Origin of the sequence: Streptomyces sp. NPDC057136 (assembly GCF_042670885.1) — a bacterium.
Lineage (GTDB): Bacteria > Actinomycetota > Actinomycetes > Streptomycetales > Streptomycetaceae > Streptomyces.
In genome coordinates, this window is record NZ_JBHUUV010000045.1 from 1 (window position 1) to 50,502 (window position 50,502).

Here is a 50,502-nt window from a genome sequence, read left to right on the forward strand (position 1 = left end):
GTCCCTCTCCGCGAGAGGGACCGGGCCTTCGGTATGCCGCCGCCGGGTTCCGGCGACTCCCTGAACGGGAAGCGGCCCCCGGTCGGCAACTGCCGTACCGGGGGCCGCTGATGAGCTCTCCGCGCTCCGGTGACCGGGCGTCGGCCCGTCACCCGAGCCTTACTGGCCGGCGAACTTCTTGCTGACCGAGTCGAAGACACCCTTGGCCTCGGCGCCGAGACGCGGACCGGCCAGCCAGCCGGCCGTCACCGGACCGATGGAGGTGTTGGAGACCAGTGCGGGCTTGCCGTCCTGGCCCGCCGCGACCCAGCCGCCGCCGGAGGAGCCGCCCGTCATCGTGCACCCGATGCGGTACATCGTCGGGTCCGCCTCGAAGACCGAGAGGCGACCCGGCTTGTCCTTGCACTGGAGCGCCTTCTGGCCATCGAACGGCGGGGCGGCCGGGTAGCCGGTGGCCGTCATCTCGGCGATCTCGGGCACGGCCGGGGCGTTGAACTCGACCGGAAGCGCGGAACCGACCGTCTCCTCCAGGGACTTGCCCGTCGCACCCTTCTCCGGCGTCACGTGCAGGACCGCGAAGTCGTACGGCGCACCCTGGCCGCCGACCGAGGCGCCCTGGGAGATCCACTGCTCGGAGGTCTGGGCCCACTGGCCCCACCACACGCCGTACGGAGCGATCTGCTCCTTGGACGCGTTCTCGAGCTCGGTCACCGGCAGGCCGCTGTTGTTGTACGCAGGGACGAAGGCGATGTTGCGGTACCAGCCGCCCTTCTTGCCCGCGTGCACGCAGTGTCCTGCGGTCCACACCATGTTGGACTTGCCGGGGTGCGCGGGGTCCTTCACGACAGTCGCGGAGCAGACCATCGAACCATCGGGCCCGTCGAAGAGGAGCTTGCCGGACTCCGGCGCGTTGTCGTGATACGGCGTCGCCACGGGGGCGGCCGACACCGGAGCCGGCGTCGGGTCCGTCACGCCGTCGTCGCCCGAGATGTCGTTGTCGACGGGCTTCTCCGGGGACTTGTCGGCATCCCGCATCCGGTCCGGGTCCCAGAGGTCCTCGATGATCGGGTTGACGTAGTCCTTCGCCTCACGCAGCCATTTGTCCTTGTCCCAGTTCTTCCATTCGCCGTTCTTCCACTGGTCGAGGTCGATCCCGTGCTCCTTGAGCCGGTCCTTCAGATCGTCCGGAATCACGATCTTGTCGTCGGAGGACTGGCTGGCGGAGCTGCTCGGCTGGTCGCTCGCGTCGTCCTCACTCGGGCCGCAGGCCGTGGCGGTGAGCGCCAGGACGGTCGCGAGAGATGCTGCGGCGAGCACGGGGGAGAGCTTGCGACGTGCGCTCCTCCCACGGCGTGCGGCGTCGGTCGGGCGAATGGGTCGCATGTGGTGGTCCCCCTGGGACTTCGTCATTCGTTACTTCCGTAAGGCATTTGCGGCGAGTGTGAGCGCGCTGCGCACACCCGGGACACCGACAGGACTGCCCCGGCCCCGAGTGCGCGCCCCACTATGCCGGTGCCGATGGGGACGGTGCTCGGCAGGGCCACGGTTCCGCCTCCGCAAGGATCTTCCGATTTACCCGTGATCCTCCGCGATCGGCGTCGTTGGTACGTACGGGGGACACCCGGGCAGCGTTCACCGTCACAGCCCTTCCCCGGGGGCAACGTACTGACGTGCAACGCAACTGTTACAGCAGGAGGATCAACAGCCGTGGCCGTGACCGAACCAGCTCCGGTGGCATCGTCCCCTGCCCACGAGGGAATTCTGCGACGCCAGGCACAGCGTGAATCGGCGGCCCGTACTTACGCGCGGTCCCTGCCGATCGTGCCCGTACGCGCCCGGGGGCTGACCATCGAAGGAGCGGACGGGCGGCGCTATCTCGACTGTCTGTCCGGGGCGGGCACCCTGGCGCTCGGCCACAACCACCCGGTGGTGCTCGAGGCGATCAGGAAAGTCATCGACTCGGGCGCACCTCTGCATGTGCTCGACCTCGCCACCCCGGTGAAGGACGCCTTCACGACCGAGCTGTTCGCGACCCTGCCACGGCAGTTCGCGGACAACGCCCGGATCCAGTTCTGCGGGCCCGCCGGAACGGACGCCGTCGAGGCCGCGTTCAAGCTGGTCCGCGCCGCGACCGGCCGCACCGGACTCCTGGCCTTCACCGGCGCCTACCACGGGATGACGGCCGGAGCGCTGGCTGCATCGGGCGGCGCCCCGGACGTACAGGTGACGCGGCTGCCCTTTCCGCAGGAGTACCGCTGCCCGTTCGGCGTGGGTGGGGAGCGCGGCGCCGACATCGCCGCCCACTGGACGGAGCACCTCCTCGACGACCCGAAGTCAGGGGTGCCCGCTCCCGCCGGGATGATCGTGGAACCGGTCCAGGGCGAGGGCGGAGTGAATCCCGCGCCCGACGGCTGGCTGCGGCGTATGCGTGAGATCACCGCGGCGCGCGCCATTCCGTTGATCGCCGACGAAGTGCAGACCGGCGTCGGTAGGACCGGTGCCTTCTGGGCGGTCGAACACAGCGGCATCGTGCCCGATGTGATGGTGCTCTCCAAAGCCATCGGTGGCTCCCTTCCTCTCGCGGTGATCGTCTACCGGTCCGAACTGGACCTCTGGCAGCCCGGCGCGCACGCCGGCACCTTCCGTGGCAACCAACTGGCCATGGCCGCCGGTGCGGCCACTCTCAAGTACGTGCGCGAGAACCGGCTCGCCGAACGCGCCGCAACGCTGGGGGCCCGGATGCTCGCCAGCCTCCAGGCGCTGAGCGCGGACCATCCGAGCATCGGGGACGTCCGGGGCCGCGGCCTGATGATCGGGATGGAGCTGGTCGACCCCGAGGCCGCCGTCCCCACCGGCCGGTCCGAGCGCCCCACCGCCCCACCACCCGACCCGATCCTCGCCGCCGCCGTCCAGCAGGAATGCCTGAGCCGCGGCCTCATCGTCGAACTCGGCGGACGCCACTCCGCCGTCGTACGTCTGCTCCCTCCCCTGACTCTCACCGACGAACAGGCAACAGCGGTCGTCGACCGCCTCGCCGACGCACTGGCAGTCGCAGAACGCTCGCCGCACCGTCGGGCCACTGCCGGGCCGCACCGCTGATCCCGGACACCTCGTAAGGAAGACCGCCGTGAACCCCACCCCCGCGCCCGAGGCCGACGGCCCTCTCACCAGCCCTTACCCCGGGCAGGACGGACCGGACTGTCCTGAGGCAGTCGAGGCGACGACCGTGCCTCGTCAGAAGACCGCGCCCCGCGGAGACCGGCGTACCCCCACGAGCGCACCCACCGGCGCGGCACAGCCGGATCTCCTCGACCACCCGGACCCGCTCAGGGCGGCGGACGCGGCGGGCACCGAGAACCTCCTGCGCTGCTGGGCCCGGGAGAACGACCTCCGCCGCCCGGACCGCAGCACCCTGGGCATCCCGCTCCCCGCCAGCGGCACCGCCCTGCTCGTCCCGGTCCTCTACTGGTCCGCCACCGGCTGGCACCGCTTCGGCGCGCCCATGCTGGAAACCGCGCCCGAATCCGCCCCGCCCGTCGATGCCGTCACCCTCGCAGCCCTTCTGGGCCGTGAGGCCGACCGGAACGTCGGCTCCGACCTGGTGGCCAGGGTGGCCGATTCGGTACGCCATACGGCTGCGTTCATCGAGGAACGGCGACGCACACCCGCCGAGCCGGCCGACGCCGACCTGTTTCTCACCGCCGAGCAGTCGCTCCTCCTCGGTCACCCCCTGCACCCCACTCCCAAAAGCCGCGAAGGTCTCTCCGAGGCCGAATCCCGTCTCTACTCACCCGAGTTGCACGGCTCCTTCCCCCTCCACTGGATGGCTGTCGACCGGTCCGTGCTGGCCACCGAATCGGCCTGGACGCAGGGGGGCCGCCCGGTGTCCGCCGAGGATCTCGTCGCACCGCACGCCGACGGCCTGCGCCTCCCCGACCACACCACCGCCCTCCCGCTCCATCCCTGGCAGGCCGGCGAGCTGATGCACCGCCCGGAAGTCGGCGCACTGTTCGACGCGGGTCTCCTCCATGACCTCGGCGCACACGGTAGGCACTGGCACCCCACGTCCTCCGTCCGCACCGTGCACCAGCCCGGCGCCGAACTCATGCTGAAACTGTCCCTGGGTGTACGCATCACCAACTCCCGCCGTGAGAACCTCCGCAAGGAACTCCACCGGGGGGCAGAGGTCCACCGCCTGCTGCGCAGCGGCCTCGCCGAGCAGTGGCACACGGTGCATCCCGGATTCGATATCGTCCGGGACCCCGCCTGGCTGGCCGTCGACACCCTGGACGGCGAGCCCGTCGCCGGACTCGACGTCATGCTCCGGCACAATCCCTTCGGTCCCGGGGACGACGCCGTGTGCATCGCTGGGCTCACGGCCCCGCGCCCCTGGCCGGACCGCACGGGCATGCACTCGCGCCTGGCCGAATGCGTCTCCCGGCTGGCCTCACGTACCGGCCGGACCAGGGGAGCCGTCTCCGCCGAGTGGTTCCTGCGTTACCTCGACCGAGTCGTACGGCCCGTCCTGTGGCTCGATGCCACGGCGGGAGTCGCCCTCGAAGCCCATCAGCAGAACACGCTGGTGCTGCTCGACCCCGATGGCTGGCCCATCGGCGGCCGTTACCGGGACAACCAGGGCTACTACTTCCGTGAATCCCACCGCGCCGCACTCGAGCACAGGCTTCCCGGGATCGGCGCACTCAGCGACACCTTCGTCCCGGACCCCGTCACTGACGAACGTTTCGCCTACTACCTCGGTATCAACAACGTCCTCGGCCTCATCGGAGCGTTCGGCGCCCAGCGTCTCGCGGAAGAGCAGGTGCTCCTCGCCGCATTCCGCCGCTTCCTCGACGGAGTCTCAGGACTCGGCTCCCCTCTGCCCGCCTACCTGCTGGAGACGCCGCAACTGCGCTGCAAGGCCAACCTGCTGACCCGGCTGCACGGCCTCGACGAGCTCGTGGGCCCGGTCGACACCCAGTCCGTCTACGTCACCATCGCCAACCCCCTTCGCCCCTGAAAGATCCTGAACACCATGGCCACCTGAACTCATGAGAGGAGAGCGTCACGTGCCTCCGGCCGATGCGCACACGGACACCGGAACCGACGCCGCCCCCAAGCTCGCCACGGGCGCCGACGACACCCTGGACCTGCGGCTCTCCGAGGAACTCCTCGCTCTGTTCGGTGACGACACAGCAGCGCCCGCCACCCGGCCGACCGCCTCCGATCTGCTCGGCGACCCCGCGGCCTGGCGCCCCGTCACCACCTCTGCCGGTGTCTTCCAGCTCGTCCCGGTACGACTGGAGCGTGACCTCGCGCTGATCAGCCGCTGGATGAACGACCCCGCGGTCGCCGCGTTCTGGGAGCTCGCCGGAGCCGAAACCGTCACCGCCGAGCACCTCCGACCGCAGCTGGAAGGAGACGGACGGAGTGTGCCCTGTCTCGGCGCCCTCGGGGGCATGCCCATGAGCTACTGGGAGATCTACCGGGCGGATCTGGACCCGCTGGCGCGCCACTACCCGGCCAGGCCCCATGACACCGGTATCCACCTGCTGATCGGTGGCGTGACCAACCGTGGCCGAGGCGTGGGCACCGCACTGCTGCGTGCCGTCTCCGACCTCGTACTCGACAATCTTCCCCTGTGCGCACGCGTAGTGGCCGAACCAGACATGCGTAACACCCCCTCCGTCTCAGCCTTCCTGAGCGCCGGCTTCCGCTTCTCGGCGGAGGTCGAACTGCCCGACAAACGAGCCGCTTTGATGGTTCGCGACCGAGTCCATCGTGCCCAGCTGTGAACAGCTCGCTGACTTACATACACCGCTCGAACCCCATCGGTTCCACCCGGAGGAGTCCCTGTGCCGAAATATCCTGCGAGCAATGATTCGGCGGAGCCCCACGCGCCGCACAGCACTCCGGAACTGAACCGGGCGGGCTGGGACCGTGCCGCGGCCAGGCTGCTCGCGAAAATGCTCGGCGAGTTCGCCTACGAGGAGGTCATCGAGCCGACCGCGCTGGGCGAGGCGGGCGACACCTACTCCCTCCCGCTCGACGACGGCGCGACCCTGCGCTTCCGGGCCCGGCGCGGCGTCTACGGCAGTTGGCGCGTCGACGCCGCCTCGATCGCCGAAATCAAAGCCGCACACCGCGCCGAAGGCGACACCGGAACCCCGGCCGAGCCCTCCGACGATCCTCGCGCCGTGCCGAGGCCCTTCCGCGACCCGCTGCAGTTCCTCGCCCGCGCCCACCGCCTCCTGGGAATCGACGGCGCCACGCTGGGCCACCTCATCCGCGAGCTCACCGCCACGCTCACCGCCGATGCCCGACTCGATCACACCGCCGTCAGCACGGCTCGTCTGGCGGAGCTCGACTACGCCGAGCTCGAAGGCCATCAGACCGGCCACCCCTGGCTCGTCGCCAACAAGGGACGTCTCGGATTCTCCGCCGAGGACGGGGCCCGCTTCGCGCCCGAAGCCCGCCAGGCGGTCCGGCTGCCCTGGATCGCCGTCAGGTCCCGCATCGCCGGCTACCGCGGCGTCCCCCGTCTCGCCACCCCCGAGCACCTCTACGCCCAGGAACTGGACCAGTCCGTCCGGGCGTCCTTCGACGCCACTCTGCGCGCCCGAGGTCTCGACCCCCAGGAGTACCTGTTCCTTCCGGTACACCCCTGGCAGTGGGACGAGTGGATCGTGCCGCACTTCGCCCCAGCGATCGCGGACGGCAACATCGTGCCGCTGCACACCGACGACGATCTCCGGCTGCCGCAGCAGTCCATCCGTACGTTCACCAACGTGGCACGGAAGGACCGGCACACGGTCAAACTGCCGCTGTCCATCCTCAACACCCTCGTCTGGCGCGGTCTCCCCACCGAGCGCACGCTCGCGGCCCCGGCCGTCACCGCCTGGGTCCAGGGACGGTGCGAGTCCGACCCGTTCCTCCGGGACACCTGCGGCGTGATCCTCCTCGGCGAGGTCGCCTCCGTCGCCGTCGAGCACCCGCTCTACGACCGTCTCCCGGAGACGCCCTACCAGTTCAAGGAGATACTCGGCGCAATCTGGCGGGAACCCCTGCATCCCCGGCTCGCACCCGGTGAGCAGGCCCGCACGCTGGCCTCCCTGCTGCACACCGACCCGCAGGGCCGTGCGTTCGTGGCGGAGCTGGTCACCCGGTCAGGACTCACCCCCACCGCGTGGCTGACGCGCCTCTTCGCGGCCCTGCTCCCTCCGCTTCTGCACTTCCTCTACCGCTACGGCACGGTTTTCTCCCCGCACGGCGAGAACGCCATCGTCGTCTTCGACGACCAGGACGTCCCGGTACGCCTCGCGATCAAGGATTTCGTCGACGATGTGAACATCAGCGCCCAGCCCCTGCCCGAACACGACAGCATGCCGGAGGACGTGCGCCGCATCCTGCTGAGGGAGAACCCCTCCTTTCTCACCCAGTTCATCCACTCCGGTTTGTTCGTCGGTGTCTTCCGCTATCTCTCTCCTCTGTGCGAGGAACAGCTGGGAGTGCCGGAGGGTGAATTCTGGTTACTTGTCCGGGCGGAAATCCTCCGGCATCACGCCAGGTTCCCCGAGCTCAAGGACCGGTTCGAGATGTTCGACATGCTGACCCCCCGTATCGAGCGCCTCTGCCTCAACCGAAACCGTCTGCATCTGGACGGCTACCGGGACCGGCCGCAGCGCCCGCACGCCGCTGTCCACGGCACCGTCCCCAACCCTCTCCACCTCATCGCCCGAGTCCGGGAGTGACCGCCGTTGTCAGTGGCGCGCCGTAGGCTGGTCGGGCTATGACGAAGCCATCCCTCACCGAACTCCTCCACGCCGCCGTCACCGCCGTCGGCGGTACGGAACGGCCTGGCCAGGTCAGCATGGCCGAGGCCGTTGCCGAGGCTGTCGACGACCATTCCCATCTGCTGGTCCAGGCCGGTACCGGCACGGGCAAGTCCCTCGGCTATCTGGTGCCCGCGCTGGCGCACGGGGAGCGCGTCGTGGTGGCCACGGCGACCCTCGCGCTCCAGCGGCAGCTCGTGGAGCGAGACCTTCCGCGTACGGTCGACGCACTGCATCCGATACTGCGCCGCCGGCCCCAGTACGCGATGCTCAAGGGCCGGTCGAACTACCTCTGTCTGCACCGGCTCCACGAGGGAGTACCGCAGGAAGAGGAGGACGGGCTCTTCGACCAGTTCGAGGCGGCAGCGCCCTCCAGCAAGCTGGGGCAGGACCTGCTGCGTATGCGGGACTGGGCGGACGAAACGGAGACCGGGGACCGGGACGACCTGACCCCCGGCGTTTCGGACCGGGCGTGGGCACAGATCTCCGTCTCCTCCCGTGAGTGCCTCGGGGCTTCGAAGTGTGCGTACGGTGCCGAATGCTTCGCCGAAATGGCCCGTGAGCGGGCCAAGCTCGCCGACGTGGTCGTCACCAACCACGCCCTGCTCGCCATCGACGCCATCGAAGGCGCCCCGGTGCTCCCGTCGCACGAGGTGCTGATTGTCGACGAGGCCCATGAGCTCGTTTCCCGGGTGACGGGTGTGGCCACGGGGGAGCTCACTCCGGGCCAGGTGAACCGTGCGGTGCGCCGCGCGGCCAAGCTGGTCAACGAGAAGGCGGCCGACGCGCTGCTGACCGCGTCCGAGGGCTTCGAGAGGGTCATGGAGCTGGCGCTTCCGGGGCGCCTGGAAGAGGTGCCCGAGGACCTGGGCTACGCGCTGATGGCGCTGCGGGACGCCGCGCGTACGGTGATCTCCGCGCTGGGTTCCACGCGGGACAAGTCCGTCCAGGACGAGGACGCGGTCCGTAAGCAGGCCATGGCGTCGGTCGAGACCATTCACGGTGTGGCCGAGCGCATCACCCAGGGCTCCGAATACGACGTCGTCTGGTACGAGCGGCACGACCGTTTCGGTGCCTCTGTGCGGGTCGCCCCGCTCTCCGTCTCTGGTCTCCTCCGCGAGAAGCTCTTCGCGGACCGTTCCGTTGTCCTGACCTCGGCGACGCTGAAACTCGGCGGGGATTTCAACGGGGTCGGAGCATCTCTCGGGCTTGCCCCGGAAGGCACTGCGGGTGATGACATCCCGCAGTGGAAGGGCCTCGACGTCGGCTCCCCCTTCGATTATCCGAAGCAGGGCATCCTCTATGTCGCCCGCCATCTGGCCACGCCGGGGCGGGAGAGCTCTCGCACCGACATGCTGGACGAGCTCGCCGAGCTGATCGAGGCGGCAGGCGGCCGGACCCTGGGGCTGTTCTCCTCCATGCGGGCGGCCCAGGCGGCGGCCGAGGAGCTGCGGGGCCGGCTCGGCAAGCCGATCCTCCTGCAGGGCGAGGAGACGCTCGGTGAGTTGATCAAGAACTTCGCCGCCGACCCGGAGACCTGCCTCTTCGGCACGCTCTCGCTCTGGCAGGGCGTCGACGTTCCCGGAGCGAGCTGCCAGCTCGTGATCATGGACCGGATTCCGTTCCCGCGTCCCGACGACCCGCTGATGAGCGCTCGCCAGAAGGCGGTCGAAGAGGCAGGTGGCAACGGGTTCATGGCCGTCGCGGCCACGCATGCCGCATTGCTGATGGCTCAGGGCGCCGGCCGGCTCGTACGGGCCACGGGCGACAAGGGGGTGGTCGCCGTGCTCGACCCCCGGCTCGCCAACGCGCGGTACGGAAGCTACCTGCGCGCTTCCCTGCCCGATTTCTGGTACACCACGGATCGCAGTCAGGTGCGGCGCTCACTCACGGCCATCGATGCGGCGGCCAAGGCCGACGGGCGGTAGGCGGGGACCGGGAGAAGCGTCTCCCGGTCCGGCAGACATGGCAGGGCCCCGGGATCGGCGCAGTGCATCCCGGGGCACCGGTCGGAATCGGCGGGTTTCAGACCCGCCGCAGCACCGCCACCACCTTGCCGAGGATGGTGGCCTCGTCGCCGGGGATCGGCTGGTAGGCGGAGTTGTGCGGGAGAAGCCACACGTGGCCGTCCTCGCGCTTGAACCGCTTGACCGTGGCCTCGCCGTCCAGCATGGCCGCCACGATGTCCCCGTTCTCCGCGACCGGCTGGCGCCGGACCGTGACCCAGTCGCCGTCACAGATCGCGGCTTCGATCATCGAGTCGCCGACGACCTTGAGGACGAACAGCTCTCCGTCGCCCACGAGCTGGCGGGGAAGCGGGAAAACGTCCTCGACCGATTCCTCGGCGAGAATCGGGCCACCGGCCGCGATCCGGCCGACCAGCGGAACGTACGAAGCGGCGGGCTTGCCCGTCGTGTCGGTCGGCTGGGTGCTGGGCTGGTCCGAGCCCCGGACCTCATACGCACGAGGGCGGTGGGGGTCGCGACGCAGGAAACCCTTGCGTTCCAGAGCCATCAGCTGATGAGCGACGGACGACGTGCTGGACAGCCCCACCGCCTGGCCGATCTCCCGCATCGAGGGCGGGTACCCTCGGCGCTGAACCGAATCACGAATGACCTCGATCACCCGCCGCTGCCGGTCCGTGAGCCCGGAGCTGTCCGCCCGGATTCCTGGTGGGCGGCCGGGCAGTGAGCGCGCGGGACGCGCGGGCTCCTGCCCCTCCGTGTTCATGACTGAGTCATTCATTGCATGCACCGGCTCAAGTCGGCTCTGGGAGCGGTGGTCCTGGGCAGTGATGGCGGCACTGTCTGCGGTGGTGGTCACGTCGGCCCCTCTCGAATGTTCTCCCTAGTTGGACAACGGTAGTAGCTTTCGAAAGGTTGCGCCAAACACACGTTCGAGTGAAAAACAAATAAAGGACCGCCGAGGGCTTATGGCGGGGTGTATGGGCCCCCTTCGGGGCGACCGGCAATTCGGACCATTACGGTAGCGTCCGCGGTTCCCCGGCATGCGTGCGGGGGCCCTTTCCAGGGGGCGCGGCGCCAGTCTGCCACCCGGTGCCCCGCCATCGGGTGAGCCGCGCGTTTCACGTACCCTCATGCCTGGCTGTGTGCCGCCGCGGCGGTCCGGAAGCGCGACACGCGTTAGGGCCGAAAGTGCGGCGAAACCCTAGATCTAGTGGTTGGATTGTCTCAGTCGCCCAGAAGTTGTGGTCCCTGGTCCATCACGGAGCGGCGATCGCCTATGCTTGAGCCTGCTTCGAAGGGTCCGTGACGGACCTGGAGGGGCTATTCAGTCGTGCTGTGAAGGAGGGTTGGGAGCCATGCACTGCCCCTTCTGCAGGCACCCCGACAGCAGGGTCGTCGACAGTCGCACCACCGACGACGGCACGTCGATCCGACGGCGCCGCCAGTGCCCCGACTGCTCCCGCCGTTTCACGACGGTGGAGACCTGTTCGCTGATGGTGGTCAAGCGCAGCGGTGTGACGGAACCCTTCAGCCGTACCAAGGTCATTTCCGGTGTCCGTAAGGCCTGCCAAGGGCGGCCCGTCACCGAGGACGCACTCGCCAAGCTCGGCCAGCGGGTCGAAGAGGCGGTGCGCGCCACCGGCAGCGCCGAGCTGACCACCCACGACGTGGGTCTGGCCATACTCGGCCCCCTGCAGGAACTCGACCTCGTCGCGTACCTGCGGTTCGCGTCCGTGTACCGGGCGTTCAATTCACTCGAAGACTTCGAGGCCGCCATCGTGGAACTACGCGAACAGCGGCCTCCCGCGAAAGAACGCGGGAGCGGCGAGACCCTTGAGGTCCCCGTGCCCGCCATCGCCGCCGACTGATCGGCACCCGTCGGCCGGCGGAGGTCTGCCGGTCGGCGGCAGGGCGGCACCAAGACCTGTTCCCGGCGCTGCGAGCGGCGTCCGGAGCATCAGACACACACTGTGCCCTGGGAAGAACTGGGTACTTCAGGGCGTTTTTGCCCACATATGGGAGGCGGCATGACAGAGACGGCGAGCGGCCCGGCACGAGGTTCCCGCACCAAGGGCACCAAGTCGACTGCGAATCGGCAGGGTCTGCGTATCGAGCGTATTCACACCACCCCCGGCGTGCATCCGTACGACGAGGTGAAGTGGGAGCGCCGTGACGTCGTCATGACCAATTGGCGCGACGGCTCGATCAACTTCGAGCAGCGTGGCGTCGAGTTCCCCGACTTCTGGTCAGTGAACGCGGTCAACATCGTCACCAGCAAGTACTTCCGGGGGGCCGTCGGCACCCCGCAGCGCGAGACCGGTCTGCGACAGCTCATCGACCGGATCGTGAAGACGTACCGAAAGGCCGGTGAGGACTACAACTACTTCACCTCTCCCGCTGACGCCGAGATCTTCGAGCACGAGCTGGCGTATGCCCTCCTGCACCAGATCTTCAGCTTCAACTCGCCGGTCTGGTTCAACGTCGGAACGCCTCAGCCGCAGCAGGTCTCCGCCTGCTTCATCCTGGCCGTCGACGACTCCATGGAGTCGATCCTCGACTGGTACAAGGAAGAGGGCATGATCTTCAAGGGCGGCTCCGGTGCCGGCCTGAACCTCTCCCGTATCCGCTCCTCCAAGGAGCTGCTCTCCTCCGGCGGCAACGCCTCCGGCCCGGTCTCCTTCATGCGCGGCGCCGACGCGTCCGCCGGAACGATCAAGTCCGGTGGGGCCACCCGCCGAGCGGCCAAGATGGTCATTCTCGACGTCGACCACCCCGACATCGAGAACTTCATCGAGACCAAGGTCAAGGAGGAGGAGAAGATCCGCGCCCTGCGCGACGCGGGCTTCGACATGGACCTGGGCGGCGACGACATCACGTCCGTCCAGTACCAGAACGCCAACAACTCGGTCCGCGTGAACGACGAGTTCATGAAGGCCGTGGAGTCCGGCGGGAAGTTCGGTCTGCGCGCCCGGATGACCGGTGACGTCATCGAAGAGGTCGAGGCCAAGTCCCTCTTCCGCAAGATGGCCGAAGCGGCCTGGGCCTGTGCCGACCCCGGCATTCAGTACGACGACACCATCAACCACTGGCACACCTGCCCGGAGTCCGGCCGGATCAACGGCTCGAACCCCTGCAGTGAGTACATGCACCTGGACAACACCTCGTGCAACCTGGCCTCGCTGAACCTGATGAAGTTCCTCAAGGACGACGGCGAGGGCCACCAGTCCTTCGAGTCCGAGCGCTTCTCCAAGGTCGTCGAGCTGGTCATCACCGCGATGGACATCTCGATCTGCTTCGCGGACTTCCCGACGCAGAAGATCGGCGAGAACACCCGCGCCTACCGTCAGCTGGGCATCGGTTACGCCAACCTCGGCGCCCTGCTGATGGCGACCGGCCACGCCTACGACAGTGACGGCGGCCGCGCGCTCGCCGGCGCCATCACGTCGCTGATGACCGGCACCTCGTACAAGCGCTCCGCCGAGCTCGCCGCGGTAGTCGGCGCGTACGACGGCTACGCCCGTAACGCGGAGCCGCACCAGCGCGTCATGAAGCAGCACTCCGACGCCAACGCCGTCGCCGTGCACGTGGACGACCTGGACTCGCCGATCTGGGCCGCCGCCACGGAGGCGTGGCAGGACGTGATCCGGCTCGGCGCGAAGAACGGTTTCCGTAACGCGCAGGCGTCGGTCATCGCCCCCACCGGCACCATCGGTCTCGCGATGTCCTGCGACACCACCGGCCTCGAGCCCGACCTCGCCCTGGTCAAGTTCAAAAAGCTGGTCGGCGGCGGCTCGATGCAGATCGTCAACGGCACGGTCCCGCAGGCGCTCCGTCGCCTCGGCTACCAGCCGGAGCAGATCGAGGCGGTCGTCGCCCACATTGCCGAGAACGGCAACGTGATCGACGCCCCGGGCCTGAAGCAGGAGCACTACGAGGTCTTCGACTGCGCGATGGGCGAGCGTTCCATCTCCGCGATGGGCCACGTCCGGATGATGGCGGCCATCCAGCCGTGGATCTCCGGCGCGCTCTCCAAGACGGTGAACCTGCCGGAGACGGCCACCGTCGAGGACGTCGAAGAGGTCTACTTCGAGGCGTGGAAGATGGGCGTCAAGGCGCTTGCGATCTACCGCGACAACTGCAAGGTCGGCCAGCCCCTCTCCACGAAGAAGTGGGAGGAGAAGAAGACCGAGGTGACCGCGAAGGCCGAGGACACCATCCGCACCGCGGTGGAGAAGGTCGTCGAGTACCGCCCGGTCCGCAAGCGTCTGCCCAAGGGCCGTCCCGGCATCACCACCTCCTTCACGGTCGGTGGCGCCGAGGGTTACATGACCGCCAACTCCTACCCGGACGACGGTCTCGGTGAGGTCTTCCTGAAGATGTCCAAGCAGGGTTCGACCCTCGCGGGCATGATGGACGCCTTCTCGATCGCGGTCTCCGTCGGTCTCCAGTACGGCGTGCCGCTGGAGACGTACGTCTCGAAGTTCACCAACATGCGCTTCGAGCCGGCCGGTATGACGGACGACCCGGACGTGCGGATGGCGCAGTCGATCGTCGACTACATCTTCCGCCGCCTGGCGCTGGACTTCCTGCCGTTCGAGACGCGTTCCGCGCTCGGTATCCACTCGGCCGAGGAGCGTCAGCGTCACCTCGACACCGGTTCGTACGAGCCGTCGTTCGAGGACGAGGACCTGGACACCGAGAGCCTCGCCCAGTCCGCTCCGCTTCAGGTGGAGCCCCTGAAGGCGGTCGTGGCCCCGCAGGAGGCGGCTGAGAAGCCGGCTCCGAAGACGGCGCACACCTCGGCCGAGCTGGTCGAGATGCAGCTCGGTATCAGTGCGGACGCGCCGCTCTGCTTCTCCTGCGGTACGAAGATGCAGCGCGCCGGTTCCTGCTACATCTGCGAGGGCTGCGGCTCGACCAGCGGCTGCAGCTGATACCGGGCGGAATTGCGTCGGATGCAACATCCGACGTAGCTGAACTCGAAGCGTGATTTCTGTGAGGGAGGGGCGTCAGCCCTGGGCTGACGCCCCTCCCTCTCTGCGGTCGGTACACCACGACTGCTTTAGGAGAGCGCGTGTCGCGCCGACGGCGCGAGGAGAGATCGTTCCGGGGGTGCAAGCCCCTGGAATGACGAACGCCCAGCCCTGTAGGGGGCCGGGCGTTCGTTGCAATCAGGAACGTTGTGTCCTGTGCGGTGTAGGAACCTGCATGACATCACGTTCCTGGTCTGCGATGCAAAAGCAACCAGGAAGGGAGTGATGAACATGACGAACAAGCGTCAGACCAGCAAGAAGGTCGCCGCGAAGGCCAGCAAGCAGCTGAACAGCCCGAAGTCGACACCGGCGCAGAAGTCTGTGGCGGCCAGCGCCTTGTCGCAGACGAAGTCCGGCAAGACCAAGAAGAAGTGATACCTGGCCGCCCCGGGCCTACACCCGGGGCGGCCAGCCCCGTTTCTGCTGGTCAGGCCCGCCGCCGTAACCGATTCAACGATGTTGCGTTGAATGCAACGTGAGTCGAGGGGTGGATTTGCCGGGTGCCGCGCACTTGGTGCTGGCCGACGGCGTCGTGCATCTGGAACCGGAGCCGGCGGTTTTCGAGGCGATGCTGGACGGCTGGGCCCGACAACAGAGGACCCGTTTCCTGGACGAGGACGGGACGATCAAGCCGCGTCTGTCGGTGGTGCGGCGGTTCGCGGAGTTCACAAATCAGTACCCCTGGCAGTGGGAGCCCGCGGAAGTCGAGGCGTTCATCGACCACCTAAGGTCGCGGCGGAAGAAGTTCGCCGTGTCCACCGGGCGGAACTATCAGAACGCTCTCCGGATGTTCTGCGAGTACGTCACCGACGCTCGCTACGGCTGGCCCGTGCGCTGCCTGGAACGCTTCGGCCAGGCGCCCGTGCAGATCCTGCACGAGTGGAACACGGTCACCCACAGCAGCGAATACGAGGGCGACGCCGGTCGGCGCCCGCTGACCTATGACGAGGTCCAGGTCCTGTTCGACGCCGCGGACGCACGGGTTGACGAGATCCGGGCCCGGCGCCGCAAAGGCTCGCTTGCCGCTCTTCGGGACGCGATCCTCCTCAAGACCGTCTACGCCTACGGGCTCCGCCGCCAGGAAGCCTGCGGCCTGGACCTGGCGGACCTGCGGCGGAATCCGAAGATGCCGCAGTACGGCCGGTTCGGCGGCTTGTTCGTACGCTACGGAAAGTCCTCCAAGGGCGGCCCGCCCAAGCGTCGCACCGTCCTTACCGTCCCCGAACTGGACTGGAGCGTCGACCTCCTCGACCAGTACCTAGAAGAAGTCCGCCCGGCCTTCTCCCCGGGGAAGCACCCCGCCCTCTGGATCACCAAACGCCGCGGCCGGATGTCCGCCCGACGCTTGGACGAAGCCTTCGAGGCCGTTCGCAAAGCCGCGGACCTGCCCGAAGGTATCGACTTGCACGGGCTCCGCCACAGCTACGTTACGCATCTCGTCGAGTTCGGCTACCCCGAGCGGTTCGTTCAGGACCAGGTCGGCCACGCCTACGCCAGCACAACCGCGATCTACACCGGTGTCTCGGACGAGTACCGCAACCGGCTGCTCCAACGGGTGCTGAAGCAACGCCACGGCGATCTCTGGGAGGGCGATAAGACGTGATCAAGAAGATGGGCTACCACTGGCACCTGCGGCAGATCATGGCAACACGGCAGATGTTCCAGACCACCGACTTGGTGGGACCGCTTGCTGAACGAGGCATCACTCTCTCCCGCGAACAGGTCTTCCGCCTGGTCACCCAGCCTCCGCAGCGGCTGTCGATGGACACCCTCGCAGCGCTTTGCGACATTCTCGACTGCCAGCCCGGCGACCTCATCGAGGTCCAGGTCGTGAACGAGGAGATCCGCAAAACTGCGGATGATGCGCCGGTCCGACCGCTGCCGGCTGCCCGCCGGACCACTATCCGCCGCCCCGAGGGACTATGACTGGCACCCGAGACCGTGAGCGAGCTGAATTGCGGCAGGCCGCCTTGGATCGCGTGATCACTGCCCTGACCGCTTCGCTGGCCGAACTCCACCAGGCGGAAGCCCTCCAGGCTGTCACCGAAGCAGGGGCCGCCCGGGGCATCTCGCTCCGTGACCTCGACCAGCACCTAGCAAACCACCCAGATGCCTTGATCTCCGGGGAGGCCCATTGCCCGCCCGTGATCGTGCGCCTCGCCAAAATTCTCCACGCGGCCGGACACACCGCCGTGATCCGCCCGTCCTGCACCGACTGCGGCCGATCCGACGTGGACCTCCCACGACGCGGCCCACGGGGACGCCTCTGCGTCAACTGCGCTACCCGCAGTAGCAAGGGCACCTGCGACAGGTGCGGCCGCATCGGCACTCGGCTCGCCGCCCGCAGGGCCGAGGGGGTCATCTGCTACTCCTGCTACCGCGTCGACCCGAATGTCGTCGAGGAATGTGCTGGCTGCGGGCAGTTCCGCATGCCTGTCACCCGGCTTCCGGACAACTCGTCGCTATGCACGAGCTGTTGGATTGCCCCTCAGCGCACCTGCACGAGGTGCGGATCCGTTGGCCCGGCCGGGTCGAACGGCCCCAACGGGCCGCTCTGCGTTCCCTGTCACCACCGACAGCAGAGGCCCGTCCGAGAGTGCGGCCGCTGCGGTCAAGTGCAACGCATCGCCCGCCGGGCCAGCGGATCACGGCCGGACATCTGCGAGGACTGCTACAACGGCCCTACCAAGACCTGCTCTGTCTGCGGAAACGTCCGTCCCTGCCAGCGTGGGACTGGCGGCTCATGGGCCTGCCGAAGCTGCCGCCCGGGGCTAACTCAGGAGTGCTGCCGCTGCGGACAGTCCTGCCCCGTTCACACCTACTGGCCGATCGGACCGGTCTGCTTGACCTGTTACACGGCCGTACTGGACGCGCCCGCGACCTGCTCGGGTTGCAGCCGCCACCAGCCGCTGATCGGCATTTCTGAGGACGGCACCGGGATCTGCGGCGCTTGCTCGGGCACTGCCTTCGACTACACCTGCCGCACCTGCGGCCTCGGCGGCCGCGCTTACGCCGATTCCCAGTGCGCCCGTTGCGTGCTTGCCGAACGTGTCCAGCAAGTGTTGTCCGGCCCCGACGGGCACGTCCCGGCACAGCTACAGCCGCTGCGGGACGCGCTGGCCCATGTGGACCGTCCCCGCAGCATCCTTGGCTGGCTCAAGCGCAGCCCGAACGCCGTCTTGTTCGCCAGCCTGGCTGCCACTGGTGAACTGATCACTCACCAACAGCTCGACCAGCTCCCGCCCAGCCGCCACCTTCATTACGTCCGGCACACCCTCGTGCACCTCGGTGTCCTCTCCCAGCGCGATGAGGAACTCGACCGCATCCCTGCCTGGCTGGACGCGATCCTCGCCGACCGCCCCGCGAGACACGTCCAGCTGGTCTGTCCCTACGTGCACTGGTACTTGCTGCGAAGGGCCCGGCTTCGTGCTGCCCAGCGACGCCGCCCGGCCGAGCCGGGCTCGTTCCTCCGCACCCGCGTCTTGGTGGCTCTGGAGTTCCTCAACTGGCTGGACGAACACCGCATCGCACTGGTCGAGCTCACGCAAGGCGACCTCGACCGCTGGTTGGACGCGGGCAACACCCGCCTTTACACGATCCGCTACTTCCTGTCCTGGACCACCGGCCGCGGCCTCACCGAGAAGCTCAAGGTGCCCTCTATTCCACGGCAACAGCCCAGCCAACTGATGGACGAAGATGGACGTTGGCAGCTGCTGAAACGGTGCCTGACAGACTCGGTCATGGCTCTAGACACTCGGGCCGCCGGCGCTCTGATCCTCCTCTTTGGCCTGCACGCGTCCCACGTCCGGCACCTGACCGCGACCCAGGTCACCTGTCGTAACGGCAACAGCTACCTCACTATCGACCGGCACCCGATCCTGCTGCCGCCCTCCCTCGCCAAGCTTCTCCACCAACTGGCCGAGGCACCGCACACCCGTGCCGCCCTCACACGCATCGATCGCGGTGAACCCTGGCTCTTCCCTGGACTGGTCCCCGGCCGCCCCACATCGCAGACGGGACTCAGCACGAAGCTCCTGGCTTATGGCATCAACACCCGGCCCGCCCGCAATGCCGCCCTCGTTGCCCTCGCCGGAGACCTGCCTGCACCGGTCCTCGCGAGCATCCTCGGTCTCCACCTTGAAACCGCTGTCCGCTGGGCCGGGTTCGCCAAGGCATCCTGGGCCGACTACCTCGCTGCTCGTGCTGCGGACCTCCGCCAGCAGACGAATACGACGCCTCAGGAATAAGTGGTCTCCGCCAGTATTCAGGCGCCCGATCCGGGCGTAGAACACCTGCTCAGGGCGGTGGAGCCGATCATTCGGCGCCACCGCCCTGAGCGGTTGTACGGACCGGGCGTGGCATCCGCGTGGTGCCTCGGCCGCTCAGGAAGCCGCTCAGGAAGCCGCTCAGGATTCCGAGGCGCGGTTGCCCATGGCCGCGGCGAACTCATCGGGATCACCATCGAAGCCACGCACCTCCGAGTGGAATGCCCAGGCCCCCGAGCTGTCCCGGGTGAACTCCGCGACCACCGCCGCAGTAGCCGCCGACACTTCCGAGAAGTCGCTCTCCGAGAGGTTCGTGTACCCCTCGCGGATCTGCACGCCGGTGCGCTGTATCTCGCCGAAGGTCTTCCTGCCGTTCCGCTGCTGGATGGCGACCCCGACGATCACCCGGGCGTACGTCTCGGCCAGCCGGTCCAGTTCGATCGTCATGACCTCGTCGAACCCAAGTCCCTGTCCGGTCCTGCTGTCCCGGTTCAGCGTGATCGTGCCGTCCGGTGAGCGGCTGTCGAAGTGCACCAGATGGGCGGGGCGGCCGTAGGGATCGTCCGAGGTGTACGGCGCGGCGATGATGTCCAGGTCATGCGCCGGCTCGCCCGCCGCGCTGGGGTCCCATTTGAGCCTCACTTCAACCTTGTCGATGTCCTTATTGGGAGTGCTCATCGGACTTCCCTCCTCGCGCCGGGCCTGCGGACCTCTCTCACCGCCCGATCATGGCCGTAACTGTCCGTGAATCCAACCGCCTTGGCCGCCGGCGACGCAATCGAGCCATGGCCGTGACGGGGTCGCTCAGTGCGGGATGCGGCGCGGGGGCCGCTGGGCGACTTCCTCGCGGAAGAGCTCGATCTCGGTGCTGACCTGGCGGATGAGGTGAGTGTTCTCAATACGATCGAGGTAGAGGCAGTGCCGGGCCAGGCCCTCCAGTTCGAAGGCGAAGCAGAGCGACATCAAAGGGTTGACGAACAGTTCGCTCCCACGGGTGCGTGAAGTGAACTGAATGTCTCCGAAGGCCCCTTGGACGGCTGCGGCTATCGAGCCGTTGACGATGCTGGGGTGTTCGGATGTGTGGGCCTGGGCGTGGGCCACGGCGTCGACGAAGAGCGCCCCCTCGCGGGTCGTACGGGGGACGGAGAACGCGCCCAGGTAGGCACCCGCGCGTTCCAGAGCGGCAATGTTCTCCAGTACGAGGCCATGGCTGACCCCGTGGTACGCGTCGACCCCGAAACCGATGGAGACAACCAGGCGTTCGGGCACGTCGATCCGGGCCAGCGCGGCGACACTGGTGAGGTCCTCCTCCGGAGTTCCGAGCCCCGACTCGTCGCCGCGCATCAGGATGTCGGTGCCGCCGTCCACGAGCACCACGGCATCGATGTCGTAGGTGTCGATCAGCGACTGGTAGGCGGCCCGGAGCGGCTGCACTCCGACGCGGGAGAATGCGTGCACCGTGCTGCGATAGCCGTGCAGTTCGAGCCATTGGGCAAGGGTGCGTTCGGGGAAGTACGCCTGGTGGAGTGCGGTTCGCGGGCCGACAGTGGCGACGTCAGGTGCGAGCCAGGAGTCGAGCGGAAGCCCTTCGATCGCGCTGAACGTGAGATTGGCGAGCTGGACGTCCTTTCCCTGATGCATCAGGGAAAGTGCCACCGGAAGCCCCGCGTAGATATCGAATCCGCCGCCCGCGCCGGCGACGAGAATGCGCTCGGCGTTTTCGAGCCGGGCGAACAAGGGATTGGCGTGCAGCGCAGTCATGTTGATCATTCTGCGACCGGAGGGGATTGCTTCGGGTGGAGTCCCTCGTAGCGTGACCCGTGCCACGTCGGGCCCCGTACGATGGCGCGGTGCTGGTCAAGTGGATTCGCTGCACCGTGGTGGACCGTCATGGGTTCGAGCGGAGGCAGCGAAAGTGGGCGGGGCTGCTGGGTGAGCCGGGGTTCAGGGGGCAGAGCGGAGGATGGAGCCGGGGGCGGCCGGATGTGGCTCATGTCTTCGCGTTCTGGGAGAACCGCGTCTTCTACGACTCCTTCATGGCGCGCGGGCACGACCGGCTGGCCACGGCGCAGTCCGGCATGTACCGGGACATGCAGGTGAAGCTCTTCGAGTACCGCTTCGACGTGAAGACCGGCTTCGAACCGCACTTCACCGACGCGGATGTCGTCAGGGTGGCGCACAGCCGGGTGCATGAGGACCGCGGGGAGCATTTCGCGCTCATGCAGCGGCAGGTGTGGAATCCGGCGATGGCCGGATCGCCGGGAATGCTGCGCGGGATGTTCGGGGAAGCACCGGGGCACGAGTTTCTGGTGCTGTCGATGTGGCAGTCGAGCGCTGAGCGCGGCAAGTACCGGCCGCAGGGCGTGGAACGGCTCTCGGATCGGGCGCAGACCGAGACGGATGTGGCGGAGCTGGCCGGGGACGTGGTGGAGCTCCAGCCGCTGTGGACGGTGTGACCGGCTGAAGCCGGGTTCGGGTCAGGCTCCCGCTTGGGTGGCGGGGGCGGATGCGGGCGGGGGCGGTGACGTGGTGGGTGACCTTGTGGTGAACACGCCTGCGAGAGCGGCCGCCAGGGCGCCGTCCGCCGACTGATCGGCGAGGGCTTCATCGACCGGTTCGCGGGTGACGAACAGGCGGAGGAACAGCGGAGCTGTGGCCGCCCGGACGAGAGCACCGGCGTCGGTGGCCTGCGGAATCTCGCTGCGCTCGACGGCCCGCCGGACGACGGACTCGCAGCGTCGGAACCGCTCGGAGTAGAAGGCGTGCAGAGCGTCGGCCGCCTTGGCGGACTGGAACGCTGCCGCGATGAAGGCACGTGGCGCGGCTGCCGCGGCCGGATCGGCGAACGAGGCTGCCGTTTCCCGGGCGAGCGCGCGCAGATCGTCGCGTAGACAGCCGGTGTCGGGGGGCGTCCAGCCGTCCTCGCCCGCCAGGTCCAGCGCATCGACGACGAGCCCTTCGAGGCCGCCCCAGCGGCGGTAGAGGGTCGTCTTGTGCACGCCGGAACGTTCCGACACGTACTCGACCGACAGGCCCGGATAGCCGTGCTCGGCCAGACCGGTGAGGACGGCGTCGCGAACGGCCGCCCGGGTGCGGGCTGTGCGCCCGCCCGGGCGGCGGGAGCCGGGGGCGGGGTCCGAGTCGGCCGTCGAAGCGGCCCGTTCATTCATCAATTGCTACTCCTGTTGCGTTAACGCCGCCAAGTGTGCCACAGTCTTCTTAATGCGAATCTGATTGCATTTGCAGCCGGGGAGAGGTTCGCATGCCTGGCCGACTGTTGCTGATGTCCGACTCCCGGCGGCCGCCCCTGGGCGGCCCGACGCTGGAGGTGCCCTTGCCCACCCAGATCGCTGTGCACGACATGACTGTGTCCCGTGGGGACCGCATCCTGCTCGACGAGGTCTCCTTCACCGTGCGCCCAGGTGAACGGATCGGCATCGTCGGGGAGAACGGGGCGGGGAAGAGCACGCTGCTGCATGTCCTCGCCGGTCTCGAAACGCCGGATGCAGGCGAGGTGATCACCGTTGCCGAGAGGGGAGCGGAGCTGCTGGCCCAGACGCCTAGGCTCCCGCCCGACAGCACCGTGGAGGACGCGATAGACGCAGCTCTTTCCGAGCTGCGCGACCTGGAGCGCCGGCTGCGTGAGGCCGAGGCGGACCTGGGCGCGGCCGATGAGGCGGCCCTCGCTCAGTACGGGGATCTGCGGACCACCTACGAACTGCGCGGTGGGTACGAGGCGGATGCGCGGATCGAGAAGGCCATGCACGGACTCGGTCTCGCGTGGATAGGCCGTGAACGGACCCTCGGAAGCCTCTCGGGCGGCGAGCTGGCCCGACTGGGTGTCGCGTGCCTGATCGCGGCGGCTCCGGAGGTGATGCTGCTGGACGAGCCCACCAATCATCTCGACGAATCGGCTCTGGAGTGGCTGGAAGGAGCCCTGATCTCCCATCCCGGCACCGTTGTGGCGGTCTCGCACGACAGGGTCTTCCTGGAACGGGTGACCTCGGCCGTGCTCGAGGTCGATGCCGACCGCAGGACGATCGTGCGGTACGGCGGTGGGTACGCGGGATTCGTGGCGGAGCGGAAAGCGGCACGGAGCCGATGGGAGCAGGCGTATGCCCAGTGGACGGAGGAGGCCGCACGGCTACGGGATTACGTCGCGACCACCGCTCACGGCGTCGCGCCCGGGCGAGCCATCAAGGACAACAACAAGATGGCGTACGACCGGGCGGGGAGCCGGGTCCAGGCGTCCGTGTCGGGGCGCGTCCGCAACGCCCAGGAACGCCTGCGCCGTCTTCAGGACGAGGCCGTGGAGAGACCTCCGGACCCCCTGCGCTTTACTGCCCGGCCTGCGGCGGGTGCGGTGCAGGGCGACCTCGTCTCCCTGGCGGGTATCAGGGTCGGGGACCGGCTCGCCGTTGACGAGCTGACCGTGAGAGCGGGCGAGAAACTGCTGATCCACGGGGAGAACGGGGCGGGCAAGTCGACCCTGCTGCGCGTGATGGTGGGCGACGTCGAACCGGATGCCGGTTCGGTGGTCCGACGGGGCAGGATCGGCTGTCTCGCCCAGGAGATCCCGGCGCACCGCCCGGCGCAGCAGGTTCTGGCGGTCTTCGGCCGTGGTCTTCCGGTCGCGGAGGAGGAGCAGGCGGAACTGCTTCTGTCGTACGGACTGTTCCGCCCACAGGACCTCCATGTGCCGGTCGGTTCGCTCTCCGCCGGACAGCGTCGGCGACTGGCGCTGGCCCGGCTGCTGGCCCGGCCGGCTGACCTGCTGCTTCTCGACGAGCCCGCCAACCACCTGGCCCTCGGTCTGGTCCAGGAGCTGGAGGAGGCCCTGTCCCACTGGCCGGGTGCGCTCGTCGTGGTCTCCCACGACCGGCTTCTTCGCCGCCGTTTCGTTGGTCACATACGTCGGATGGAGTCCGGACAACTGCTCGATTGAGGCGCACGGGGCCTAGGGTCGTGACATGGCACGACCGCAGCGCATTGTTCTTGTCCGGCATGGGGAGTCCGAAGGCAATGCCGACGACACGGTGTACGAGCGGGAGCCCGACCACGCGCTGAGGCTCACGGCCAACGGATTGCGGCAGGCCAGGGAGACGGGCGTCCGGCTGCGCGAGCTGTTCGCGGAGGAGCGGGTCAGCGTCTACGTCTCGCCCTACCGCCGGACGCACGAGACGTTCAGGTCCTTCGGTCTCGACCTGGACAGGGTGCGGGTGCGGGAAGAGCCCAGGCTGCGTGAGCAGGACTGGGGGAACTGGCAGGACAGGGACGACGTACGTCTGCAGAAGGCGTACCGCGACGCGTACGGCCACTTCTTCTACCGCTTCGCCCAGGGCGAGTCCGGGGCCGATGTGTACGACCGGGTCGGGGCGTTCCTGGAGAGTCTGTACCGGAGCTTCGAGGACCCGAGCCATCCGGAGAACGTCCTGCTGGTCACGCACGGGCTGACCATGCGGTTGTTCTGCATGCGCTGGTTCCACTGGTCGGTGGCGGAATTCGAGTCGCTGTCCAACCCCGGCAACGCGGAGACACGGTCACTGGTGCTGGGGGAGAACGGCCGCTATACGCTTGACCGGCCGTTCGAGCGCTGGCGCACCCCGGAGCCGTACGGCATCACCGGATAGAGTGGCAGAGCGATGACCGCTGATTCTGCTTCCGACCGGCGCTTCGAACGCGCACTGGCCAGCCTGCGTGGGCTGTCCGTGGGAGACGCCCTGGGCTCCCAGTTCTTCGTCCCCGTCAACTATCCGCTGCTCAAACGGCGCGCTCTGCCGCCCGGTCCCTGGCAGTGGACCGACGACACCGAGATGGCTTCTTCCGTACTCGCCGTGCTCGCTGCGCACGACCGTATCGACCAGGACGCACTCGCTCATTCCTTCGCCGAGCACCATGATTTCGACCGGGGCTACGGCCCCGCGGTGAACCGGCTGCTCCGACTGGTCCGTGAGGGTGGCGACTGGCGCGAGCTGGCGTCCGCGCTCTTCAACGGTCAGGGCTCCTGGGGCAACGGTTCGGCCATGCGTATCGCGCCGCTCGGCGCCTGGTACGCGGACGACCCGGAGCAGGCCATTCACCAGGCCGAGATCTCCTCGTACACGACGCACCAGCACCGTGAGGCAGTCGTCGGCGCGATGGCGGTTGCTGCCGCCGCCTCGCTGGCTGCCGCGCCCGGGGGACCGCCGACGCCGGGCGATCTTCTCGACGGCGTCATCGCCCTCGTACCGCGCAGTGCGGTCGGCGCGGGGCTGCGCCGGGCACGCGACATGCTCGACTACCGGGACGCGGGGACGGTAGCGGCAGTCCTCGGTAACGGGCGTCGTACGAGTGCGCACGACACCGTGCCGTTCGCCCTGTGGTCGGCGGCGCGAAGCCTCGGGGACTACGAGCAGGCATTCTGGGTGACGGCCCAGGCCGGCGGTGATGTCGACACGACCTGCGCCATCGTCGGAGGTGTGGTCGCGGCCGGCACGGCAGGGGCGCCGCCCGCCGACTGGCTGGCACAGACGGAAGAGCCGCCGCACTGGCTCGCCGTGACGCGCAGCTGACAACTCGCCCGGCTGATTCCACTGTCACGGTCCTGCCACAGCACGGTCCACGGCTGCTGGCGGGACCGCGAGCGGAATACTCTTTCGGCCACGCCGCCACTCATTGATCTTGTAGTGGCATGCGCCGAACGAGACGCCGGGGCGATCGTGCCGCCTCCTGGCCGTGCGAGCGGGCCCGGTGGGGGAGGGGTCCCATGTCCGATCAACCGTCCGAGGCGTCGCGCCGACCCGATGCGTCCACGTCGTCCGGGCTGTCCAAGTCGCCCGGTGCGAACGAGGCGCCCGAAGCCGGAGCCGCTTCCGAGAACACCGGCCCAGCACCGGTGACCGGGAGCGCGCAGCCCGTTCAAGCGGAGCCCGCCAACCCGGAGCCCGCTATCCCGGAGCCCGCTATCCCGGAGCCCGCTCACCCGGTTCCGGGGCAGCGGCAGCAGGCCAATCCTTGGCAGCAGGGTGTACGGCCCCCGCGCGCGCAGTCCCGGCTGCACCCGGCACCCTCGACTCCCGTGCCGGTCGGCACACTCTGGTCCGTCCTCGCCACCGCGCTCCTCAGCGCCATCCTGCTGGGCGACGGCCTGGGCCCGAACCTCCTGATCGTCGCGGTGCCGGCGGCTCTCGCGGCCTTCTTCGCAGCGCTCTACGCGGGCCGGCGGCCACGCCCGTGGACACTCACCTGGGCGGTCGGAGGTCTGGCGCTGCTCGCGGTACCGGCGCTCCGGGACGCCGGCTGGCCGACGTTCCTCGCCGTGGTCTCCGCTCTCGCCCTGGGTTCCCTGGCGCTGCACGGCAGCCGCAGCTGGCTGGGCATCTTCCTCGGCTCGCTGGGCCTGGTCGGTGCGGCCGTCCCCGGTCTGCGGTGGGGATGGCGAGGGCTGCGGTCCCAGGCGGAGGCCTCGCGTGCGCGTTGGGGCACGGTCGTCCGCACGACGGCGGTGGCCGTGGTGCTGCTCGTCGTGTTCGGCACACTCTTCGCCGGAGCCGACGCGGCCTTCGCCGACCTGCTCGGCAACCTCATCCCCGATGTGTCGATCGGTGACGGCCCGTGGCGGGTCTTCCTGTTCGTGCTGGGTCTTGTGGGTGCACTGGCAGCCGCGTACACCGCAGCCGCCCCGGCCCGGTGGGACGAGGTCACCGTCCGTCCCGGGCCGGCCCGGGGAAGGGTGGAGTGGGCCCTTCCCCTGATCGTCCTCAATCTGCTTTTCGCGGCGTTCATCGCGCTCCAGCTCGCCGTCCTGTTCGGCGGATACGACAAGGTGCTGGAAGAGACCGACCTCTCCTACGCGGAGTACGCGCGCCAGGGCTTCTGGCAGTTGCTGTGGGCCACCCTGCTCACGCTTCTCGTGATCGCCCTCGCCCTGCGCTGGGCGCCGCGCGGCCGGACCCGGGACCGGACGCTGGTACGCGGAGTGCTCGGCGCCCTGTGCGTACTCACCCTCGTGGTCGTCGCCTCGGCGCTGCGCCGCATGGACCTGTATGTGGACGCGTACGGCCTGACCAGGCTGCGGATTTCTGTCGCGGCCATGGAACTCTGGCTCGGCGTGGTGCTGGTCCTGATCATCGCCGCGGGCGTGTTCGGTGCGCGGCTGCTGCCGCGCGCCGTTGCCGTGAGTGCCGCCGTCGGCGTGCTCGCGTTCGGTCTGGTTTCGCCGGACGGGCTGATCGCGGAGCAGAACGTTCAGCGGTACGAGAACGACAAGTCCATCGACATCGACTATCTCAAGACGCTCTCGGCCGATGCCGTACCGGCTCTGGACAAGCTGCCGGAGCCGCTGCGTTCCTGCGCGCTGGCGAGGATCGAGCGCAATCTCGATGACTCCTCGGACGAGCCCTGGTACGCCACCAGTTGGGGCGTGATGCGAGCCCGCGACATCCTGGCGGAGCGAAGCGCGCTGGAGCGTGCGAACGAATGCGACAGGTCGGGCCGTTACGGAACGGGCAGTGAACGGGACGGCGTCGACGGTGAGTTCTACGATCCCTACGACCCGTACTGATCACGCCACTCGCGAACGGACGCGGGTGCGGTACGCCTGAGAGCGTGTCCCGCATCCGCGTCCGTGCGGGCACGCCCTACGCGGCCGGACCGGCCGCTGCGGACTTTCCGCTCAGTGCTTCCAGATCGCTCTTGCGTACCCGGATGACCAGAATCGCCGTGAGCAGGGCGATGGCGGCCATGGCGACGGCCGCGGTGAACGCCGTGGAGATGCCCTGGGTGAGCACCTCGTTGCCCCACGGTGCCGGTAGCTCCTGGGTTTTGGCGAACTCCGCCTGCTGCTCCGGTGTCGCCTGCGCCATGAACAACGGGACCTGCTTCTCCGCCTCGTTGCGGCTGGCCGTGCCGAAGACGGTGACCAGGATGGAGAGGCCGAGCGAACCACCCACCTGCTGGCTCGCATTGAGCAGACTGGACGCCGCCCCGGCCTCGTGCGGCGCGACCCCGGATACGGCGGTCAGCGTCAGCGTGACGAAGTTCAGCCCCATTCCGAAGCCGAAGAGGAGCATGGGGCCGAGCACGCCGCTCACATAGGAGCTGTCCGGCGAGATGAAGGTCTGCCAGAAGAGACCGAGCCCGGTGATCGTCGAACCCGTGACCATGAAGGGTTTGGGACCGAGCACCGGCAGCAGACGCTGTGAGAGTCCGGCGCCCGTGATGATCGCGACGGTCACCGGGAGGAACGCCAGGCCCGCCTCGATCGGGCTGTAGTCCAGGACGTTCTGCACGAACAGCACGATGAAGAAGAACATGCCGAACATGGCCGCTGCCAGGCTGAGCATGATCATGTACGTGCCCGAGCGATTGCGGTCGGCGAACATCCGCAGGGGGGTGATCGGTTCCTTCGCCCGTGACTCGATGAGTACGAAGGCGGCGAGCAGCAGCACCGCCGCACCGAAGGACGACACGGTGAGCGTGTCGCGCCAGCCTTCCTCCGAGGCGCGGATGAACCCGTACACCAGCGAGGCCATGCCGAGCGTCGAGGTCAGGGCCCCGGAGACGTCGAAGCGGCCGGGGTGCTTCTCCGACTCGTTGATGTAGACGGGCGCGAGGACCGCGATCAGCACACCGATCGGTACGTTGACGAAGAGAACCCAGCGCCAGTCGAGCCACTCGGTGAGCATGCCGCCGGTCAGGAGCCCGATCGCGCCACCGCCCGCCGATACCGCGGCGAACACGCCGAACGCGCGGTTGCGTTCGGGCCCTTCGCGGAACGTGGTGGTGATCAGGGCCAGTGAGGTCGGTGAGGCGATGGCCCCGCCGACCCCCTGCAGCGCCCGCGCGGCCAGCAACTGCCAGGGCTCCTGGGCGAGTCCGCCGAGCAGCGAGGCAAGAGTGAAGACGATGATTCCGGTCATGAAGACCCGGCGGCGGCCCAGGATGTCGCCGGCCCGGCCGCCGAGCAGCAGCAGACCGCCGAAGGTGAGGGTGTAGGCGCTCAGGACCCAGGAGAGATCGGTCGTCGAGAAGCTGAGCGCATCCTGAATATGCGGAAGGGCGATGTTGACGATGGTGGCGTCGAGCACGACCATCAGCTGACATGCGGCAATGACGGTCAGTGCGATCCCCGGTCGCCCCTCCCGGCGAGCAGCGCCCGGATTGCCCTGTTTTTCTAACTGAGAGGTTGTCACTATAGGTCCCCCACAAGTGAATTAGTGAACGGATCCGTTCACTGTTGCGTCAACGGTAGTGAGTCCCCGTTAGTGAACGCAAGCGTTCACTGAGACTGCCGTCGACGGGATATCCGTCGTTGTCGGCCGCTTCCGCCCGGAATCGTGCCGATCCGCTCCTCTCCCCGTCGTGATGGAGATCGACTGATGGCTATTTCGCGCCCGGCTGCCGCCGCTCGGCCCCGCCCGGTGTCCCTGCGCCGTCGTGGGCCCGTACTGGAACGGGCAATCCTCGACGCCGCTCTCGAGCAACTGAGCACGGTCGGCTGGAACGGGCTGACGATGGAGGGCGTGGCCGCAGGCGCCCAGACCGGTAAGGCCGCCGTGTACCGGCGATGGCCCTCGAAGGAGGATCTGGTCGTGGACGCGCTGCGCGCGGGACTGCCGCCGCTGGACGATGCCCGCGACTGCGGCGGGATTCGCGACGACCTCTACGAGGTCTGTCGGCAGCTGCGCGACGCGATGCTGTCGGCGCCGGGAATCGCGCTGCGGTCAGTGCTTCACGAATGCGATGTGAGGACCGCCGAACGGTTTCACGGGGTGATCATGAATGGTGTGATCGACCCTTCGACCGAACTCTTCCGCGCGGTCGTCAGTCGAGGTGTGGACCGCGGTGAGGTGCGCCCGGATGCGGTGAACGACATGGCGTTCGACGTGATCCCGGCCATGATGATGTACCGGACCAAGGTGTGCGGCAGCGAATGGCCGGACGAGGAGATCGCCCGGATGATCGACCACGTCATGATGCCGATCCTGCGCTCCGGATGATGCCGATCCTGCGCTCCGGTCACCGCTGACGGCCGTGTTCCCGGTCCGGTCCACGACGCGCCGGACGGCGGGGTGCGAAGGAGTCGCAGGGACCGGGCGCCCCGGGGTGTTCTTGCCGTGGTCATCGGCGTACGCTTGCTGGCGCCATGCCGTACGAACCACCCACGCACACCGTCGAGCGCTCACTGCGCGCTACCACTGGTGCCAGGACTGTCGCCGGTGTCGACGAGGTCGGACGCGGAGCGTGGGCCGGCCCCGTCACCGTCTGCGCTGCTGTCACCGGGCTTCGTCGACCCCCGGACGGGCTCACGGACTCGAAGCTGCTCAGTCCCAAGCGCCGCGCGGAACTGGCTCCACTGCTGGAGAACTGGGTCACGGCCTACGGGCTGGGGCACGCCTCGCCTCAGGAGATCGACGATCTCGGAATGACGGCGGCGCTTCGGCTCGCGGCGGTGCGGGCGCTCGAGGGTCTGCCCGTACGGCCGGACGCCGTGATCCTCGACGGCAAGCACGACTACCTGGGAGAGCCCTGGCAGGTCCGCACCGTCATCAAGGGGGACCAGTCCTGTATCGCCGTCGCAGCCGCTTCGGTGATCGCGAAGGTCCACCGCGACACGATGATGGCCGAACTGGGCGCGGAATCAGGTGAGTACGCAGACTTTGCCTTCGGCGCCAACGCGGGATACCCGTCGCCGGTACACAGGGCCGCGCTGGAGGAGCGGGGGCCCACGCCCCATCACCGCCTCTCCTGGTCCTACCTTGATGCGTTGCCCAGGTGGCAGCACCTGAAGAAGGTCCGATTCTCCGCCGAGGCGGCTGCACTGGAAAGCGGGGGCCAGCTCGGCTTCGACTTCTGATCGCGCACGCGTACCCACCCGCTGACGCCCGAAGCGTCGGCGCTCGAAAGTCAACTATTCCTGCCTCTCATCCCCGAGGAGCCTCAGATTCACGAGAGTGCCCAGGGTCCCCGCGTCACTCCGGCCGCCGGCCGTACCGCGCCGACCCCCCGTCCCGTACCAGGTCCGCGTTCCGCGGCCACGCCGCGTCCCGGGCGTCCGGGCCCCGGCCCCGCGAGGCCTGCGCCCCCGGCGCAGCGCCCGCAGCCCACACCCACTCCTGCTGCCCCTGCTGCGGGCCCGGCCCAGCCGGAGAATCGTTCCGCGCCGCAGCTCCAGTTGATCCCGGTCCCGGCCGGCGGCGCACTCGACGCGGCCGACGAGGCAGTCGACCTGCTGCTCGACTCGGGGCGCGCACCGGGCGACATCCTGGTCCTCACCACGGGTGAGGTGCACCCCTGGACGGCGCACGAGATCTCCTTCGGAGAGGCCGCCTACTGGGCGCAGCACGACGCCGGCGACGACGTCTTCTTCGCTCACCTCGCGGCGGCCGACCGTGCCAAGCCCCGCCCGGTGGTCGTGGTGGCGGTCAACGGTGACGTCGACGACGCCACCGCCCGCGCCCTTCCCGTGGCGCGCGACCGAGCCGACGCGCTGCTGATCGTGTGCGGGGACCCGCAGAAGATCAACTCCGTGCTGGGTGCGGGAGTCTGAGCCGTACGCCGTAGGGTCCCGGCTGCCCGAAGAAGGGGGGCCGGGACCGTGCGCGTCTCAGCGGGCGGCGGTCCGCCGCAGGGCGTCCACCGCGCCGCCGCCGGTGCGCTGCGGGGCCGGATCGAGATCGACGAAGGCCTCGGAGAGCTTCGAGGCCGACGATACGGAACTGGGCCGACGCCCGCCCCGGCCCTCGCCGAGCACCTGCCAGCCTCCCCGGGTCAGCGTGATGTACGCGCCGCACCGCAGGCCGTGCAGCGTGCAGGCGTCCCGGAGCCCCCACATCCACGCGCCGTCCTCCTCCGTCCAGCGCTCGTCGCCCTCGCGGCAGTAGAGCAGCACCGCTGTACGGATGGGAGCGCGGCGACGCAGGTCGTGCGGGAGGACCCGGCGCAGATGGGCCAGCAGCGCGTTGCGGAATTCCCACCCGTCCGCTGCCACGGTCGTCCGCCGGGCGAACGAGGCGCTGGCCGTGAGCCGCTCCTCGTGGTCGAGAACGGCCACGACGGCGGTCGCCGGAGTCGGCCGGTGACGGGCGTGGAGGCCACTGACGACCTCGCGCGGACTCCGCAGCAGGGGTATCCCGGCCGAGGCCCATTCGGCTGGTTCCAGCGTTCTGGCAAGGCTGTTGACGGAGCCTGCGGACGCCGAGGACGTGGGCATCGAAGAGGCTTGGGACGGAGCGAATCCGAAGGTCACGGTCCTCCCTTCGCTACGCGCCCACGGTGCGGGCAGGGTCGAGTGGGGGCGCGCCGCTGCACAGCCCATCCGGGCCGCGAAGGGACCGTGCGGGGAGCGACTCCAATTCTTCCTGGCGTACCGGCACGCGGCAACGAGCAATTGGCTCAGCTGACGGGAATCAGCCGGAATGACACTGATATCCCTGCCCAGACTGTGCCCCTACGACTCCACCTGTCTCGCCTGAACGGCGAGGACCAGCGGAAACACGCCATCCGCGCCCAACCGTGCAGCACGGGCGACGCAACGGTGCGTGTCCGTCCCCTGCCGGAGAGTTCGCCGCCTTTGGCCGCCTGGGCACACCGAGACCGAGGCCCCCGAGAAGCCTTCGCCCCGTCGGGGGTAATTAGAAGGCGGTCATGGTTCATGGCTGCCTAGGCTCCCCCCATGCCAAACCCGGAACTGCAGCGGATCATCTCCTTCCTGTCGACGTTTGCCCGCCGTCAGGCCGCGCGCACCGTCGACGTCCCGGGCGGGTTCGCCGCGTTTGACGACGCGTTCGCACATTCCCGCGGGAACAACCAGGTCGTCATCGACACGGCCGTCGACTCCGAGGGGCTTCCCGCCATCGCGGATGAGGTACTGGGGCATCTGCCACACCGGCTGATCTCCGTCCTTGACGACGAGGTCGGACTGGAGTGCGCCGAGCCACTGATCCGGGCCGGATACGCCCACTCCACCTATCTGGTCATGCTGCACGCGGGCCCCGTGCCGACCGGCAGACCCGCGGAGGTGGTGGACCTCGACGCGATACGTATCCCGCTCACCCGGCGATGGCGGGGCCTCCTGCCGGATGTCGACGACGAGGTCGTGCGCCACCTCGTCGACCGCCGCGAGGCTCGCCACCGCGGGGCCGACGTCGTCCACTTCCTCGGTGCCCGTACGGACGAGGGCGAGGTCGCCTCATGGGCCGACCTCTACATGGACCCGGCAACCGGCACAGCCCAGATCGAGGACCTGATCACCTCGGAGGCCCACCTCAGGCACGGTTACGCCGATGCCGTCCTGACCACCGCCTTGCACCTGGCCGTCGACAAGGACTGCGGTACCCGGTTCCTGACCGCTGCTGCGACGGACTGGCCGCGCCACTGGTACGAGCGCCGCGGATTCTCCGTCATCGGCCGCTCCCACTGCTTCGAACGGAGCTGATCGCGGGACAGCCCGGAGCTCTCCCTCAGTTCGTGAGTCGGTTGTCACGCGGGGTGAAGTCGCCGATTGTCAGTGCCATCAGGTTGCATGGAGGCATGGACAACCTGGAGCTCCGCACTGAAGCCGACGCCATCCTCGCTGAGCTCGTCGGTGACCCCGGGGGTTCGGCGCGGTTGCGGGAGGACCAGTGGCAGGCGGTGGCGGCTCTGGTGCAGGACCGCCGGCGCGCGCTGGTGGTGCAGCGCACCGGCTGGGGCAAATCGGCGGTGTACTTCGTGGCCACCGCTCTGCTGCGCCGGCGTGGCTCCGGCCCCACGGTGATCATCTCGCCGCTGCTGGCACTGATGCGGAACCAGGTCGAGTCGGCGGCCAGGGCCGGTATCCAGGCGCGGACCATCAACTCGGCCAACCCGGAGGAGTGGGAGACGATCTACGGGGAGGTCGAACGCGGCGAGACCGATGTTCTCCTCGTCAGCCCGGAACGTCTCAATTCCGTGGACTTCCGCGATCAGGTGCTGCCCAGGCTTGCGTCCACGACCGGTCTGCTGGTGGTCGACGAGGCACACTGCATCTCCGACTGGGGACACGACTTCCGCCCCGACTACCGGCGGTTGCGGGCGATGCTGGCGGAGCTTCCCGCCGGTGTGCCGGTGCTGGCCACCACCGCGACCGCCAACGCGCGGGTCACTGCGGATGTGGCGGAGCAGCTGGGTACCGGGGCCGGCGAGGCACTGGTGCTGCGCGGCCCGCTCGAGAGGGAAAGCCTGCGGCTGGGTGTCGTCCAGCTGCCGGATGCCGCGCACCGCCTGGCCTGGCTCGCCGAGCACCTGGACGAGCTGCAGGGCTCGGGGATCATCTACACCCTCACCGTCGCCGCAGCCGAGGAGGCCACCGCCTTCCTGCGGCAGCGCGGCTTCAAGGTGGCCTCGTACACCGGAAAGACGGAGAACGCCGACCGGCTGCAGGCCGAGATCGACCTGCGGGAGAACCGGGTCAAGGCGCTGGTCGCGACGTCGGCGCTGGGTATGGGCTACGACAAGCCGGACCTGGGGTTCGTGGTCCATCTCGGCTCGCCGTCCTCGCCGATCGCCTACTACCAGCAGGTGGGGCGCGCGGGGCGCGGGGTGGCCCATGCCGACGTACTGCTGCTGCCGGGCAAGGAGGACGAGGCCATCTGGCGCTACTTCGCCGATACCGCTTTTCCGCCCGAGACGCAGGTCCGGCAGACCCTCTCGGCCCTCTCCGATGCGGGACGGCCCCTGTCCGTGCCGGCTCTGGAGGCGGCGGTTGATCTTCGGCGCAGCAGGCTGGAGTCGATGCTGAAGGTGCTGGATGTCGACGGTGCGGTCAAGCGGGTGAAGGGCGGCTGGACGGCCACGGGGGCCGAGTGGGTGTACGAGGGCGAGCGCTATGCGTGGGTGGCCAAGCAGCGGGCGGCCGAGCAGCAGGCCATGCGCGATTACGTGAGTACGTCCCAGTGCCGGATGGAGTTCCTGCGCCGGCAGCTGGACGACGAGGGGGCGATCCCCTGCGGGCGTTGCGACAACTGCGTGGGGGCCTGGGCCGATTCCTCCGTCTCGGCGGAGACCTTGACGGGAGCGGAGAAAGAACTGGATCGCCCCGGAGTGGAGGTGGAGCCGCGCCGGATGTGGCCGACGGGGATGCCCGCACTGGGTATCGACCTCAAGGGCCGCATCCCGGCCAAGGAGCAGTGCTCCACCGGGCGTGCCCTGGGGCGGCTCTCGGACATCGGCTGGGGAAACCGGCTGCGCCCGCTGCTTGCCGAGAACGCGCCCGACGGGCCGGTCCCGGACGACGTCCTGCAGGCCGCGGTGGCGGTCCTCGCCGACTGGGCCCGCTCTCCTGGCGGCTGGGCACCCAATGCCCCGGACGCTTCTGCCCGTCCGGTAGGAGTCGTCGCTGTACCGTCCCTGTCCCGCCCGCAACTGGTCGGCTCCCTCGCCCAGGGAATCGCGACCATCGGCCGCCTCCCCTTCCTGGGCACCCTGACGTACACGGGACCGAGCGGCGCGCACGCGGCACGCCGTAGCAACTCCGCCCAACGCCTCAGGGCGCTGTCCGGCACCTTCATCGTCCCTGAGGACCTGGCCGGTGCCCTGGCCGGCACTCCCGGGCCGGTCCTGCTCGTGGACGACTACACCGACTCCGGCTGGACGCTGGCGGTCGCCGCCCGCCTGGTCCGCCAGGCAGGCAGCGAACAGGTTCTTCCCTTGGTTCTCGCTGCGGCAGGCTGAGCTTCGCCCGCACAGCAAGACCCGGTAGAGATCTCTCACTACCGGGTCGGGTCCGGTGCTGTCCCACTACCTCTAAGAGGGCGTCGCGGTGCTGCTCGTGGACGGTGTCGGGCTGCTCGTCGACGGTGTCGGGCTGCTGCTCTGCGACGGCGTCACATTCTTCTGGGCAGGGGCCTTCTCCTTGTCGTTACTGCCGCACGCGCTCAGCGCGGCCACAAGGGCGAGTACCGCCACGCCTGCCTTGATGGCGTGCCGAATCGGAATTCCGGGAACGCTGGACGTCCTGGCCATGCGTCACTTCCTTTTGCCTCGTCGCGGTCCGGGCAGGCGGGACCGCATCACCCGGCAACGTGAACTCACGCTCATCGTAGGGACGAGAGATTCCCATGGGGATACGGGTAACGGCGGAGTTCGGCCATTCTTCGGCGAGTAGTAGATGAGTAGTTACTGCAGGCCTGCTCACTGCTGTGCCAGCGTCTCCCATCGCTCAGCGGGGAGGGTGAACTGGCTGAGTTCGGTGCGTTCTTGTTTTCCTCGTACGAACACGCTGTGCTGTCGCACATACGTGAACCCGAGATGCTCCAGCAGGCGAGCGGAACGCGTGTTGCGTACGTCGCACTCCGCCGTGGCGGTTCGCAGCCCCTGCGTGAACAGCTCGCCCAGCACACCGAGGACGGCCTCGGACGCATAGCCGCGCCCTTGCTGGTCGCGGGCGATGCTGAAGCCCACCTCGGCTTCCAGGCCACCCGGATTCCGGTGTACGGCGACGTCCCCTATGAGGCGCTCTTCGTGTTTCAGCTCGACCGCGTAGGGAAACCAGCCCGGACGGGTGGGATCGCGACGAGAGTATTCACCGACGAGGCGACGCGCCGATGCGAGGGACAGCGGAAAATCCCAGTTCTGATAGCGGGCGATTTCGCGATCCGAGCGATAGGCGGCGAAATCGGTAATGTCGCAGGGAAGAAAACGGCGGAGGCGGAGCCGAGATGTTTCAATCTGCACCGGCCAAGGATTCCAGGGTTCCGCTTAATTGGGAAGTGCCCCTGCGGCATGCATCGACTGCCGCCGGTCTCGACCGAACATCGTTGTGCAGGCTGGAATTCGGCCGCCTCGGTGCGCCCCTCGGTGCGCCCCTCGATCCGCCTCTCGGTCCGCCTTCAGCCAACGCCCCGACGTGGCTGCCACCCGGCCCCGCCCCTGCGTGTCGTCCTCCGCAGGGCCGGGGCCGCCTTCGTGGATCAGCCCTCGGTCCAGCTGTGGTTCTTCGCGAACTGTGCCAGCCCGACGCGAGTCTGCAGGATCTGCTCGCCGGTGAGCGACGGGGCCGATGCCAGAAGGACCTCGGTGACCTCCCGCATGAACTCCTCCGCGCTGAGTACGTCGCAAAGGGAATCGTCGAACGGCGGCAGCGGCTTGCCGTCCGTTCCCTGGGCGAGGCGGACCGCGGATGCCTTCGGCCCGCGCTCGCCGTTCTCGATCTCGAATTCCACCTTCACACCGGGGCGCACGTACTCCTCGGACACCTGCATGTCGTTTACATGCAGGAACACGTCGTCCCCGCCGGTGTCCGGCGCAATGAATCCGTAGCCCCGCACACTGTCAAAACGCACCACACGACCAGCAACCATGCCATCTCCCACCAGAATTGGGCCCATTGCCCATTCGAGCCCCTTGCTCGAAGAATCCGGGTCAGAGCGTAGCCGCGACGGTGCCGTCGAGGCGAGTCCCTTGGTGTGCACGGGGCACCGTTACGTCACTCGCCGCACCGATACAGGGTGCCCTGCGTGTCCTGGTCGTTCCCGTCGTAGGCGGAGGCCGGTACGGCCGTGCAGTCGGACTTCACCCATGCGCGTACCGCATCGACGGCCGTGTTCTTCTCGCCCTGGGTCTGTGCGTATCCCTGCCAGCCGTCGGCGCTGAGCAGGACGAAACGCAACTCGCCCTCGGCCACGAGCCTCTTGACCTCTTCCGGTGCCGGCTGGGGTGAACCGCCGCTGAATCCGCCCATCGGCATCACATAGGCGCCGGTTGCCACGATGTAGTTCCAGGACATGACGGCGGAGTCGTTGGCGAACACGAACTTCGCACCGTCGCGGTGCCGTTGGGTGTACGCGAGCAGCTTGTGCTGGCTGTCGGTGAGTACGTCCGACTCATTGAGCGACGCCGAGGCGGCGGCCGTGCCGCTCGGTGCATTGCCCACCCCCACCACGTTGGCTGCCCGGCGTACCGCGCTGCCGCCCGTGGCGAACGGGCCGGCCGAGGCGTCCATCGCACTGCCGGCGTACAGCGGATCAAGCACCGACAGGGACCAGCCGGCGGGCGCGGCCAGTATGGCGACCAGCCCCGCCGCCAGCCCGCCGACGGCCAGTCTTCCCGTCCGTCGGTTCTTGCGGTGCGCGACGAGGAGCAAGGTCAGTCCGCCCGCGCCCGCCAGGATGACAAGCCACGGCAGCCATGGCAGGAAATCCGGATAGAGAAAGCAGAGGAAGGCACTCCACACCAGTTCCAGCGCGACCACGGTGGGCAGTGCCCAGACCCTTCGGCCCTCTCGGTACGCCTTCCAGAAGGAGACCAGGCCGATACCCGACAGCGCAGCCAGGGCGGGGGCGAGCATGGCGACATATGCGGTGTGCGGGACTTCGATGGCGCTCAGCACGGCGGCGCTGATGGCCAGCCAGCCTCCCCACAGGACGAACCCGCCGCGGAACCGTTCCGTACGCGGCACCTTGCGCCGCCAGCGCGCGCAGAGCGCGAGGCTCATCAGTGCCAGCGGATACAGCCAGCCCACCTGGGGGGCGAAGCGGCTCCCGAGCAGCTTGCCCGGGACCGATCCACCGCCGGAGGGCCCGCCGTCGGGCGGTGTGCCGGCTCCCGCCGCGTCCGGTGCCTGTGGAAGACCTTGCGGGGGGCCCACTGTGTCGTTCATCTGGCTGACGGAGCCCTCGACCAGATCGCTGGAAAAGCGGTTGAAACCGTTGTAGCCGAAGACCATGCTGAAGGCACTGTTGTTGGTGGTTCCGTCCACGTATGGTCGTTCGGATGCCGGAGTGAACGTCAGGAGCAGCACCCAGGAGACGGAGACCGCGAGGGTGACCGCGCCCGCGGCCAGCACGTGGCCCACTCTTCGCCGCAGCGGTGCGGGCGCCACCACGAGGTAACCGATGGCGAGTGCGGGCAGGATCAGCCAGGCCTGCATCATCTTGGCCTGGAAGCCCAGGCCGATCCACACTCCCGCAAGCAGGAGCGGGCGCAGCCGGGCGCTGAACATGGCACGCTGGCAGGCGTCGGCGGCCAGGACCAGGCACATGGTCATTGCCCCGTCCCCCATGGAATGGCCGAACATCGAGGCGACCGCGGGGGTCAGCGTCATGATGCCGGCAGCCAGGAGACCCGGAACCACGCCCGCCCAGAGACGGACCACTCGGTAGAGGACCAGGACGCTGATCACGCCCTCGATGACCTGGGGGAGTGTCAGGGACCAGGCGTGGAAACCGAAGATGCGCACGGACAGGGCCTGTGGCCACAGGAAGCCGGCGAGCTTGTCGAGCGTGATGGTGGCGCCCGGGTCCAGGGCGCCGAAGAAGAAGGCCGGCCAGCTCTCCGACATGCTGCGGGCCGCCACCGAGTAGAACGGGGCGTAGCCGCTGGTGGTGATATTCCAGGAGTAGAGCACGGCGGCCAGGGCGGCGATGCCCAGCAGCGCCGGTCTCGCCCAACGGGGTTGGTCCGCAGGGGACTTCCATACTTCCCAGCGTCTGGGTCTGCTGGTCGAGGGTGTCGTGTGCTCCGGCGATTGCGCTTCGGGGAGGTCCAGTGTGGTGCTCATGCCAGACCGCATTCGATGCAACGTGAAGTGTCCATGGCGGAAAGCTAGAGGTCCGTCACGATGTTCGCCATGGGATGTGGAGGGGGGCGTACCGCATGGCTGATCAGCATGCCTGCCATTTCGGTTCGCGCTTCTCGGCGAATGCGCGGGGGCCTTCGGTCGCGTCGGCGCTGTGCATGCGTCGTTGCTCCCAGGGATAGTGGGTGGCGAATGCCGACTCCAGGGACAGACCGGCGGATGCGGTGGCTGCCTCCTTGATGGCGCGCACCGACAGCGGAGCGCAGCGCACCAGGTCGGCCACCCAGCTCTCGGTGCGGTCGTCCAGCTCTTCCGCCGGTGCGACCTCGTTGACGAGGCCGAGTGTGTAGGCCCGTTGGGCATCCATCGGGCGGCCGGTCAGCAGGTGGCCCATCGCCGTCTTCCACGGCAGTTGCCGCGTCAGCCGGAATACGCCTCCGGCCCCCGCGACGAGCCCGAGCCTGGCTTCGGGCAGGGCGAAGGTCGCGTCCTGGGACGCCACGACGATGTCGCAGGCCAGTGCGAGCTCGAAACCGCCGCCCAGGGCGTATCCACGTACCTTCGCAACGACGGGCTTGGCCAGATCGAAGCGCTCGGTGAGCCGTGGCCAGCCGGGTTTGCCCCGGCTTCCGAACGTGGAGGGTGCGGCGAGGCCGGCTTCCTCCCTGGCGGCCAGTTCCTTGAGGTCCTGGCCCACGGAGAAGGCGCGGGAGCCCTCGCCGGTGAGCAGGGCGACCCACATGTCGTCGTCGGCTTCGAAGTCGTCCCATATCTCGCCGAGTTCCTCGTGCATGCACAGATCCATGGCATTGAGGGCATCAGGCCTGTTCATGGTGATTCGGGCGACGTGACCGCTCTTTTCGTACCGCACGCGCGACAGATTCTTCATGCCGGGCACTCTAGAGATCTTTAATGGCGGGGGTCGCGCGTACGTCAAGCATTCGGTGCGGCCGAATGTTCAACCGGAGCGGAGCCGCAGTTGAACGCACGTCCTGCCGGAATCAAATATTGAAATTCGGTGCACGGTCGGGTCATAGTGCTACGGCGAGCGCATTTCGCGCTTTCGGTGCTTGTCCGTTTGACGCGAACAATGTGCAGGAGGGGCCGTGCTTCAGCTCACCGATGGTGATGTGGACGAGCTCATCGAGACGGTCGATGTCGTAGGTGCCGTGCGTGAGGTGTTCCTGGCGCACGCGGCACAGCGCACGGTGCTGCCGGAGGAGAGCTGCCTGCGGTGGACCAACGACCAGGGCGAGTCCTGTCGTAGCCTCAACATGCCCGGCCTGGTGGAGATCGACGGCAGACGATTCGCCGGCACGAAGATCATCAATGCGAGTCTGGGCAACCCGGACCGTGGGCTGGCGCGTGCCGACGGCGTCGTCCTCCTCTTCGATCTCACCACCGCTCGGCCGGTGTGCATCATGCCGGCGGCCCGTGTGTCCGCCGCGCGCACCGCAGCGGTGAGTGTGCTCGCGGCGGAGCTCTGCCGGTCCCGCCCCGCACGCTCCATCGCGGTCGTGGGTGCCGGAGCGCTCGCCGAGGCGCACCTGAGTCTGGCGCTGCACAGGTGGCCGTCGCTGCAGAGAGTGCGACTCCACGACCGGGTTCCCGAACGCGCGGCGCTCCTCGCCGAACGCCTGGGAGCCGTCCGTCCCGGGGTCGTCTTCGACGTCACCAGCACCGCCGAACAGGCGGTGCATGACGCCGAGTTGGTCATTCCAGTCACTACGACAACGACCGGATACATCCCCGCGGACTGGATCGCGGAGGGGGCCGTCGTCGTCAACGTATCGCTGGACGACCTGATGCCCGATGTGTTCACGGCTGCCGACAAGGTGATCGTGGACGACTGGAGCCTCGTCGCTGCCGACACCACACGGTTGCTCGGCAGGATGTACCGCGCCGGCGACGTACTGCCGCCACCGCGGGGACGTATCACCGACGGGGCAGGCCCGCACGCCGTGGAGGTCGCCGCCGAACTCTGCGACGTCATCAGCGGCACCACCTCCCCCCGCGCGTCCGCCACCGACCGCGTCGTGATCAACCCCTTCGGGATGTCACTCCACGACGTAGCTGTCGCGGGCAAGATCTACACAGCACATCTCGGCAAGGCGCCGACCCACTTCGTGGGAGCCGCCGTGCCGTGACACAGCCAGCTCCTGCTTTGACCGGCGATGCACTTGCGCAGACGCGCCCATCGCCCGGTGAGGAGTGCGAACCAGCGTTCGCTGCGGCAGCGCAGAGCACAGCAGTAGTTCCCCATGTGCGGATGTCGATGTCGAAGGATCGCGACCGGGTGTGCCCGTGAGGCACAGCTCGGCCAGCACCTTCTCAACGGGCCGGAGAGAACTTCTCGATGGCGTATCCGAAAGCAGTCATCCCCTTCAGAGCACGGAGAGGCAATTCAGCATGGAAAGATTGGCACTCGACGCGGCGGAAATCAGCGCGGTCACGGAACTCCTCGACGCATTCGAGGGAGAGTTCGAGTCCCTCGATTCGGAGGGAGCAATGCACCGGGCCACGTTGCTCGCCCACGAACTGCCCCGCCGGATCAGGCTTCATCTCAACGCGTTCCGGCTGGAACAGCTCTCCGGTGTGCTGTGCATATCCGGCTACCAGGTCGACGAGAAGCGGCTCGGGCGCACACCGGCGCACTGGCGCGGTCAGGCGCAGCCGTCGTCGAGCCACCGGGAGGAGCTCCTCCTCATGATGTACAGCTCGCTGATCGGCGACCCGTTCTGCTGGGCGACGCAGCAGGACGGACGGCTGATCCACGACATCATCCCTATCCAGGGCCACGAGCACGAGCAACTCGGCTCCAGCAGCAAGGCGTTACTGACCTGGCACACCGAGGACGCCTTCCACCCGCTCAGGGGTGACTTCCTCTCGTTCGCGTGCCTCAGAAACCCCTACGGAGCCGCGACGACCGTCGGATACGCCGACGACCTGCGTCTGCCCGACGACGTCAGGGACGTGCTCTTCGAGCAGCGGTTCACCATCCGTCCCGACGAGTCCCACCTCAGCAAGAACAACTCCGTGGCCGACTCGGAAGCGTTCGAGGACATCGAGAAGATGCAGAGCAACCCCGAGCGGGTGGCCGTGCTCTTCGGCGACCCGGACCAGCCCTATGTCAGGGCCGACCCGTACTTCATGGGCGTGTCAGAGGACGACGACCAGGCGCGCTTCGCCCTGGACGCGATGTGCAAGGCGATGGACGAGGCCATGTTCGACGTCGTACTCGAAAGCGGGGACTTCTGCTTCCTCGACAACTTCCGGGTCGTCCACGGCCGTAAACCCTTCACGGCCCGCCACGACGGTACGGACCGCTGGCTCAAGCGGATCAATGTCACCGGCGATCTGCGCAAGTCACGCGCCGCCCGGGACGCCAGGGCGATCCGAGCGGGGGCCTGAACCGATGACACCCGTCGCACCCGTCGTAACCGGACCCGGAACGCAGACCACGAACAGCGAGGGCACCTCATGAGACTTCGGCCCGCGCCCCTTGAGGACTGGCTGCGTGACTCCTACTTCACCGCAGACATCGACATCAGTTCCAGCGGCGTCCACTCGTACTCCATGGCGGAGCTGCGCGACCTGACAGCGTTGCGCCACGAGGACCTCGACCGGCTGGTCTTCGACGACGGCTACTCCCTCGGCGCGCCCGCCGTGCGGGCCGCAGTCGGCAGGCACGCGGGAGGCGTCGACCCGGACAAGGTCATGACGACGAGCGGCTCCGGCGAGGCACTGTCCCTCGTCATGTCCGCCCTGCTGAGCGCCGGCGACGAGGTGGTCGTCGTCCAGCCCGGATACCACCTTCTTGTCGAGTACGCGATCGGCCTCGGCTGCACGATCAAGAACTGGAACCTCGACCCGGACCGGGACTGGCAGCCCTCCCTGGACGAACTCGCCGGTCTGGTGACCGAGCGGACCAAGGCGATCATCGTCAACTTCCCGCAGAACCCGACCGGTGTCACGGTCACCGAGGCCCAGCTGCAGAGCATCGTCGACCTCGCACGAAACGTCGGCGCCTACCTTCTGTGGGACGGCGCTTTCAACGACCTCACCTACGACACACCGCCCCTGCCCGACGTCTCCGCGCTCTACGAGCGGGCCGTCAGCTTCGGCAGCTTCTCCAAGTCGTTCGGGCTGCCCGGACTCCGCTTCGGCTGGTGCGTCGCACCTCCCGAGGTCCTGACCGACTGCGTCCACATCCGCGACTACACCACCCTTCATGTCTCGCCGCTCAACGAACTTCTCGCCCAGGGCGTACTGGAAAACGCCCAGTCCTTCATCCAGCCGCGTCTCGACCAGGCCCGCGCCAATCGGGCCCTGCTGCTCGACTGGGCCGCGGCGCACTCCGACGTCGTTTCGCTCGTAGCACCGTCCGGCGGTGTCAGCGCGTTCCCCCGCCTCATCGACGTGGCCGACGTCGATGCCTTCTGCGACGGGTTGTTCCAGAAGCAAGGGGTGCTCGTCATCCCCGGATCGTGCTTCGGCAGCCCTCAGCGCATCCGGGTCGGCTTCGGCGGCCGGACGGAACAGCTGACGGAGGGCCTGGAACGCCTCGCGGACACCCTGAAGGAGGCTCGTAGCTGAGCCGTACACAGCCCCGTCCCTCGCGCGAGCGACGTCCCTGTCCCTCGCGCGAGGGAGCCATGATCACTGTTGCGAGGGACGGCCGCGCAGAGGGCCGGCTGCCATAATGACCGGCGTGAACCGTGCGACTGCCTGGCGTGACAGCTGGACCGGAATGCTGCGGCGGACCGCGGAACTCCCGCGCAGCGCCGTGTTCATCTCGGTGCTGTGCGTCCTCGCGGTCGCCGACTCGCTCGCCGAGCTCGTCGTCCTCCGCGGATCGATCCCTCGGATGTTCGCGGACACCTCCCAGAGCGTGGTGCAGAGCGGCAGCGTCGTCGGGGTCCAACTGGCCATGGTCGTAGGGCTGTTGTGCCTGTGCACCGCGCTGCCACTGGCTCTCCTGCGGCCCATCCTCGCCGGATTCACGGTGACCGCCGCGAGCTTCGGCTCGCTCACGATCTTCCATACGCTGACGCTGGCAGGTTTCGCCGCTCAGCTGATCGCCCAGTACCGGCTCGGCCGCCGTGGAAACGTCCTGGCTGCGATGCTCCTGACCGCACCGTTCCTCGCACTGGCCCTCGCCGGGTCCACGGACACCGACTACCGGGTGCGCACGGTGCTCCTCGCCTCGCTGGCCCCGGTGGCCGCCTTCGCCGGTCTCGCCCGACGCACCAGGCAAATGGACCGGGAACACAACGCCATACGCGAAGTCATGGCCGGCAGTCAATGGGAGAACGCCGCCCGTGAGGAGCGCTCCCGCATCGTCCGCGAACTGCACGACGTCGTGGGCCACCACGTCTCCATGATCGCCGTGCAGGCCGAGACAGCCCGCGTGGCCACCCCCGGCATGCCCGCCGCAGGCAGTGAGCGGCTGCTCGGTATTGGCGACACCGCCCGCGCCGCCCTCACGGAGATGCGCCGCCTGCTCGGCGTACTGCGCGACGACACCGAGTCCGACACCGGTGGCGAGCGCAGGCCGCAGCCCGATCTGACCCAGCTCAACGAACTGCTCGACGAGGCCCGCAAAGCCTCCACCGCCACGATCCGCCTCATCCTCAGCGGTATCCCGCGCCCCATGGGCCCGGGAATCGAGCTGACCGCCTACCGCATCGTCCAGGAGTCCCTCACCAACGCCCGCAAGCACGCCATGGGCGCCCCGGTCGACGTAGAACTTCACTACGCCCACGACGCCCTGCACCTCAGCGTCCGCGACAACGGCCCCGGAGCGCCCCCCGCGACGCCGGACGGAGGTTACGGCCTGCTCGGCATGCGGGAACGGGTCGCCGCGGTCGGCGGACTGATCAGCACAGGTCCGGCGGACTCCGGTGGATTCATCGTCGAAGCCTCTTTCCCCGCCAAGCCAGAACGGACCACATGAGCTCCCCGCCGTCACCGATCCGCGTCGTCATTGCGGACGACCACCTGGTCGTCCGCACCGGATTCGCCGCACTCCTCGATTCCCAGCCGGAATTCACCATCGTCGAGACCGCCACCACCGGCGTCGACGCGGTCCGCGTCTGCCGCGAGGTGTCCCCGGACGTCGTCCTCATGGACATCCGTATGCCCGAGATGGACGGCATAGAGGCCACACGGCAGCTCATCGGCGAAACGCCCGACGGGGTGAAGGCTCCGCGCGTCCTCATCCTGACGACGTTCGACCTGGACGAGTACGTCTACGACGCACTGCGCGCCGGAGCCAGCGGCTTCCTGCTCAAGGACGCCACCGCCGAGCGGCTCTTCGACGCAGTGCGCGTCGTCGCCGCCGGAGAGGCCCTGCTCGACCCCGGGGTCACCCGCCGGCTCATCAGCGAGTTCACACAACTGCCTGCCAGGACCCCGGCCCAGCCGTCGCCGGGCCTGAAGATGCTCACGGCACGGGAGACCGAGGTACTGCTGCTCGTCGCCGATGGTCTGTCCAACGGAGAGATCGCCGCCCGCCTCTTCGTCACAGAGGAGACGGTGAAGTCACACGTCAGCCGCACACTGACCAAGCTGGGCCTGCGGGACCGCACCCAGGCCGTGATCGCGGCGTACGAAACGGGACTTGTCGTACCGGGATTCCGCAGGACCGACTAGGGACTTGGGGACTGGGGACTTGGGGGCTGGGGACTTAGGGACTTGGGGCTCTGGGGGCTTGCGGGCGCCCCTAGGGCCCTCTCGCGGTCCCTGCGGCCGCTGATGCGCGGGCGGGGCGATATTTCCTTTCCGAAGCCCCGCTTTGCCATACGTCGGATGCGTTCAACTGCGGCGCCGCGTCAGTTGAATACCGCAGGTGGGAACCCCGACCCGGCGCCGCCAACCGGAACCTATTGCCACTCCTGGGCGCTCTCATGGATGCTTGCGGCCGAGCGAAGCTGTGCCGCGTAGAACACCGTGTGAAAATTCCCGTGAGGAGAAGAGCGCTGTGAGAGTGACGGTGCGGGCGCCGGACGACGGAGAATTCGCCGACCCGTCGGAGGACGGCCATCGAGGTGGTGGCCCAGAGGGACATGAGGGAATTCGTCCCGGCACCATCCGGAGAATTGTTCCCTATGCAAAGCGGTATCGCTTGCGGCTGTCATTTCTCGTAGGTGCTTCCGCGCTCAGCGCACTCGTTACCGCAGCAAGTCCCCTGTTGTTCGGGATAGTTATCGACAAGGGCATCACCCCGGGCAAGATGGACATCGTGATCTGGGTTGCGGGCGCCCTTCTCGCACTTGCTCTGATCGATGCCATGACGCAGTACCTACAGGCCAAACTCTCCGCCCAGATCGGCGAAGGCCTCGTCTACGACCTGCGCACCCAGGTCTTCGAACACGTCCAGGCGCAGCCTCTCGGCTTCTTCACCCGAGCCCAGACCGGTTCGCTCGTCAGCAGGCTGAACACCGACGTCATCGGCGCGCAGCAGGCCATCACCGTTCTGATGGCCGAAACGGTGAACACGGTGCTGACTCTGACCCTGGTGCTCGCCGCGATGTTCTATCTGTCCTGGCAACTCAGCCTGGTGGCCCTGCTGATGGTCCCGATCTTCCTGTTTCCGGGAAAGGTCATCGGCCGTCGCATGCAGCACCTCGCCAGAGGGACCATGCAACTCAATGCGGAGATGGGCTCGTTGATGAACGAGCGCTTCAACGTCGCGGGTGCCATGCTCAACAAGCTCTTCGGACGCCCTGCCCGCGAGGCGGCCTACTTCTCCGAACGGGCCCGTGCTGTAAGGGACATCGGAGTGAAGACCAACGTCACAGCCCAGATGCTGGGCATCGTCATGGGCGTCACCGCATCCGTGACCCTCGCCCTGCTCTTCGGGTTCGGCGGTTCCCTCGTCGTCAAGGACGTCATCGCCCTCGGCACCCTCGTCTCCCTGGTCACGCTCGTCGGCCGGCTCTACACACCGATCCAGCAGCTGTCCAGCGTGCAGGCCAACGCCATGACCGCCCTCGTCAGCTTCGACCGGGTCTTCGAAATCCTTGACCTCGACCCGCTCGTCAAGGAGCGACCCGGAGCGATCGACCTGCCCTCCGTCGACGGCGGCACGGCACCGGACGTCTACTTCGACAGCGTCTCCTTCCGCTACCCCACCGCCGAAGAAGTCGCCCTGACGTCACTGGAGTCGACCACCCGCAGCGGCCCGGAGCGCGACGACAAGGGATGGGTGCTCGACGGCATCAGTTTCCGTGCACCTGCCGGAAAGCTCACCGCTCTCATCGGCCGGTCGGGCGCGGGCAAGACGACCATCACGAACCTGATGCCCCGCTTCTACGATCCCGTCTCCGGCTCCGTACGCATCGGCGGCCACGACCTCCGCGACCTCACCATGCAGTCTCTGCAGGACACGGTCGGCGTGGTCACCCAGGACGCCCACTTGTTCCACGACACGATCCGGGCGAACCTGCTGTACGCCCGCACCGACGCCACCGAGCCGGAACTGATCCAGGCCTGCGAGGCCGCACAGGTCTGGGGAGTCATCGAATCGCTCCCCAATGGCCTCGACACAGTCGTCGGAGACCGCGGATTCCGGCTGTCGGGTGGCGAGAAGCAGCGCGTCGCCCTGGCCAGGCTGCTCCTGAAGGCGCCCCCCGTGATCGTGCTCGACGAGGCCACCGCGCACCTGGACGCCGAGTCGGAAGTGGCCATTCAGCGGGCACTCAAGAGCGCGCTCAAGGGCCGCACGTCAGTGGTGATTGCGCACAGGCTCTCCACCATCCGTGAGGCCGACCAGATCCTGGTCATCGACGACGGCCAGGTCCGCGAATGCGGGACGCACGAGTCGCTGCTGGCCGCGGGGGATCTCTACGCCGACCTCTACCACACGCAGTTCGCCCGGCAGGCGACGGAGACGGACGAGGTCGTGCTCGGCACGGCCGGCCCCTCCAGCTGACGTCCGGCGCCGTCGGCGCTTACGCCCCGCGCACGCTTCCTGATCCATTCTTCTGCCCCCTTTCCGCCCATTTGCGATCCTTCCTGTCCCTTCCTGTCCCTTCCTGTCCCTTCCTGTCCCTTCCTGGGAAACACCTGAAGAGGAGACCGCCTTGCGTACCGTCAGTTTTGACTTCGAGACAGCCGAAGCCCGATTCAAGGTGCTCATCAACCACGAGGAGCAGTATTCGATCTGGCCGGCCGACCTGGAGGTTCCGGGCGGCTGGACCGAGACCGGAGTGTGCGCGTCAAAGGCCGAATGCGACGCATACCTGGAGGAGACCTGGACCGATATGCGGCCCAAGAGCCTCCGCATCGCGCTCGACGGTAAGTAGCGGGCCGCACAGAGATGCCGCACGTATTCACCAACGGCATTCGGCTCTCCTACGAACGGTCGGGCCGCGGTGAACGGGTCCTCATGATCATGGGGTCCTCGGCCGCGGGACGGGTCTGGACTCTGCACCAGACCCCCGCGCTGAACGAGGTCGGCTACCAGACCATCACGGTCGACAACCGGGGGATCGCCCCTTCGGACATCCCTCCGGGGAAATACACCCTCGATGACATGGTCGCGGACATCGAGGGCTTGATCGAAGCCCTCGATGCCGCACCCTGTCGCATCGTAGGTGTTTCCCTGGGGGCGATGATCGCGCAAGAACTGGCGATTCGCTCGCCCCACCTCGTCAGATGCGCCGTACTGATTGCCACCAAATCGCGTTCCGATGTCACCCGGGCGGCGCTGGGAGCGGCCGAACGGGCATTGCTGCAGAGCGGTGCAAAGCTGCCCGCCGATCACAACGCAGCCATGTCGGCGCTGCAGATGCTCTCACCCTCAACCCTCAACGACGACAAGGCCGTCTCGCTGTGGCTGGAGACCTTCCGGCTCTCGGGCGGCGAAACCTCGGTCGGGCAGTCATGGATCGAAACGGACACGGACCGCCGCGAGTCGCTTCGGAACGTTTCCGCGCCCTGCCGTGTCATCGCCTTCAGCGACGACTTCATCACCCCACCGCATCTCGCCGCCGAGGTCGCCGACGCGATCTCGGACTGCGATTACGTGGAGATTCCCAACTGCGGCCACTTCGGATACCTCGAACGTCCTGACGAGGTGAACGCGGCAATCATCGAATTCCTGGACAAGAACTAGCAGAACCGTGTGGGGGGCGTTATGAACGGTGAACTGGACTACTGGCGTAACCAATTGGCCGATCTGCCGGCACTTGAGTTGCCTACGGACCGGCCGCACATGCCAAGCCGGTTCACCGAGGTGGCAACCGTCGCATTCAGGGTGCCGACGCAGACCGCGCAACGGTTGCGCATGCTGGCCGATGAACACGGCACGACGCTTCCCGTGACGCTGCTCGCGGCCCTCAGTGTGCTCATCGGGCGGTATGCGGGGTCGGATGACGTGGCGGTGGTCGCAGGCATCGAAGATGCGGCCCTTGCCACGGGGCGCTCCGGCGTGACGGTCCAGCGTGCGGACCTGTCCGGGGAGCCATCGTTTGCGGAGCTACTGGGGCGGATGCGGCGGGGAGACGCAGTCGAGGGTGCTGCCGTCGATGCGGGCCGGGGCGTGCTGTCCGAGGAAGTGTTGGGCGCGCTGGCCACCGAGCGCACCGACTCTCGAAGCCCGCTCTTCCAGGTCTACTTCGGCTACGCCGGCCCGGAGAGCGACGGCTACCGGCTCTCCGGCGTGCTGGAGTCGGAGTTCGAGCTGGCGGTCCGCATCGGGGACAGCAGCGAGGGTTTGGTTGGCGAGGTTCAGTACAGCACCGGGTTGTTCGATGCGGCGACGGTGGGGCGTCTGGCGGGGCATTTGGTCACATTGCTGGAGGCCGTGGCTGCGGACGCGGGGCAGCGGGTGGGTGATCTGCCCGTCCTGTCGGCGGGTGAACGTGAGCAGCTGGTGGAGGGGTGGAA

At 68.1% G+C, this 50,502-nt stretch carries 42 protein-coding genes; 30 read left to right on the top strand and 12 right to left on the bottom strand.

Translation table 11 applies throughout. From position 1 onward, the window contains the following. Positions 1 to 159 precede the first annotated feature (159 nt). On the bottom strand, positions 160 to 1,383 hold the full coding sequence (locus ACFT7S_RS33770; protein WP_382738684.1) for a trypsin-like serine peptidase: 1,224 nt from the start codon (positions 1,381 to 1,383) through the stop codon (positions 160 to 162). Positions 1,384 to 1,707: 324 nt separating this feature from the next. On the opposite strand from ACFT7S_RS33770, the gene ACFT7S_RS33775 reads away from it, so the two are divergent. The 5 genes from ACFT7S_RS33775 to ACFT7S_RS33795 are packed head-to-tail and all read left to right on the top strand — an operon-like array spanning position 1,708 to position 9,757. Next, positions 1,708 to 3,099, top strand: coding sequence for a diaminobutyrate--2-oxoglutarate transaminase family protein (locus ACFT7S_RS33775; protein WP_382738687.1), 1,392 nt, complete (start codon positions 1,708 to 1,710; stop codon positions 3,097 to 3,099). Between the two features lie 28 nt (positions 3,100 to 3,127). Then, positions 3,128 to 5,017: an IucA/IucC family protein gene (locus ACFT7S_RS33780; protein WP_382738690.1), complete on the top strand. Its 1,890-nt coding sequence runs from the start codon at positions 3,128 to 3,130 to the stop codon at positions 5,015 to 5,017. A 49-nt stretch (positions 5,018 to 5,066) separates the two neighbouring features. Then, on the top strand, positions 5,067 to 5,792 hold the full coding sequence (locus tag ACFT7S_RS33785; RefSeq protein ID WP_382738693.1) for a GNAT family N-acetyltransferase: 726 nt from the start codon (positions 5,067 to 5,069) through the stop codon (positions 5,790 to 5,792). 60 nt (positions 5,793 to 5,852) lie between these two features. Further along, a complete protein-coding gene (locus ACFT7S_RS33790; protein ID WP_382738695.1) occupies positions 5,853 to 7,748 on the top strand; it encodes an IucA/IucC family protein in 1,896 nt (631 codons plus the stop codon). A 38-nt stretch (positions 7,749 to 7,786) separates the two neighbouring features. Further along, positions 7,787 to 9,757, top strand: a complete 1,971-nt coding sequence (locus ACFT7S_RS33795; protein WP_382738698.1) for an ATP-dependent DNA helicase — start codon at positions 7,787 to 7,789, stop codon at positions 9,755 to 9,757. Positions 9,758 to 9,854: 97 nt separating this feature from the next. Here the strand turns inward: ACFT7S_RS33795 and lexA are convergent, their stop codons facing one another. Beyond that, complete coding sequence (gene lexA, locus ACFT7S_RS33800) at positions 9,855 to 10,652, bottom strand: transcriptional repressor LexA (protein WP_382738701.1); 798 nt, start codon at positions 10,650 to 10,652, stop codon at positions 9,855 to 9,857. Between the two features lie 499 nt (positions 10,653 to 11,151). Here lexA and nrdR point away from each other — a divergent pair, with 499 nt between their 5' ends. From nrdR to ACFT7S_RS33830, 6 genes are all read left to right on the top strand, one after another. After that, positions 11,152 to 11,664, top strand: coding sequence for a transcriptional regulator NrdR (nrdR, locus tag ACFT7S_RS33805; protein WP_382738704.1), 513 nt, complete (start codon positions 11,152 to 11,154; stop codon positions 11,662 to 11,664). 159 nt (positions 11,665 to 11,823) lie between these two features. Then, on the top strand, positions 11,824 to 14,730 hold the full coding sequence (locus ACFT7S_RS33810; RefSeq protein ID WP_382738707.1) for a vitamin B12-dependent ribonucleotide reductase: 2,907 nt from the start codon (positions 11,824 to 11,826) through the stop codon (positions 14,728 to 14,730). A gap of 330 nt (positions 14,731 to 15,060) precedes the next feature. Next, complete coding sequence (locus ACFT7S_RS33815; RefSeq protein ID WP_366098018.1) at positions 15,061 to 15,204, top strand: hypothetical protein; 144 nt, start codon at positions 15,061 to 15,063, stop codon at positions 15,202 to 15,204. 112 nt (positions 15,205 to 15,316) lie between these two features. Then, the gene (locus ACFT7S_RS33820; RefSeq protein WP_382738711.1) at positions 15,317 to 16,432 is read left to right on the top strand and encodes a tyrosine-type recombinase/integrase; all 1,116 of its coding nucleotides are present in this window, start codon (positions 15,317 to 15,319) and stop codon (positions 16,430 to 16,432) included. Then, positions 16,429 to 16,755, top strand: coding sequence for a helix-turn-helix domain-containing protein (locus ACFT7S_RS33825; protein WP_382738713.1), 327 nt, complete (start codon positions 16,429 to 16,431; stop codon positions 16,753 to 16,755). The genes ACFT7S_RS33820 and ACFT7S_RS33825 overlap by 4 nt, the downstream gene beginning before the upstream one ends. A gap of 917 nt (positions 16,756 to 17,672) precedes the next feature. Next, positions 17,673 to 19,076: a hypothetical protein gene (locus tag ACFT7S_RS33830; RefSeq protein ID WP_382738716.1), complete on the top strand. Its 1,404-nt coding sequence runs from the start codon at positions 17,673 to 17,675 to the stop codon at positions 19,074 to 19,076. 159 nt (positions 19,077 to 19,235) lie between these two features. Here the strand turns inward: ACFT7S_RS33830 and ACFT7S_RS33835 are convergent, their stop codons facing one another. Together ACFT7S_RS33835 and ACFT7S_RS33840 are read right to left on the bottom strand one after the other, a co-directional pair. Further along, the gene (locus ACFT7S_RS33835; RefSeq protein WP_382738719.1) at positions 19,236 to 19,772 is read right to left on the bottom strand and encodes a TerD family protein; all 537 of its coding nucleotides are present in this window, start codon (positions 19,770 to 19,772) and stop codon (positions 19,236 to 19,238) included. Between the two features lie 126 nt (positions 19,773 to 19,898). After that, entirely contained in the window at positions 19,899 to 20,855 is a 957-nt protein-coding gene (locus tag ACFT7S_RS33840; RefSeq protein WP_382738721.1) for a DUF1152 domain-containing protein, read from the bottom strand. 89 nt (positions 20,856 to 20,944) lie between these two features. Here ACFT7S_RS33840 and ACFT7S_RS33845 point away from each other — a divergent pair, with 89 nt between their 5' ends. Then, on the top strand, positions 20,945 to 21,550 hold the full coding sequence (locus ACFT7S_RS33845) for a YdbC family protein (RefSeq protein ID WP_382738724.1): 606 nt from the start codon (positions 20,945 to 20,947) through the stop codon (positions 21,548 to 21,550). Positions 21,551 to 21,571: 21 nt separating this feature from the next. On the opposite strand, the gene ACFT7S_RS33850 is transcribed toward ACFT7S_RS33845, so the two are convergent. Then, positions 21,572 to 22,264, bottom strand: coding sequence for a TetR/AcrR family transcriptional regulator C-terminal ligand-binding domain-containing protein (locus ACFT7S_RS33850; protein WP_382738727.1), 693 nt, complete (start codon positions 22,262 to 22,264; stop codon positions 21,572 to 21,574). Between the two features lie 164 nt (positions 22,265 to 22,428). On the opposite strand from ACFT7S_RS33850, the gene ACFT7S_RS33855 reads away from it, so the two are divergent. The 4 genes from ACFT7S_RS33855 (at position 22,429) to ACFT7S_RS33870 (ending at position 27,636) form a co-directional block, all read left to right on the top strand. Then, a complete protein-coding gene (locus ACFT7S_RS33855) occupies positions 22,429 to 24,039 on the top strand; it encodes an ABC-F family ATP-binding cassette domain-containing protein (RefSeq protein WP_382738791.1) in 1,611 nt (536 codons plus the stop codon). 25 nt (positions 24,040 to 24,064) lie between these two features. After that, positions 24,065 to 24,724, top strand: coding sequence for a histidine phosphatase family protein (locus ACFT7S_RS33860; RefSeq protein WP_382738730.1), 660 nt, complete (start codon positions 24,065 to 24,067; stop codon positions 24,722 to 24,724). 12 nt (positions 24,725 to 24,736) lie between these two features. Continuing rightward, entirely contained in the window at positions 24,737 to 25,645 is a 909-nt protein-coding gene (locus ACFT7S_RS33865) for an ADP-ribosylglycohydrolase family protein (protein ID WP_382738733.1), read from the top strand. A gap of 194 nt (positions 25,646 to 25,839) precedes the next feature. Continuing rightward, positions 25,840 to 27,636 carry a DUF4153 domain-containing protein gene (locus ACFT7S_RS33870; protein WP_382738736.1) on the top strand — a complete coding sequence of 599 codons (1,797 nt, stop codon included), beginning with the start codon at positions 25,840 to 25,842 and terminating at the stop codon, positions 27,634 to 27,636. Positions 27,637 to 27,712: 76 nt separating this feature from the next. Here the strand turns inward: ACFT7S_RS33870 and ACFT7S_RS33875 are convergent, their stop codons facing one another. Then, complete coding sequence (locus ACFT7S_RS33875; protein WP_382738739.1) at positions 27,713 to 29,266, bottom strand: MFS transporter; 1,554 nt, start codon at positions 29,264 to 29,266, stop codon at positions 27,713 to 27,715. Positions 29,267 to 29,452: 186 nt separating this feature from the next. Here ACFT7S_RS33875 and ACFT7S_RS33880 point away from each other — a divergent pair, with 186 nt between their 5' ends. The 3 genes from ACFT7S_RS33880 to ACFT7S_RS33890 all read left to right on the top strand — a co-directional run bounded on the left by ACFT7S_RS33880 (position 29,453) and on the right by ACFT7S_RS33890 (position 31,623). Beyond that, the gene (locus ACFT7S_RS33880) at positions 29,453 to 30,073 is read left to right on the top strand and encodes a TetR/AcrR family transcriptional regulator (protein ID WP_382738742.1); all 621 of its coding nucleotides are present in this window, start codon (positions 29,453 to 29,455) and stop codon (positions 30,071 to 30,073) included. A 146-nt stretch (positions 30,074 to 30,219) separates the two neighbouring features. Beyond that, on the top strand, positions 30,220 to 30,930 hold the full coding sequence (locus ACFT7S_RS33885) for a ribonuclease HII (RefSeq protein WP_382738745.1): 711 nt from the start codon (positions 30,220 to 30,222) through the stop codon (positions 30,928 to 30,930). A gap of 60 nt (positions 30,931 to 30,990) precedes the next feature. Further along, positions 30,991 to 31,623 carry a hypothetical protein gene (locus ACFT7S_RS33890; protein ID WP_382738794.1) on the top strand — a complete coding sequence of 211 codons (633 nt, stop codon included), beginning with the start codon at positions 30,991 to 30,993 and terminating at the stop codon, positions 31,621 to 31,623. Positions 31,624 to 31,680: 57 nt separating this feature from the next. Here the strand turns inward: ACFT7S_RS33890 and ACFT7S_RS33895 are convergent, their stop codons facing one another. Next, positions 31,681 to 32,322 (bottom strand): hypothetical protein, encoded by a 642-nt coding sequence (locus ACFT7S_RS33895; RefSeq protein ID WP_382738748.1) that lies wholly within the window; start codon positions 32,320 to 32,322, stop codon positions 31,681 to 31,683. A 426-nt stretch (positions 32,323 to 32,748) separates the two neighbouring features. Between ACFT7S_RS33895 and ACFT7S_RS33900 the strand changes: the two genes are divergently transcribed. Continuing rightward, complete coding sequence (locus ACFT7S_RS33900; protein ID WP_382738751.1) at positions 32,749 to 33,510, top strand: GNAT family N-acetyltransferase; 762 nt, start codon at positions 32,749 to 32,751, stop codon at positions 33,508 to 33,510. A gap of 95 nt (positions 33,511 to 33,605) precedes the next feature. Further along, positions 33,606 to 35,765, top strand: a complete 2,160-nt coding sequence (locus tag ACFT7S_RS33905) for a RecQ family ATP-dependent DNA helicase (RefSeq protein WP_382738753.1) — start codon at positions 33,606 to 33,608, stop codon at positions 35,763 to 35,765. 72 nt (positions 35,766 to 35,837) lie between these two features. Here the strand turns inward: ACFT7S_RS33905 and ACFT7S_RS33910 are convergent, their stop codons facing one another. From ACFT7S_RS33910 to dpgD, 5 genes are all read right to left on the bottom strand, one after another. After that, entirely contained in the window at positions 35,838 to 36,056 is a 219-nt protein-coding gene (locus ACFT7S_RS33910; protein WP_382738755.1) for a hypothetical protein, read from the bottom strand. A gap of 168 nt (positions 36,057 to 36,224) precedes the next feature. Beyond that, on the bottom strand, positions 36,225 to 36,767 hold the full coding sequence (locus tag ACFT7S_RS33915; protein WP_382738758.1) for a GNAT family N-acetyltransferase: 543 nt from the start codon (positions 36,765 to 36,767) through the stop codon (positions 36,225 to 36,227). A gap of 236 nt (positions 36,768 to 37,003) precedes the next feature. Next, positions 37,004 to 37,393: a cold-shock protein gene (locus ACFT7S_RS33920; protein WP_382738796.1), complete on the bottom strand. Its 390-nt coding sequence runs from the start codon at positions 37,391 to 37,393 to the stop codon at positions 37,004 to 37,006. Between the two features lie 125 nt (positions 37,394 to 37,518). Further along, positions 37,519 to 39,591 carry an ArnT family glycosyltransferase gene (locus tag ACFT7S_RS33925; RefSeq protein ID WP_382738761.1) on the bottom strand — a complete coding sequence of 691 codons (2,073 nt, stop codon included), beginning with the start codon at positions 39,589 to 39,591 and terminating at the stop codon, positions 37,519 to 37,521. Between the two features lie 103 nt (positions 39,592 to 39,694). Continuing rightward, the gene (gene dpgD / locus ACFT7S_RS33930) at positions 39,695 to 40,498 is read right to left on the bottom strand and encodes an enoyl-CoA-hydratase DpgD (protein WP_382738763.1); all 804 of its coding nucleotides are present in this window, start codon (positions 40,496 to 40,498) and stop codon (positions 39,695 to 39,697) included. 217 nt (positions 40,499 to 40,715) lie between these two features. Between dpgD and ACFT7S_RS33935 the strand changes: the two genes are divergently transcribed. From ACFT7S_RS33935 to ACFT7S_RS33975, 9 genes are all read left to right on the top strand, one after another. Next, the gene (locus ACFT7S_RS33935) at positions 40,716 to 41,756 is read left to right on the top strand and encodes an ornithine cyclodeaminase family protein (RefSeq protein WP_382738766.1); all 1,041 of its coding nucleotides are present in this window, start codon (positions 40,716 to 40,718) and stop codon (positions 41,754 to 41,756) included. A gap of 262 nt (positions 41,757 to 42,018) precedes the next feature. Continuing rightward, positions 42,019 to 43,020, top strand: a complete 1,002-nt coding sequence (gntD, locus tag ACFT7S_RS33940; RefSeq protein WP_382738769.1) for a guanitoxin biosynthesis L-enduracididine beta-hydroxylase GntD — start codon at positions 42,019 to 42,021, stop codon at positions 43,018 to 43,020. 69 nt (positions 43,021 to 43,089) lie between these two features. After that, the gene (vioD, locus tag ACFT7S_RS33945) at positions 43,090 to 44,205 is read left to right on the top strand and encodes a capreomycidine synthase (RefSeq protein ID WP_382738772.1); all 1,116 of its coding nucleotides are present in this window, start codon (positions 43,090 to 43,092) and stop codon (positions 44,203 to 44,205) included. A gap of 115 nt (positions 44,206 to 44,320) precedes the next feature. Then, positions 44,321 to 45,565, top strand: a complete 1,245-nt coding sequence (locus ACFT7S_RS33950) for a sensor histidine kinase (RefSeq protein ID WP_382738774.1) — start codon at positions 44,321 to 44,323, stop codon at positions 45,563 to 45,565. Continuing rightward, the gene (locus tag ACFT7S_RS33955) at positions 45,562 to 46,263 is read left to right on the top strand and encodes a response regulator (protein ID WP_382738777.1); all 702 of its coding nucleotides are present in this window, start codon (positions 45,562 to 45,564) and stop codon (positions 46,261 to 46,263) included. Before ACFT7S_RS33950 ends, ACFT7S_RS33955 begins: the two co-directional genes overlap by 4 nt. A 538-nt stretch (positions 46,264 to 46,801) precedes the next feature. After that, positions 46,802 to 48,544 (top strand): ABC transporter ATP-binding protein, encoded by a 1,743-nt coding sequence (locus tag ACFT7S_RS33960; RefSeq protein ID WP_382738780.1) that lies wholly within the window; start codon positions 46,802 to 46,804, stop codon positions 48,542 to 48,544. A gap of 151 nt (positions 48,545 to 48,695) precedes the next feature. After that, positions 48,696 to 48,917, top strand: coding sequence for an MbtH family protein (locus tag ACFT7S_RS33965; protein ID WP_382738783.1), 222 nt, complete (start codon positions 48,696 to 48,698; stop codon positions 48,915 to 48,917). Between the two features lie 14 nt (positions 48,918 to 48,931). Beyond that, positions 48,932 to 49,729: an alpha/beta fold hydrolase gene (locus tag ACFT7S_RS33970; RefSeq protein ID WP_382738785.1), complete on the top strand. Its 798-nt coding sequence runs from the start codon at positions 48,932 to 48,934 to the stop codon at positions 49,727 to 49,729. A gap of 21 nt (positions 49,730 to 49,750) precedes the next feature. Continuing rightward, positions 49,751 to 50,502, top strand: a 752-nt coding sequence (locus ACFT7S_RS33975) for a condensation domain-containing protein (RefSeq protein WP_382738788.1), incomplete at its 3' end; no start/stop codon positions are given.

Coding starts and splice junctions, on each gene's coding strand:
- ACFT7S_RS33840 (WP_382738721.1), bottom strand. CDS start 20,855: ATGACTGCGCTGCACGCCAATCCCTTGTTCGCCCGGCTCGAAAACGCC.
- ACFT7S_RS33795 (WP_382738698.1), top strand. CDS start 7,787: ATGACGAAGCCATCCCTCACCGAACTCCTCCACGCCGCCGTCACCGCC.
- ACFT7S_RS33910 (WP_382738755.1), bottom strand. CDS start 36,056: ATGGCCAGGACGTCCAGCGTTCCCGGAATTCCGATTCGGCACGCCATC.
- ACFT7S_RS33815 (WP_366098018.1), top strand. CDS start 15,061: ATGACGAACAAGCGTCAGACCAGCAAGAAGGTCGCCGCGAAGGCCAGC.
- dpgD (WP_382738763.1), bottom strand. CDS start 40,498: ATGAAGAATCTGTCGCGCGTGCGGTACGAAAAGAGCGGTCACGTCGCC.
- ACFT7S_RS33920 (WP_382738796.1), bottom strand. CDS start 37,393: ATGGTTGCTGGTCGTGTGGTGCGTTTTGACAGTGTGCGGGGCTACGGA.
- ACFT7S_RS33955 (WP_382738777.1), top strand. CDS start 45,562: ATGAGCTCCCCGCCGTCACCGATCCGCGTCGTCATTGCGGACGACCAC.
- nrdR (WP_382738704.1), top strand. CDS start 11,152: ATGCACTGCCCCTTCTGCAGGCACCCCGACAGCAGGGTCGTCGACAGT.
- ACFT7S_RS33865 (WP_382738733.1), top strand. CDS start 24,737: ATGACCGCTGATTCTGCTTCCGACCGGCGCTTCGAACGCGCACTGGCC.
- vioD (WP_382738772.1), top strand. CDS start 43,090: ATGAGACTTCGGCCCGCGCCCCTTGAGGACTGGCTGCGTGACTCCTAC.
- ACFT7S_RS33850 (WP_382738727.1), bottom strand. CDS start 22,264: ATGAATGAACGGGCCGCTTCGACGGCCGACTCGGACCCCGCCCCCGGC.
- ACFT7S_RS33870 (WP_382738736.1), top strand. CDS start 25,840: ATGTCCGATCAACCGTCCGAGGCGTCGCGCCGACCCGATGCGTCCACG.
- ACFT7S_RS33810 (WP_382738707.1), top strand. CDS start 11,824: ATGACAGAGACGGCGAGCGGCCCGGCACGAGGTTCCCGCACCAAGGGC.
- ACFT7S_RS33900 (WP_382738751.1), top strand. CDS start 32,749: ATGCCAAACCCGGAACTGCAGCGGATCATCTCCTTCCTGTCGACGTTT.
- ACFT7S_RS33970 (WP_382738785.1), top strand. CDS start 48,932: ATGCCGCACGTATTCACCAACGGCATTCGGCTCTCCTACGAACGGTCG.
- ACFT7S_RS33925 (WP_382738761.1), bottom strand. CDS start 39,591: ATGAGCACCACACTGGACCTCCCCGAAGCGCAATCGCCGGAGCACACG.
- ACFT7S_RS33860 (WP_382738730.1), top strand. CDS start 24,065: ATGGCACGACCGCAGCGCATTGTTCTTGTCCGGCATGGGGAGTCCGAA.
- ACFT7S_RS33880 (WP_382738742.1), top strand. CDS start 29,453: ATGGCTATTTCGCGCCCGGCTGCCGCCGCTCGGCCCCGCCCGGTGTCC.
- gntD (WP_382738769.1), top strand. CDS start 42,019: ATGGAAAGATTGGCACTCGACGCGGCGGAAATCAGCGCGGTCACGGAA.
- ACFT7S_RS33905 (WP_382738753.1), top strand. CDS start 33,606: ATGGACAACCTGGAGCTCCGCACTGAAGCCGACGCCATCCTCGCTGAG.
- ACFT7S_RS33770 (WP_382738684.1), bottom strand. CDS start 1,383: ATGCGACCCATTCGCCCGACCGACGCCGCACGCCGTGGGAGGAGCGCA.
- ACFT7S_RS33835 (WP_382738719.1), bottom strand. CDS start 19,772: ATGAGCACTCCCAATAAGGACATCGACAAGGTTGAAGTGAGGCTCAAA.
- ACFT7S_RS33885 (WP_382738745.1), top strand. CDS start 30,220: ATGCCGTACGAACCACCCACGCACACCGTCGAGCGCTCACTGCGCGCT.